This is a genomic window from Corallococcus sp. CA041A (assembly GCF_003612075.1).
Lineage (GTDB): Bacteria > Myxococcota > Myxococcia > Myxococcales > Myxococcaceae > Corallococcus > Corallococcus exiguus.
Genome location: NZ_RAWF01000008.1, coordinates 1 through 57,441 on the forward strand (window position 1 = coordinate 1; position 57,441 = coordinate 57,441).

A 57,441-nucleotide genomic window follows, 5' to 3' on the forward strand; every position below is an offset into this window, starting at 1 on the left:
TCACGTACGAGGTCGCAAGCGAGCCGAAGCCGCGTGGTTGCTCGCACTCGTCGCCCACAACCTCCTGCTCGCCATAGCGCAAGGCTGGTTCGACGAGTCGGAAGGCTCATTTCTTCTCACGCCCTGAGTGCTGTCTGGTTCTCAAGGGCTCGGGACGCGGTTTCGACTGATGGAGTGCGTTCGGGTCAAGGCGCTGCGCGTCCGCCGATCTCCGGAAAGCGCTCGTAGGTCCGCTTGAGCGTGTCCAGGTGGGCGGGCTTGTCCAGGTCGAGCGGCGCATCGGTGAGCTGCACGACCCAGCCGCCCGATGCCGTGCGCCGAGCCCGTGAAAGCAGCTCGGCGTCACGGGTCGGATCCGGGAACCCGATGGCCCGCGCGGCAGCGGCAGACCAATGGTTCAGCCACCCGAGGAACCAGGGAATCTCAGGCGCCGGGAGCTTTTCTGGCAGGTTGATCATGGGCAGCCCACGGGGTGAACACTCTGGTCCCTGAGACGATCGGCGAAACTGCGGCGCGACTTCCGAACCGTAACCATACGGCGACGCATGTCCCCAGAACGAGCACGCACCCTCAGCCACGCCCTCGAGCAAAGCCGCCGCTGCCGCGAGCACGGGCTCGTCCAGTGGCAGTTCTGCATGCACTTCAGACAGGGACTGACTGCCTGGGCTGAGGAGTCCAGGTCTTCCCCTCCCGTTAACCGTCACGGGGTAACGCTCATCCCCGTTGCACAGAAGAGGGAATCTCCCGTCCTGCGTCCTTTCCGCGAGCCACGCGTCGCGCTGCGGCAATGCGATGGGGCGCACTCCTTTGCCTACTTCCCACTCCAGGCGCAGGCCGGGAAGCGCCTTCTCCATCCCACGGACGATGGCGAGCGTGCGGCCGTCCTGGCCTACAAGCGGAGGCGCATAAACAATGAGGGAGAGGGCTTTACGCCTGGTCATCGTTTGCACCCCGTGACGACGACATCCAGTGAGAAGTCCACTTCGATAAGCGCGTCTTTGTGCTCCTGGGTGCTCACGCCAATGGCGAAGTCATATCCACATGCCGCAGCAGCAGTTCGCTCCTTTTGTATTTGCTCCAACTCCCTCTCAATCTCCCGCCGCTGGATGAAGCCAGGGTACGTGTCGAATCGATGGGTCTTGATCTCCCACAGCTTGCGCACGCCCACTTGCAGCGCATCGAAGCGCACTCCGCCAACGAGCACGTCCATCCCGGGGTAACGGTTGGGTGGGAACTTGTCGGCACATTCATTATGTGGGTCGTCCTCGCCCGCGTGGGGCACCGGAACAGGTTCGCAACTGGCGCGTCCCGTCCGGTCCACGGGCACAGGCGGCACTGGGGGCTGCCAGTCCTGCCCCGCTGGCTCGGGCTTCAGCTTGGGCTTGCGTTGCGCTTCGGTTTCCCGGGATGCCACCTTCGTTCCTCGTGAGGTCCCTGCCTCTTCGGGGTAGGCGTGGCGGAGCTCATAGGCATCCATCGCTTCCTTGATGGCGACGCCGACCACCACCACACCCAGCACGATGACGGCGCCCACGGCAATCTCAGGAGCCGCCAGCACGCAGAACCCGATTCCAACGGCAGCGGCGTCAGCGGAGGCGACCGCGCATCTTCCCGTGGTGTCGTGGAACTCGATCCGGTCACGGTCGAGGGTCCGATAGCACTTCTCCACCAACACGGGCCAAGGCTGTTCAGCCTCACGGACGACGCACCGTCCACCGTCAGTCCATGGCAGCTCCGCTGCTCGCTGGAGGTTGGCGAGCCTCGGGTTACGCACCGTCAGCTCATTCCGGCTCGGCGCCGACGTGGCACAGGCCGAGAGAAAGAGCAGAAGTGCGGCGCAAGCGCGGAGACGCCTCATGGTCACGACCTTTCAATCAAGCGCGATGCTGGGGTCCTGGGGTCGCCTGACTCCAGCCACGCTGTCAGACGAGCGGCGGCAGGTGGTGCAGCAGCCGCTCCAGGTCCGGCTGGAGCTCGTCGGGCGTGGCGGTGGCCAGCTCCTCGTGGGCGTGCGTGCCCCAGGTGACGGCGTACGTCTTGAGGCCCGCGGCCTGACCCGCGTGCAGGTCCAGCGTGGTGTCTCCCACCATCCACAGGCCGCCGGTGCCCAGCGCCTTCAGGGCGTGGTGGATGACGTCCGGCGCGGGCTTGTGCGGGAAGCCGTCCGTGCCCTGCACGTGGTGCAGCAGGCCGCCCAGCCCCATCGCGTCCACGAAGCGCCGCGCCATGTCGCCGCGCTTGGTGGTGGCGACGGCGAGCAGGTAGCCCCGTTCGCGCAGCGTGCGCAGGACGCGCTCCACGCCGGGGAAGGGCCGGGAGCGCCGGTGGAAGTTCAGCGGGTAGTGCTCGCGGTAGGCCACGCAGAGCGTGGTGGCGTGCTCCGGAGCGAAGCGCGTGTACATGGCCTCCAGCGGCTGGCCGATGAGCGCGCGCACCTCCGCGACGGAGGGCGCGGGCAGGCCGTGGTGCGTGAAGCCGTGGAGGAAGCTGTCGATGATGTCCGGCAACGAATCCACCAGCGTGCCGTCCAGGTCGAAACAGATGCCGCGAGGGGTAACGGTGCTCACCCGCCTTTCCATACGCCCTCCGGGGCCGCGTGTCCCGGTCCGTCCGATATGCCTTCACCCGCCGTGCGTTTCCTCCCCAGGAAGGGCGCACGCCAGCGGGGGGGAGCCATGCGACGCACGAAGCAGCAGGACGGCTTCTGGGTAGCCCCGGAGGTGCCGGGGCTGGAGCTTCACCGGGCGGCCTACACCCGATGGACCTTTCCCAAGCACTCGCACGATGCCTTCTCGCTGTGCGCCTATGACGCGGGGGCGGAGTCGCTGTACCTGCAGGGGCAGCGGGTGGTGGCCTCGGTGGGCAGCTTCCTGGTCGTGCCGCCTGGAGAGATGCACGAGGGCCGCGAGGCGGACTCGAGCGTCGGGTGGGCGTATCGGATCCTCTACATCCCGCCCTCACTGCTCATCCGCGCGGCGGAGGAGACCGGTGCGCCCCCGGGCACCCTGCCCGGCTTCGTGTCTCCCGTACTCCAGGACGCGGCCCTGCTGGAGCGCTTCACCGTCACCTTCGACGCGCTGAAGGGCGGCGGCGTCTCCCGGTTGGAGCGCGAGGAGCGGCTCTTGGGGTTGCTGGTGGCGCTGCTGCGGCGGCACGCGGGCCTGCCCCACCGACAGCGGGCGATCCCGTGCGCGCGGGGCGTGAAGCGGGCGCGGGAGCTCTTGGAGTCACACCCCACGCGCAACCTCTCCCTGGAGATGCTCGCGCGCGTCGCGGGGCTCAGCCCGTGGCACCTGGTGCGCGCGTTCCACCGTCAGTTCGGCCAGACGCCGCAGGTGTTCCAGCGGTCCCTGCGGCTGCGGCTCGCGCAGGAGTTGCTGGCGGGGGCGCTGCCCATGGCGGAGGTCGCGCTCGCGGCTGGCTTCACGGACCAGAGCCACCTCATCAAGCACTTCGGCCGCACCCTCGGCGTCACGCCCGGCGAGTACCGGGCCGCGGCGCACGCGGGGCGTGGACCGCGCAAGCACGTACAATCCCGCGCGCCCGCGCATCCGTAGTTTGGAGCCCTCTTCACAAGGAGGGGTCCACACATGCAGAGACACATCATCGCGGTGGCGGTGCTCACGGGATGGCTCATGGGTTGCGCGCCAGACGCAATGCCAGACGAGGTGGCGCCGGAGCCCGCCGCCTCCTCCGATGAAGCACTGGAAGCACGGAACTGGGGCGCGGTGGTGCTGCCGCCGGGAGCCCGCGTGTACGGCCGGCCCATCACCGCGTGGGCGAAGGAGTGGTATCGCTGGCACTTCCGCGTGCCGGCGGACCGCAGCCCCATGCTGCGGCTGGAGCAGGACTGCGACGAGGACCAGGACGGCCCGGTCTACTTCGTCCCCACGTACGACCTGGACACCACGTATCAGCGCACCTGCCGCGTGCCCCGGAACCGGCCGGTGCTGGTGCCGCTGTGGGTCATCATCAATGACTATCCGTGTCCCGACCCGGCCTTCGAACCGGCGCCGGGCCAGACGCTGGAGGACTTCCTCCGCCAGGGCGCCCTCGACTTCAACAACGGCACGCAGGACCTGGTGGTCACCGTGGATGGCCGGCGCGTGGACACCCGCCGCCACCGTCACACCAGCGGCCTGTTCACCTTCGACGCGGACCCCAGCCTCGTGGGGAAGATTCCGGACCCGTGCCTCGTGGGAGGCGAGCAGCGCGGCGTGACGGACGGGTGGTGGCTGATGCTCCAGCTCTCCCCGGGGGAGCACGTGGTGCGCGTGCAGGCGCTGGCGCCCTTCGGCACGCCCATTGATTACACATACACGCTGCGCGTGGGGCGCTAGCCAGCGGTGACTCGCGGGACTGGCCGTCGCGCGGGGCGTGCGTCAGAGTGCCGCGCGCGATGTCCCGGGACCTTCCTGCCCGGGCGAACGAACGGTCATGGCGGGTGCGCGGATGATGCGAGGACGTCTCGGTTGGATGCTGGGGGCGCTGGTCCTGTGTGCGGGCGCGGGCTGTTCGCGGCGCGTGCCGGAGGGAACGCCCGCGGAGCACGCGGTCGCGGACGCGCCCACGGTGTACGTGGCCAAACGCATCCGCACGCTGGATGCCGCGAAGCCGGAGGCCCAGGCGCTCGCCGTGCGGGACGGCAAGGTGCTGGCCGTGGGCACGCGCGAGGAGGTGCTCGCCGCGGCGGGCGCCACCGCGCGCGTGGTGGAGCTGGGTGACGCGACGGTGGTCCCGGGCCTCACGGATTCGCACGGGCACCTGGCGGGGCTGGGCCAGGCGCTCGCGGGCGTGCGGCTGGAGGGCACCGCGTCGCTGGCGGAGGTGCGCCAGCGGCTGGAGAAGGCTCCGGCCACCGCGTACCAGGGTGACTGGCTGGTGGGTCAGGGCTGGGACCAGAACGACTGGGACACGCCGCGCTTCCCCACCCTCGCGGACATGGGCGAGCACCTGAAGGACACGCCCGTGGTGCTGTGGCGCATCGACGGGCACGCGCTGTGGCTCAACGGCGCGGCGCTCAAGCGCGCGAACATCACCCGTGACACGAAGGACCCCGAGGGCGGCACCATCCAGCGGTTGCCGGAGGGCGACCCCAGCGGCGTGCTCATCGACAACGCCATGGACCTGGCGCTGAAGGCGCTGCCCCTGCCCACGAAGGAGCAGCACGAAGCGCGCATGCGGTCCGCGCTGGAGCACTGCGCGCGCGTGGGCCTCACCGGCGTGCACGACGCGGGCATGGACCTGCGCACGTTCCGCCTGTTCCAGGCCTGGGACAAGGCGGGCACCCTGCCCCTGCGCGTCTACGCCATGGCGGATGGCCAGACGGATGACCGCGTGCAGTACCTGAAGGACGGCCCCTTCCAGGGCAAGCTCCTGACGATGCGTGCGGTGAAGCTCACCCTGGACGGCGCGCTGGGCAGCCGGGGCGCGGCACTGGGCGCGGCCTACAGCGACGAGCCCGGCCACCGCGGCCTGCTGCTGCTGTCCCCGGAGGAGTACGCCTTCCGCGTGCACGCCTTCGTGGGCCGCGGCTTCCAGGTGGCGACGCATGCGATTGGCGACCGCGCCAACACGCTGCTCCTGGACACGCTGTCGCGCGAGCTGGCGGCCACGGGGACCAAGGCCGCGCGTCCGCGCGTGGAGCACGCGCAGATCATGACGGCCGAGGACATCACCCGGCTGGGCGCGAACGGCTTCGTGGCGAGCGTGCAGCCCACGCACGCCACCAGCGACATGCCGTGGGCGGAGAAGCGCGTGGGCGCGGAGCGCATCCAGAACGCCTACGCGTGGCAGAAGCTGAAGGCCGCGGGCGCCGTGCTGGCGCTGGGCAGCGACTTCCCGGTGGAGCGGCCGGACGTGCTCGCGGGGCTGTACGCGGCGCGCACGCGGCAGGACCCGAGCGGCCAGCCCCTGGGCGGGTGGCACCCGGACCAGCGCCTGAGCGGTGAAGAGGCGCTGGAGGGCTTCACGGTGGGCGCGGCCTACGCGTCCTTCGCGGAAGCACAGCGTGGCCGGCTGATGCCGGGCATGGACGCGGACTTCGTGGCGCTGTCGGTGGACCCCGTGGACGCGCCCCCGGCGGACCTGCTCACCGGGCAGGTCCGGCTGACGGTGGTCGCGGGCCGCGAGGTGTTCCGCGCGGACGCGAAGTAGCTACAGGTCCGCCTCGTAGGAGAGCGACTCGATGCGCTGGTTCGTCTCCGCCTGCAGGCGGGTGCGCTCCAGCTCGAGTCGCTCCAGCTCCCGGCCGATGCTCTCCAGCCGGTCCTCCTGCGCGTTGAGCTTGGTGACGAAGCGCTCCACCAGCTCGCGCTGGGACGCGCCGCTCTTGAGCGAGTCGATGTTGGAGCGGATCCGCTCCTGGTCCTTGAAGAGCTGGGTGCGCTCCTCGTTGAGGCGCTGGATGTCGCGGGCGACGTTCGACTGCTTCTCGCGCATGGCCACCACGTCGCGCAGGGCCTGGGCGACGCGCGGATCGATGTAGCGCGAGTCGAGGAAGAACGTGACCTCCTCCAGGCCCAGGTTGCCGAGGTAGTACTGGCGGTGGCCCTTGGTGCGCTCGGTGATGACGAGCGTGTCGGAGGTGCCCGGGGCCAGCTCACGCTTGAAGCGCCAGAAGCCATCCGTGGTCTCCGCGGGGGCGACCGTGTCCTTCAACTCCCAGCCGGTGCGCGGGTGCTCCACGAAGAGCACCTGGGGGCGCTTCGCCTTGTTGCGCGCGAGGACCTTGGTGCGGCGCTGGTGGAAGAACTCCACCACCAGGGTGCCCCGGTTGAGCCGCGCGCGGAACACCGGGCCATCCTCCTGGTCCTCCTCCACGGACATGGCGCAGGACAGCTCCACGGCGTAGGGGACGAAGCGCACGTCGTCGGGCTTGAGCGTGTCGAGCATCGCCTCGCCCACGTAGGTCTCGTCCTCGGTGATGGTGACGGGGCCGCCCTCCAGCGTGAGGCCGGTGGTGTTCTTGAACTCGATGCAGGACATCGGGTTCTTCTCACGCGTGGAGCGGTTGTAGAGCAGCACGCGACGGCCCTCGAAGGGGCGGTGCACGATGGGGACGAGCGCGCTCTGGTTGCGGTGCACGGTGACGGGGCGGTCCACGCCGTACTCGAAGAGGTCGCCCACCTCCTTGGTCAGCGTCGTCACCGCGGTGCTCTGCTCCAGCGCCTCGCGCATGCCGCCGCGTCCGCTGCCGCCAATCATCGGGCCGCCCTTGGCGCGCATCATGCGGGGGGCCGGCGGAGGCGCGGCCATGGCGGGCATGATGGTGGACGCCATGTCCGCGGAGCCGAAGGAGCCGTCGTCCGCGGACTCCATCATGGGCTCGGCGGGGGCGCTCTCGTAGGCCTCCTCGGGGATGACGGGCGCGACGCCGGTCTCCGAGCGCACCTCCACGACGGGGCGGCGCATGTAGCGGGGGTTGTAGAGGTCGTGGACGAAGGACACGGGCAGGCCGGCGATGAGGGACAGCTCCACGTCCACCCAGTCCTCGTCACCGGTGTTGTCCACCATGGCCCAGCCCTGGAGGAGGGGCGGTTGTCCTTCATCCAGGAGGATGCGGTAGCTGGTCTTCCACACGGGGGACTCCAGAACGTAGCTGACGAACAGCTCGCGCGAGCCCTCTCCGGCGGTGAGGATGGACAGCCGCTTGGAGTCCTTCTTGTACGAGGACATGACGGTGGCCAGGTAGAACTCCAGGTCCTTGCGCACGGCCTCGTCGAGGAACTCCAGCTCGCCCAGCTCCAGCACGTCGAAGGTGCGCAGCGACGCGCCGACGAGCAGCGTGAGGAAGGGGCGCACGACGCTGGCCTCCCCCTGGACGACGGGCAGCGACTCCAGACCGACGATGGCGCCTTCCACCTGCGCGCCGCCGACGCGGGCACGGACGCGGGCGCCCTTCACCTGACCGAGCAGCGCGGTGAGGCTGCCGTGTTCAGGGATGCGGATGGTGGCTTCGGAGAGGAGCTGCTCCAGGGGCTTGGTGGAGTCGTAGCTCACGGCGGACACGGAGCCGCCGTTCAGGTCCAGCACGGTCATGGACTTGAGCACGTCGTTCATGTCGCTCGCCTTGAAGTCCAGGTGCGCGGTCTCGCTGCCGGTCACCTTCCCCCGGCGCTCGAAGTAGCCGACGCCGTGCTTGTAGAGGACGACACGGCGGATGGACAGGGGCGAAGGCATGCGTGGGGCTCCGGGTGAGGTGTGACTGTGGGCCATGGTCTAGCAGTGCCGGGGGATGGGGTTCCACTCCGGGTGGGGGTGGCGATCCTGGCATGCTCCACGGAGCGTCATTCCCGGGAGATGCATGCGCGGACTGCGTTGGCTGCTGCTGGGGCTGCTCTGGAGCTGTGCGTCGACGTCATCTGCTCCGGCGTTCTCGCCGGAGGCCTTGTGGGCGGAGGCGGAGACTGGAAGTGAATGCGCGGATGGGGACGAGGACCAGTGCCTCGCGCCCTGGTGCGTGGATGGGACCTGCGCGCTGTTCCGGTGCGAGGACCTGGAGCCGGGTCGCGTGGTGCGCACGCGGAGCGCAGTCGCGCCGCCGGTGTTCGTGGCACCCGGGAGTGGGCCACAGCGGACGTGGGGCAGTGCGCAGGGCCTTCCGGGCGATGCGATGCCCGTCATGGTGTTCCACTGGTATCCGCGTGAACAGCTGCCCAGCGAGGTGAAGCGGCAGAAGGCAATGGAGGAGTGGGCGAAACGGCCCAAGGAGCGGCACCACATCTTCCCGCAGGCGTTCAAGAACCACTTCGATGCCAAGCTGATCGACATCCATCAGTACGTCATCGCCATCGATGCGGACTTGCATAGGCGCATCCACCGTGGAGCAGGCGGCGGTCCCTGGAACCAGGACTGGCAAATCTTCATTGACGACCAGGGACAAAGGGGAAGCCGAGAGCAGCACTTCGACTACGCCTCCCTGATGATTCAGAAGTACGGTCTCTTTGGTTTGACCATGACCTATTGGCAGCAGGTGGACCTCGCGCCCATCCCGGTAGGGGACTGACAGATGCGCTACTTCGAAGTGTCCACACCGAGGGACCTCGACTCCTTCCATTGGAGTGGGTCCTACCGCGCCGAGCGCCAATGGTTCCTGCCAAGCGTCCTCTGCCAACGCTGTGAGACCTGGGGAGTCATGACGGCATACCCGTCAGTGGACCTGTCCACCCTGCCCGAAAAGGATGAACTGAAGAGCATCTGGCCGCAGACGCGTGCGGAGTATGAGCGACGCAAGGCCCTGGTCCTCCCCTTCGTTCCCCCAGAGATTCAGCTTGAGCCGGGATGCAGGTTGGGACCGCTCGTGGGAACGGCGATGGGCCGGTTCGGCCCCGTCACCGCGATGCCTTCGTGGCAGGTCCTCGTGCGTGAGGACACGCTCGCAGCGCTTCAAGAGGCAGGGCTGAAAGGCATCATCCCGGTCCGGGCGGAGCTGCGGAACCGCCGCACGAAGGAGCTGCCGCAATACGAACTGGAAGCGCGTCCCCTGGTGAAGCTGCATCCCGCATGCATCCAGGACCGCGACCGGGTGCCCACCTGCGATGACTGCGGGAGCCACGGATTCCGACTCCCACCGGAGCGCTGGCTGCTGGGTGAATCCATTCCCGCAGGCCTCGACCTCTTCGGCGTGGAGGACACCACCCGCATCGTCGTCTCCGAGCGCTTCGTCGACACCGTGAACCGGCTGGGCCCCAGTGACGTGGTCTACCGGGAGATCTCCGTGGAGTAGCGCCATTGCTGTCAGGCCCCTGGCGCCGGAAGCCGGTCCGTGCGTCAATGGCAGACAGGGGGCGTCCGCCAGATGCAACGACAGTCTTTTCGCCAGGGATTCATCGCGTGGGCCATGGGGGCCCTGGTCCTGCTCATGGGCTGCGGGACATCCAGGCCGCGGGGCGTCAGTACCGTGACGGAGGCTCCTCGGGGGAGCACCTCGGGCCAAGCGCCCACGTCCTGGCAGGACGCGCGCGTGGGCGACCGCGTGGAATATGCCTTCCACGCGGACCGGGTCGGTTCGCGCCGGGGGACCAGCGCTTCGGCGGGCCAGCTCTTCGTGGAGGTCATCGCTGTCCGGTCCCCCTGGGTCTGGCTCTTCATTCGGGTGACCCGGAATGACCGCCAACCCCATCCGCATCCGTTCCTGAGCCACGGCTTCGTGCTGCCCATGCGCATGGGCCAGGCCCCAGAGAATCCTCCCGACCCCATCGAGGATGGCAGCACCAGCACCACCCGCCTCTGGGCCTTCGCTGCCGGTCAGCACTGGATCGCCCGACGGCTTGCCCGCGACGACTCTCCGGGGGACGGCCCCACGCAGCACCGGCTCTACGCCACGACTCCCGGGCCGCTCTATCTCACCAACGGGTTGCTCGAGGTCTCCTTCTCCTCGATGGGTTACAGCATGTCCGCGGGCCATCAACTCGCGCTCGTGTCGTTCCAGCGAGGCTCGGGCACGGTCCAGGGAACCCCTCCTGTCATGGGCAACCCCTGGGGCCCGGGCACCTGGTACGAGACACTGGAGCGCGCCAGTTGGGGTGACGTCAGGAAGCGTGTCTGTCTTGGCGCGGAACAGGGCTACCTGCTGCGCAAGGCCTGGGGAGAACCGCAGGACGAAGTCCGGTGTGATGACTTCCAGGGCGCGGAGGTCGTTGCGCTGGAGGATGCGTTGATCAGCCTCGTCAACAAGTCCGTCTACATTCCCACCTGGCCGCCTCGTGACTACGGAGCCCCCCTCCCCAGGAAGGTGCGGGTCCAACTGGGACAGGCGTCCGTGGTGGCGTACCTCGAAGAAGCCCCTGCTTATCAAAGCGGTGGCTCCTCCTGGATGCGGTCCAGGAGCTATCCCACGGACCTGTGGAGTCCCGTGCTCCAGGGGCTTCCCATGGAGGTGCGCTTCGACCGGCTCTCGGAAGGGGTGTACCGACAGTCCGAAGGAGGAGCGCGCGAATACCGTTCCGACAGTCGGCTCATCCGCTGGGGCACGTGGCTGGAGGAATCCCAGGTCAAGGCCCCGGAAGGTCGCTGACGGTGAACTCACCCACTGCCCACACCTCGACCAGCTTGTTGGTGAGATCCAGTTGCTGCTGGAGCACGTGGTCCACGACAGGCTCCAGATGCCTCCATTGCTCCTCGGAACTGAGCCCGGCCACGCGGAAGGCGATGATGCCCGCGTGGAGTTCGCAATCCCGCGCGAGCACGATGAAGTCTCCCACGTTCGTGGTGACGACCACCTCGCTGCGCTCGAATGCCAGACGCCAGAGTTCGGGGTCCGTCAGGCCGGCCTTTCCCAGGTGGACGATATGCGCGGCTTCCAAGCCCTTGGCATGGAGACGCACCGCGAGCCTGGGAGAGAGGTTTTCATCGACCAGCAACTTCATCGAAAAGGCAGACTAGGCGCCCTCTCGACGAGACACGAGTGCTTTGCGCGGGCGCCCCTGCGGGCGGGGAAGTTGCGCGAAGAGCACCGCGAAGGCGAGGTCTTCGTCATCCAGCCGGGGGAAGTCCTCCCTGACCTCGGTTCGCGGCACGCCCTTCAACAGCAGGTCTCCCACGTGCCGGACCGCGATGCGCGTGCCCTTGAAGACAGGCTCGCCGCCCAGGACATCCGGGCGTGACTCGATGCGCCGCTTGCCGTGGATGAACAGGCGCACCTGCTTCACCGATTCAGCGAATGGCTGCCGGGCGTCGAAGCTCGCCTGGACGGAGGTGAACTCCCATCCCGTGTCGGTCTTGCGCCACGGCGACGCATGCGACTCGCGGTCGTCATGCACGCCGGCAATCGCCTCATGGAGTTCACGGCGCACACTCGGGCTCAACGTCAGCGCCTTCTCCAGGTGTCGCACCAGGCGGAAGTAGAAGACGTCCCGAGGCCCGAAGCAGTGCCTGGAACGGCCTTTCGCACGGCCGGGCAGGATGCCCTCCTCCAGTTCCTGCCAGATGCGCCGGCTCGGAACCTCCGCGAGCGCCGCGAGTTCCTCAACGCTCAACCTGCGCCAGGGACGCAGTTCTAGATGCGCGCCAGAAATCATCACCATCTCCTGGTGATAATATCGGCGCGGCGTCTGACAGTGTCAATCGAGCCCGGCCATGCAAAGGGACCGGGCCGTCGGGCGTTCGGCCTGCGGGGTGACTTGCTGGGACGGACCCGACACGGCGGGTCCTGTCGAGAAGGACACGCTCCTCCCGCACGCAATCCCACCGGCCACGCGGCTCCACGCGGCGCTCCGTGTATCTAGCGACCGCATGCGACGCCCCCTCTTCCGCGCTCCCCTCCTGCTGTGCTCCGCGCTCCTGCTGACCACGGGCTGCGAGAGCATGAAGCCTCGTGCCGTCTCCCCCTCCGACGGCACCACCGCCACCGAACAGCCCGACGCCTCCGCTCCGACCGAGGCCTCCGTACTGGACGCCGGAGTTCCCAACACGGACGCCACGCCCTCACCGTGGCAGCGCGCCCGCGTGGGCGACCGCGTGGAGTACGCCTTCTCCGCCCACCGGGGCCGCCCTGGCGCGGACACCGGCGTGGGCGTGGCCGGCCATGTCACGCTGGAAGTCGTCTCCGTCCAGGCGCCCTGGGCGTGGCTCACCGTCACCTTCACGGATGATCAGGGCAAGCCCCTGGCCCACCCGCGCCTCTCCCAGCCTCGCGTGCTGCCCATGCGCATGGAGGAGACGCAGCCCTGGAAGGAAGAGCACCGCGGCCAGCGCTCCGCCGAACAGACCACCGCCGCCGGACGCACCTGGGAGGCCCGCCGCTTCCTGGACGACCGCCGCCCCAGCGACGGCCCCCTCCACAACCGCCTCTATGCCAATGAGCCCGGCCCGCTGTACCTCACCCATGGCCTGCTCGACGCCAGCACCACGCTCTCCGGCTTCGGCGCCAGCGGCAGCCAGCAGCTCACGCTCGTGTCCTTCCGCCAGGGCTCCGACGCCGCGGGCAACGTGCCCGTGCTCGACCGGCCCTGGGGCCCGGGCACCTGGTACGACGTGCGCCAAGAGCTCTCCGGCACGCCCTCCGTGCGCCGCGTCTGCCTGGGCGCCGAGCGCGGCTTCGTCCTTCGCAAGGAGCTGACCGGCCCCACCGGCGACGCCCCCTGCGCCGACTTCCGCGACGCCGAGCCCCAGCCCCTGGAAGAGGCCCTGCTCGCCGCCGTCAGCGAAGCCATCAGCCAGCCGCAGCAGTGGCCTCCCGTCGCCGCCGGCACCGCGCCGCCGCGCCGGGAGACGTTCACCGTCGCCCAGCACCCCATCCCCGCCTTCGTCCTCGAAGCGCCCGCGGGCGAGGGCGCCGAGCGCCGCGTGCAGGTCACCACCTACGCCGCCGACCCCTGGGGCGCCGCGCTCAACGGACTCGCGGACGAGGCCCGCTTCATCCCGCTCGCCGACGCCGTCTACCGCTCCCCGCCCAAGGGCAAGCGCGTGCCCGAGGACGGCACCGCGCTCGCCGGCTGGGGCAAGTGGGTCATCGACGGCGGCAGGTAGCGCGCGTCAGTCACACGTGCGGCGCTCCGGCTTGTCCGCGCGGCACTGCGCCACGGACGGGAGCGCCTCGCGCGCCTCGTCCGCCACCTCCACCAACTGGCGCGCGCACTCCTGCGCCGCCAGCGTGCCCTGGATGTCGAACAGGGACAGCACTTCCTTGCAGCGCTTCTGCATGGACTCCACGCCCGCCACGAAGAGCGGCTGCATCACCTCCGGCGTGAACGAGTAGCCGCTCGCCGTCGCCAACCCCGACTCCGGCTTGAACATCCACGTGCTGCGCCAGCTGCTCGCCACCTGGTCGAAGCGCGCCGAGCCCATCCACACCGCCTGCCCCGCCCCCGGCCCCACCATCTGCGGCTGGAAGCCCGTGCCCTTGCGGCGGCAGAAGTCCTCCGTCGCGCCGCGCAGCGTGCAGACGTTGTACTCGCCCAGCCGGCGCGTCACCGCGAGCAGCTCCGCCTGCTGCACCTCGGCCACGCGCGGCTGCGCCACGAACAAATCGATGGTGCGCATCAGCACGCTCATCGCGTTCTTCGGATCCATCGCCGGTGACGGGTTCATCCCTCCCGTCGAAATCACCAGCACGCGCTCCGCCCCACGCTCCACCGCCTGGAGCAGTGGAAGCCCGGAGCGCACCCCGCCGTCGTAGTACGTCCCCGTGCGGTCACCCGCCGCCGACGGCAGCTTGCCCGCCGGGTTCGACAGCACCGGCTCCGCGATGGACGCCACGATGGCGTGAATCATCCCGCCCTTGCGCAGGTGGTCCGACGCGCCCGGCTTGAAGTCCGCCGGGTCCTGGTCGCTCACGCTGAACACGTCGCCCGTCTGGAAATCCACCGACACCGACACCAGCTCCGTGCCGTTGTGCAACATCGCCGGCTGGATGAATTGATCCAGCTTCGTATAGATGCCGTCGAACTTCACCAGGCCCCGCGTGTCCTCCGCCAGGTTCCACAGCCACGTGGAGTTCACGCAGTACAGGTCCGACTCCACCGTGCACGTGTAGTTGCCCAGCAAGAGCCGCCGCGCGTTCGCCTCCTGGCCCGGCGTGTGGAACAGGTCCACCAACGTGCTGATGAGCGCGCCCGTGCTCGTCCCCGCCGCCAGGTCGATTCGCGCGTCTCCGCACCCCTCCGGCGCCGGCTTGCCCCGGCACTGCTCCAGGATGCCCAACAGCCGCCACATGGCCCCCGCGCTGAACGCCCCGTTGGCCCCGCCGCCGCTCAGCACCACCGCGTTGCTGGGCCGCTGCAGGTCGCGCCGCCACGAGCGCGCCCGCACGTACGCCGCCGCGGACGCCGCGCCCCGCTGGATGCCCTGCGCGAGCACCTCGCGCGTCAACGGCACCTCCAGCGACTGCTGCAACGCCGCGAGCGACGGACCAATGCCCATCGCGTTCGCGAGGAAGCGCTCCGCGTCCACCTCCTCCGCCGCCGCTGCCGCCACGGGGAGGGACTGCGCGGGCATCGGCACGCCCCACGCCGACGCCTTCACGGTCCGGTCGACGTAGCCCGTGCGCGCGTCGTTCTCATAGCAGGACGCCGAGTCGTTGCCCGCGTGCTGGACCAGGCACGCCGACATGTCCAGCACGGCCTCCGGAGACGCGCCCAGCGCCTCCATCCACGCGCCCGCGCGCGCCGGGTCCACATAAGAGTCCGTCAGCTGCGCGCGCGTCAGCCCCGCCACACGCTCCACCGCCGGCACCCGGACCGGCACGTCCTTCGGATTCGACGAGTCCGGGGTGTTGAGCGTGTCCAGCAGGACGTCCGTGCGCAGGAAGCTGCAACCGCTCGCCGTGGCGGCGAGGAACATCAGCAGGGGCGTGAGGTGACGGCGCATGGAAGACGCCTCCTTGACGAGGGAGTGGACGGACCGTCTTCCTCCTTAGCTGAAGCCCCCGACGCCCGGCCATCACCCGAAGCGTCTGGCATCCGCAATCTCGCAAAGCACTGCCCGCGACGCGTCGCGGTGCGGTTAGCATGCGCCTCCCGTTCCGGAGGGTATCCCCTACATGGTTGAGTATGACCCGCATCGATGGTGGAGCTACTTCCACTACCTGCGCGGTTCGATGGTGAAGGAGATCGTCGGCCGAGTGTTGATATGCGTTGTCTGGGCCGCGGCCGTGGTGGGCTTCTCGAAGCACGTGCGCGACGTGGGCGTGCCCCCGACAGTGCACACGCTGGCGGGCATCTCGCTGAGCCTCCTGCTCGTGTTCCGAACCAACGCTTCCTATGACCGCTTCTGGGAGGGCCGGAAGCTCTGGGGCGGCATCGTCAACGAGACGCGCAACCTGGTCCGCGCGTCAGAGCCCTTCCTGGGCCGCACGGAGCTGTTCGTCACGCTGGTGCGCTGGACGGCCATGTTCCCCTTCGCCACCGCCGCGTGGCTGCGCGGCCAGCAGCGGCACCTGGGCCCCCACACGGACACCCTGCCCTCCGGGGAGGTGGCGGACGCGCTCAAGGCCCAGCACGTGCCCCTCAACGTGGCCCGCCGGATGACCGCCGTGCTGGACGAGGGCCGCCGCCAGGGGCTCTATCCCGAGTACGTCCAGATGCAGCTGGACCAGAACGTCCACCAGCTCATCGACTACCTGGGGGGTTGTGAGCGCATCCACCGCACGCCCATGCCCTTCGCGTACATGCTGCACGTGCGCCGCGCGCTCATCCTCTACTGCTTCACCCTACCCTTCGCGCTGGTGGACACCTTTGGCTGGGTGACAGTCCTGGCCACGTTCCTCGTCGCGTATGTCTTCTTTGGTATCGAAGAGATTGGCGTCGAGATTGAGGACCCCTTCGGCACGGACGACAACGACCTGCCGCTCGATACCATCTGCCAGAGCATCCAGAACAACCTGCTGGCGCTCCTGCCAACCTCCACCCCGAGCGCCCATGCCGACTCCGCCACCTGAGCCCGCGAGCTCCGTCCTCTTCCAGCGCAAATGGAAGGCGGAGCTGCGCGCCAGCGGCGCGATGACGCCTCGGGTGCCAGTGCAGTTCGTCGCCGAGCAGGGCCGGGCCATCCGCGCAAGAGCCTGACCAAGGGGCTGCCCATCTTCGAGGCGCGCTTCGACGGCGCGGAGACGGTGCGCGTCGTGGAGGCAGGCAAGGTCTAGCCCTGCCTCCGCCAGCCGTGAAGGACTACTCCGCGACGGAGACCTTCACCTCGATGTTGCCGCGCGTGGCGTTGGAGTACGGGCACACCTGGTGGGCCGCCTCCATCAGCTTCTGCGCCTCCTCGCGGGGGATGCCCGGGAGGATGCCCGTGAGCTCCACCGCCAGGCCGAAGCCGCCGTCCGGCGTCTTGCCGATGGTGACGGTGGCCTTCACGCCGGCCTTCTCATCCAGCTTCTTGCCGGCCTTGCCCGCGACCAGGCGCAGCGCGCTCTCGAAGCAGGAGGAGAAGCCCGCGGCGAAGAGCTGCTCGGGGTTGGTGGCCGTCTCCTTGCCGGAGCCGCCCAGCTGCTTCGGCATGGCCAGCTCCAGGCCGTCCAGCGGGCTGTTCTCGAGGAGCAACTTGCCGTTGCGGCCGCCGTGCGTGATGGCGGTGGTGGAGTAGAGCGGCGAGATCTGGACCGGGGCCATGGTGTTGCTCCTTCGTGACTTCGTGGTTGGAAACCGCGTGTGTCTCAAGCGCTGCGTGAGGAAACCTTTTCGAACAGCCGCTGGATGTCCCGGCGCAGCCGCGACAGCTCCTCCAGCGTCAAACCGGTGCGGCAGACGATGGCCTCCGGGATGGACGCGGCCTTGCGGCGCAGGGCCTTTCCCTGCGCGGTCAGCGACACCGTCACCGACCGCGCGTCCTCCGTGGAACGCTCGCGGCGCACGAAACCCTGCGTCTCCAGCCGCTTGAGCAGCGGCGTGAGCGTCCCCGAGTCCAGGTACAGCTTCTCCCCCAGCTCCTTCACCGTCACCCCGTCCGTCTCCCAGAGCACCAGCATCACCAGGTACTGCGGATAGGTGAGCCCCAGCTTCGCCAGCAGCGGCGTGTAGGCCTGCACCATCGCGCGCGACGCCGCGTAGAGCGGGAAGCACAGCTGCAGGTCCAGCCGGAGGAAGTCATCCGTCGACATGGGGAATATATAGTGCACAATTTAATTGCGCGCAACTGAATCGGCGGTGCGCGGGGAAGGTGGATGGGGGTGTGGCGTGTTCCCCGGCGGGCAGGGCCGTGGTACAGCCGCCACCCCCGGAGTGCCCGGGAACTGTCGAGGACGAGTGATGCTCAGGACGGTCACCGCCACGCGCTATGTGACGCCCTTGCGCGAAGGGGGCTCGCTGCCCGCCATCGTGGAGGCGAACGACGCGGGGCTCTATGTCGTGAAGTTCCGTGGGGCGGGCCAGGGGGCCAAGGCGCTCATCGCGGAGCTGTTGGCGGGAGAGATTGCTCGCGTGCTGGGCCTGCGCGTTCCGGAGCTGGTGTTCGTGGAGCTGGACGTGTCACTGGGGCGCAACGAGCCGGACAGTGAAATCCGCGAGCTGCTCAAGTCGAGCGCGGGGTTGAACCTGGCGCTGGACTACCTGCCGCGCTCGGTGACGTTCGACCCGCTGGCGGTGCCGGTGCCGGAGGCGCAGGTGGCGTCCGCCATCGTGGCGTTCGACGCGTTCGTGACGAACGTGGACCGCACGCCGAAGAACCCCAACCTCCTGGTGTGGCACCGCAACCTCTGGCTCATCGACCACGGGGCGGCGATGTACTTCCACCACTCGTGGGACGGATGGGAGGAGCGCAGCCAGACGCGGTTCGCGCCCATCAAGGACCACGTGCTGCTGCCGTGGGCGCACGGGCTGGCGGAGGCCGGGGACCTGCTGCGCGAGCGGGTGACGCGGGAGGTGGTGGAGCGCATCGTGGGGTCCATTCCGGAGGCGTGGCTGGGCCAGGAGCCCGCGTTCGCGTCCACGGCGGAGCACCGCGCGGCGTACGTGACGTGGCTGATGCGCAGGCTGGAAGCGGCGCCGGGGTTCATCGAGGAGGCGACGCGTGCCCACGCCCAGCTCGTTTGATTACGCCATCATCCGGCTGGTGCCTCGCGTGGAGCGCGAGGAGTTCATCAACGTGGGCGTCGTCCTCTTCTGCGTGCAGCACCGCTTCCTGGGGGCGCGCGTGGAGTTGGACGTGGCGCGGCTGAAGGCGCTGTCACCGGACGCGGACGTGGAGCTGCTCGCGGGCCACCTGGAGAGCTTCCGCCGCGTGTGCGTGGGCGGGAAGGACGCGGGGCCCATTGGACGGCTGCCGCAGAAGGAGCGCTGGCACTGGCTGGTGGCGCCGCGGAGCACGATGCTCCAGACGGGCCCGGTACACGCGGGCCTGTGTGACGACCCGGACCGCGCGCTGGAGCACCTGTTGGACACGATGGTGCGGGTGAAGCCCGCTCCGTGAGCAGGCGGGCGGACGAGCCCTGCGTCCGCTTGTCGGCACATCGCGGATGGCGCGAACGCATCCCATGGTGAAGAGAGCGGGGAGGCCTGGACGTTTGTCCCGGGGCTTCCCATTTTTCGCCGCGAGGCATGGGGAGGTGGCGTCCGTACATGGAGCCGTCAGCGCTACGCATCGTCACGTACAACGTCCGCTACTTCGGCCACATGCTGAGGGGGCTCGCGAGCACCCTGGGCCCCAAGCGCCGGGTGGCGGCCGCCCTGGCCACCCTGGACCCGTTGCCGGACGTCGTCTGCCTCCAGGAGGTGGAGACCTCCTCGCTGCGCAGCAACATCGTCCACCGGCCCACCCGCCCGGGTGAGACGCAGCTGGAAGCCTTCATGGAACGCGTGGAGGAGACGTTCGCCCTCCAGGGGAGGGAGATGCCCTACGAGGCGTTCTACTTCCGCGCGCACCACTACAAGGTGGGTGAGCTGTCGCTGTACACGACGGGGCTGGCGATGCTCGTCAACACGCGCACGCTCCAGGTGGACCGGCACAACGTGGAGGCGCCGGAGCACATCACGCACCACCACGTGCAAGGCCTGAAGGAGCGCAAGCAGAGCCGCATCTGCGCGCACATGCGCGTCTTGCGCCGCTCGGACCAGCGCGCGTTCCACATCTTCAACACGCACCTGAGCCTGCCCACGCCGTTCGCCCGCGAGTTCTGGGCCACGCGCGACAAGATGGGCTGCGGCGTCAACCAGCTCCACGAGGCGAAGAAGCTCACGGGCTTCATCGGGCTGCACGCGAAGGAGGAGCCGTTCGTGGTGTGCGGGGACTTCAACTCGCCTCCGTCGTCGCCGGTGTTCCGCTATCTCACGGGGGATGCGCACCTGACGTGCGCGCAGGCGTCGGTGGGGCAGATCAACCCGACCCTGTCCCGCGCCTTCCCCACCGCGGGCTTCATGCACATGCGCATGCACCTGGACCACCTGTTCTCCGGTGGCGGCGTGAGCTGGCTGGACACGACGGAGACGCGGCCCTTCGGAGACCTGACCAGCCGCTTCCACGGCCTGTCAGACCACGTGCCGCTCATCGCGCGCTTCCGGCTGGAGGCTCCGACGCCCGCGCTGGTGACCTGAGAAGCGGGCCGCCGCGTCCCCGCCGGGTACTCCCCGCGCGCGCCTCGCGTGGGCAGCGTGTCCTTTCGGAGGCTCGCGACGATGATTCGACTCCAGCGCGTTTATGACGAGCACGGCTCGGACCCTCGGGCGGAGACCCGCTTCCTGGTGGACCGGCTGTGGCCTCGGGGGCGCAAGAAGGCGGACCTCCACCTGGACGGCTGGCCCCGCGAGGTGGGACCCAGCACGGAGCTGCGGCGGTGGTTCGCCCACGACGTGGCGCGCTGGGACGAGTTCCGGCGCCGGTACACCCGCGAGCTGGATGCTCACCACGACGCGTGGGAGCCGCTGCTCGAGGCCGCGCGCCAGGGCCGCGTCACCCTGCTCTACGGCGCCCGCGACACCGAGCACAACAACGCCGTGGTGTTGAAGGACTACCTGGAGGCCCGGCTGAAGCGCGCCTCGCGAACGAAGCCGCGCCGCACGGTGCACTAACCCGCGTCGCGCTCCAGCGCCTCCCACGCGTCCAGGATTTCGCGCGTCTTGCGCTCGGCGAGCGCATGGAACTCCGGCGCCAGGTGGGCCACCTTGTCCGGGTGGTATTGCGCGATGAGCGTGCGGAACGCCTTGCGCGCCTCGTCCCTGGGGGTCCCCCGCTCGATGCCCAGCACCGTCCAGGGGTCCTTCGTCTCGGGCTCGGGCGCGACGGCACGGCTGCCGCGCGGGGGCGTGGGTTCGTCGGCCTGCGCCGAGCGAGCCCTGCCCGAACCCGGGCGGGCCCCCGCATTGCCTCGCGAGGACGCGTCACCTCGGGTGCTGGAGCGGCGCCAGGGATCGGCGGGTTCCTCCGGCGCTCCGCTGTCGCTCGCGGGGCCGTAGCGCGGCGGGGCCCTGGGCGCGGGCTCCGGGCGGCGGTGGCCGGGGCGCTTCTCCGGGTCGGGCGCGGGGATGCTGTGAGACAGGCGGCTCAGGGCCTCCTGGAGGAACCACAGGTCTTCCGCGGGACTGGCGTGCTTGCGCACCACCGCGCGCGGCTTGCCGTCCTCCAGCAGCACGTAGCCCGTGGACGCCGCGTAGGCGCGCTTCTTGTCCTCCGGGTAGAGCCGGTCGCCCAGGTCCCCCAGCGGATCCCTCCACATGCCTTCCGTGGTGCCTTCGTCCGCCACGATGACCTGCGACAGCACGTGCCCGAACAGGTCCTCCAGCGCCGCGAAGGGCTCGCGCGCCTGCGGCGGACGCGTCATCACCGCGCCGTGGCGCACCCCCGCCACCAGCAGCAGCCCCTGCGCCGCGTCCACGAACGAGAAGAGCTTCTCGCGGACCTGCTTGTCGGAGAAGTAGAGAACGGCCTGCACGGTCCTCCCATCTTAGGCCCTTCGCGCCCCGGCCCCCACCCGTTCCCCTTCCAACCTGACGGGTCCGGGCCCAGGAATTCCGACAAGACACGGTTCGAAGCGGCTCGACCCGGGGGCGGGCTTGCGAAAGAGTCACCCTCCCCTATGCGCTGCTGCCACCGCCACGCCCCCGTCGCCGCCGCCGGGTCCTCCGACCCGCATCCGTTCAGCCTGCCCGGCGCCACCGAGCACTACGCCGCGCCCCGGCCCGTGCGCGCCGAGCACGTGCGCATCGAGCTGGACCTGGACTTCGCCCAGCGCGCCCTGGCCGGCACCTGCACCACCCGCGTGTCCGCCGTCCGCACCGTTTCCACCGTCACCTTCGACGCCGTGGACCTGGACGTCACCGAGGCCCGCGTCGACGGCCGCTCCGTCACCTTCTCCAACTCCGGCGCGCACGTGCGCGTGGAGCTGCCTCGCGCGCTCGACGCGGGCCAGGCGTGCGACATCGCGCTCACCTACCGCGCCCGCCCCCGCCGCGGCCTCTACTTCTGGGGCCCCGACGCGGGCTACCCCGACCGCCCGCTCCAGGCGTGGACGCAGGGCCAGGACATCGACGCGAGATGCTGGTTCCCCTGCCTGGACACGCCCGCGCAGAAGGCCACGTCGGAGGTCATCGCCACCTTCCCGGCGCACATGACGTCGCTGTCCAACGGCGTGCTCGTCAGCGACGTCACCACCGGCGAGCGGCGCACCCAGCACCACCGCATGGCGCAGCCGCACGCGCCCTACCTCGTCACGCTGGTGGTGGGCGAGTTCGACGAGGCCACCGACACCGCCGGCACCACGCCGCTGCGCTACCTGTTCCCCAAGGGGCGCCGCGAGGACGCGCTCCGGTGCGTGGCGCGCACGCCGCAGATGATTTCCGCGTACGAGTCCATCACCGGTGAGCCCTACCCGTGGAGCGGCTACGCGCAGGTGTTCGTCACGGAGTTCATCCTGGGCGGCATGGAGCACACCACCGCCACCACGCTGGTGGACACCGTGCTGCACGACGCGCGGGCACACCTGGACTACAACGCCGAGCCGCTCATCTCCCACGAGCTGGCGCACCAGTGGTTCGGCGACCTGCTCACCTGCCGCGACTGGCCCCACGGCTGGCTCAACGAGGGCTTCGCCACCTACTTCGAGGTGCTCTGGAAGGAGCGCGGCGACAACCGGGACGAGGCCGACCACCACCGGGCGCTCGACCTGGAGGCCTACCTGTCCGAGACGCGCGAGCGCTACGCGCGCGCCATCGTCGCCCGGAAGTTCCAGGCGCCCATGGACCTGTTCGACCGCCACCTCTACGAGAAGGGCGGGCTGGTGCTCCACGAGCTGCGCCGCCGCGTGGGGGATGACCTCTTCATGCGCGCCCTGCGCCACTACGTCGCGTCCCACCGCCACGGCGTGGTGGAGACGGTGGACCTGGCGCGCGCCTTCGAGGCGGCCACCGGCCACAACCTGGACCCCGTCTTCGACCAGTACGTCTTCTCCCCCGGTCACCCGGAGCTGAAGGTGGAGGTCCGCTACGAGGCGGACGACGCGCGCCTGCGCATCACCGTGCGCCAGACGCAGCGCACGGATTCGGGCACGCCTGTCTTCCGCCTCCCGCTGGAGGTGGCCGTCACGGTGAACGGCGAGGACACACGCCACCGGTTGGAGCTCACGGACGCGGAGCACCGCTTCCACCTGCCCTGCCCCGCCGCGCCCACGCAGGTGCGCGTGGATCCGCGCCGCGACGTGCTGGGCACGCTGGACGTGGACAAGGCCGTGGGGCTGTGGCGCGAGGAGCTGGCCAATGCCCCTGAGGCCCGCGCGCGCACGGAGGCCGCGCACGCGCTGGGGAAGGACGGAGGCCTGCGGTCGGTGGAGGCGCTGGGCCGCGCGCTGAAGGACGCGAAGCGGTTCTGGGCCACTCGCGCCGCGTGCGCGAAGGCGCTGGGCCGCATCCGCACGCCGGAGGCTCGCGCGCTGCTGCTGGACGCGGTCGCCACCGAGCACCCGCGCGTGCGCCGCGCCGTCGTCGCCGCGCTGGGTGAGTTCCGCCACGACGTGGAGGCGGCAGGGAGCCTGCGCTCGGTGCTGGAGGCCGGTGACGCCAGCTACTTCGTGGAGGCGGAGGCCGCACGGGCCCTGGGGCGCGTGCGCGCGCCGGATGCGCTGCCCCTGCTGGAGGCCGCCACCGCGAGGCCGTCATTCCAGGACGTCATCGGCGCGAGCGCGATGGACGGGCTCGCGGAGACGCAGGACCCGGCCGCGTTCCCGGTGGCCGTGGCACGCACCGCGTACGGCCAGCCCGCGTTCCTGCGCCGCGCGGCCGTGAGCACCGTGGCGAAGCTGGCGGAGGTGGCGAACCGCAAGCGCGAAGCGGTGGACCTGTTCGCGCAGCTCTTGCGCGACCCGCAGTTCCGCGTGCAACTGGCGGTCTGCGACGCGGCCTCCACGCTGGGCGACCGTCGCCTGCTGCCCGCGCTGGAGGGCACGACCTTCAGCGACCCGCGCACCCGCCGCTACGCCCGCGAGGCCGTGCGCACCCTGCGCGAAGGCGCGCCCCAGGCCCGTGAAGTCGCGTCGCTGCGCGAGGAACTGGACGCGCTCAAGCAGGAGACGCGCACCCTGCGCGAGAAGCTGGAGACGTTCACGCTGAACGCGCAGCCGGCCGCCCCCGTGCGGAAGCCTGTGCGCAAGCAAGCGGCGAAGCGTGGCCGCACGCCGCCCAAGCGTCGGCGCTGAGCCGCCACGGCTTCAGTCCGTCTGCCCCTGCAACGACTGGCGCAGGAACGCGCGCCAGTCCTCGAGCAACGCGGGCGACACGTCGTGGCCCAGGTCCGGGTAGGTCCTCACGTCGATGGGGACGCCCCGGCCCTTCAGCTCCGCGACCCGCTCGCGCGTGTGCTGCACGGGGATGATGGCGTCCTGCTCTCCCTGGAGCACCCGCACCTTCCGCGACACAGGCTGCCCCTGGACCGGGTCGCCCAGCAGCCGCGTCCCCATGGGCACCGCCGCGTCCACCAGCTCCGGGTGCCGGATGGCCAGCATCCACGCCAGGTCTCCCCCGTAGGAGAACCCCGTCACCACGACGCGGCGGAGCTCCGGGTGCGCCGCCCGGACCTCGCGGATCAACTCCGCGAGCCGCTCCGCCATGCGCTCCACGTCCTCCGTCTTCCCCTCCCACGTCTTCTCCTCGTGGTCCGCCTGGAACCACGTGAAGCCGTCACGGCGGGGCCTCGGGCCCTGGGGCAGCAGCGTGCGCACGGGGATGCCCAGTGACTGGATGGGCTCATCCCAGAACGCGGGCGTGGAGCCGGAGAAGTGCAGGGCCACGAGCAACGCCTCGGGCTTCGGAGCGCCCACCGCCTCGCTCTTGTGGATGAGCGGGCTCTGCGCCGCCGGCGGCGTGCCCTGGGTGCTGGCACAGGCCATCCCCAGCAGTGACACGGCGAGCAGCACGGCGGCGGTTCGGGATTCGCGCATGCTCCCTCCTGTACCCGCCCGCTCGCCCGGCCTCCAGGGGCGCTGTCAGCGTCCTGCCCTCCGGCTTCACCGCGCCGTTCCGGCCCACAGTGTGTACCTGTAGACAAAGGGAACGCGCACGGGCGCCAAGACGCGCGCCCGCCAACGCCGGGGAGACCCCACCTCCCGGCAGGGCCGGCCACGCGGCGGAAGAGACGCGTGCCGGGTCCCACCAGGAGCGAGGCATGGCCGGAGGAGCCGCACGGGAGCTGGAAGCCATCTTGAACGCCGCGGTGGACCCCATCATCGCGTGCGGCCCCGAGGAGCTCATCCTGCACGTCAACGCGGCGACGGAGCGGCTGCTGGGCTGGGACTGCGAGCAGCTCGTGGGCAGGCCCATCACCGACCTCTTCCCGCCTCGCCTGCACCACTTCCATGGCCTCAGCCTGCCGCGCTACCTGCTGTCGCGCCGCAAGGCGCTCGGCGGGCGGCCCACGCGCGTCTTCGCCCGGCGGCGCGACGGTGTGGAGTTGCAGGTGGAGGTCACCGTGGGCGCCACCGGCCTGGACGGAGATGAGCGCATCGTCTTCACGCTGCGCCGGATGCACGAGGTCATCGACTCGCTGGAGGAGCCGGTGGAGCACATCCCCGGCGGCCCCGACGCGGCCTCGCACCAGGAGACGGCGGACCGGCTCTACCGGCTGCTCGTGGAGAACGCGCCCCTGGGCATCTTCCACTTCGACCGCAATCCCGTCATCACCGCGTGCAACGAGCGCTTCGCGGGCCTCATCGGCACGTCGAAGCGCAACCTGGTGGGCCTGAACCTCCTCACGCTGCGCGACGAGGGCATCATGACCTGCGTGCGCGAGTCACTGGCCGGCCGTGCCTGCGACTACGAAGGCGACTACCGCGCGCTCACCACCGGCAAGGAGATACCCGTCCGCATCCGCTTCGCCCCCTGCTACTCCGAGGACGGCACCGTCGTGGAGGGCGGCGTCGGCATCGTGGAGGACATCACCGAGCGCCGCCGCGTGGAGGCCGAGCGCGAGGAGAACCTGGCCCAGCTGGACCTGCTCGTGCGCAGCGCGCCGGTGGGCATCGGCTTCCTGGACACCAATCTGCGCTACGTGCGCGTCAACGAAACGCTCGCGCGCATCAATGGCATCCCCGCGGAGGACCACCCGGGCCGCACGCTGCCGGAGCTGCTCGGGGAGCCGGGCGCCATCGCGGAGCAGGGGCCCCGCTACGTGCTGCGCACCGGCGAGCCCATGGTGAACCAGGAGTCCGTCTCCGACGAGGACCTGGGCGCCCCCGGCCCCCGGCGCTGCTTCCGGGGCAGCTTCTATCCCGTGCGCACTCCCGACGGCCGCGTGCTGGGCGTGGGCGTCCTCATCGAGGACATCACCGAGCGCAGACGCGCGGAGGAGGAGCGCGCGCACCTGTACCGCGAGGCCCAGGAGGCCATCCGCGTGCGCGACGACTTCCTCTCCATCGCGAGCCACGAATTGAAGACGCCGCTGACGCCCCTGAGCCTGCGCCTGGCCACGCTGGAGCGCCGCCTGGAGCGCGGCGAGAACCTGGACCCCGGCGTGCTGCGCCACGCGCGCCACCAGCTCACGCGCCTCACCGGCCTCATCAACGACCTGCTGGACGCCTCGCGCATCGAGGCCGGCCGGCTGTCCCTGCACCCGGAGTCCACCCGCCTCGACCTGCTGGTGGAGCAGACGCTCGCCGGCATGGAAGGCCAGAAGGGCAACCACACCTTCGACTTCGAGCCCCCCCGGGAGCCCGTCTCCGTCCACGGCGACACGTTCCGGCTGGAGCAGGTCATCTCCAACCTGCTGGAGAACGCGCTCAAGTACAGCCCGGACGGCGGCACCATCCGCGTGCGGCTGTCATTGACGGACGACGTCGCGGTGCTGTCCGTGACGGACCCGGGCATCGGCATCCCGGAGGACCAGCAGCAGCAGTTGTTCGACCGCTACTTCCGCGCGCGCAATGCCTCCACCCGCTCCTACGGAGGGCTGGGCCTGGGCCTCTACATCAGCCGCGACATCGTGGAGCGCCACGGCGGCCGCATCTGGGTGGAGAGCGAACCGGGCCGGGGGTCCACCTTCTACGTCGCGCTGCCGACACTCGCCTCCGTGCGGCCTGCCCTCCCGCAAGTGTGGCCTGATCGCCACCTCCACTGAAGCAGCGGTCGCCCTTCACCTGAAAGAACTTCAGCCCTGCCTCTCCGCCCCGGACGAAGGCTGCATGCAAAGGGCTGGAATCCCACGCTCCCCAGCCCTGGCACGCCCCCTGCTCATGTGAGGGCACGGGAGGGAGAAGACCCATGGAAAACATGACGATGAAGAGCGAGTCCCCTATCAGCCAGGACAACGACGGGTGGCTTGTCCGGGTGAAGGTCGGCGGGCGCATCCAGGAGGTGCGCTGCACCTCGGAGAACCAGGCGCGCTACTTCGCGGCCGTGCTGTCCTTCAACAACGCGGTCCCCCCCTCGCGCATGCGCCACTAGCGCGCGAGGAGGAGGCGCCCGGCGTCAGGCATTGCGCCGGGCGATGTCGGTCGACAGCACGTTGGCGAAGGACACCCAGCCCAGGTACGGGGCCATGAACCATGGCGCCTTGCGGTCCACGCGGCTGGCGGCGGCGGTATACGCCGCGATGCTGCCCAGCAAGGCCCAGTTCTCCACCGCCGCGGCCTTGAGCTGGCGCTTGCGGAAGAACAGATGGGACCACGCGGCGTTGAGCCCCAGCTGCACGAACCACAGGCCCAGCGCGCGCGAGCGCTCGGCGCCCGCCGGTGAGCCCCAGATGCGCCAGCCGGACACGGCGATGAGTCCGTAGAGCGCCGTCCACACCGGCCCGAAGGCCTGCCGCGGCGGTTGGTAGGGCGGCTTCTTCAAGTGCTTGTACCAGCGGCCCTCCACGGCCTCGCGGGTGCTGCGCGCGTTGAGGAAGACCGCGCCCGCGGTGAGCGCGCTGAAGGCACCCAGCGCCACCAGCGATTCACGGTTGAGCGTGGCATTGTGTTCCAGGCCCTCGGAGCCTCCCAGCTCGCTGAGTTGCATGTCGTTCCTCCCGGACGTGGCGAAGCCGTTGTGCGAGCCCACAAGCTGTGTCCTCGCACAACGGCCTGCCATGTCCGCCTGCCTGCCCGGCTGGCCTCAGGGCTGCGCGGGGACGGACGCGGAGTCCATGGGGGCACGCGCCTCCGTGGCCACTCCTGACGCGAGCCAGCCCTTCACCAACGCCAGGTGCTCGGCCTCCGCGTCCAGCGCCAGCGTGAAGCGGTCCGCGAGCGTGTCATGGCCCAGGCCGCGCGCCAGGTCGATGAGCAGCTCCCAGCTCGCGTTGTCCGTCAACTCCGCCACCAGCAGCGCCTGCGTGGCCTGCCGCAGGTTGGTGCGCGGGTCGGAGATGGCCGCGGGCACGCCCATGGAGATGACCGAGGTGAGGTCCGCCGACGGCGTCATCGCCGTGGGGTCCGCGCCCAGCTTCTCCAGCGCCTCCGTCAGCAGCGCGAAGTGGCTCAGCTCATCATCGAGGATCTTCATGAGCAGCTCGCGCGACGGGCCTCCCTCCCAGCTGCCGAAGACCTCCAGCTTGGAGAGCGCGCCCTCGTAGAGCCGGACGCCGGTGCGCTCGAAGGCGAGCCGTTCGCCCAGCTTGTCGATGAGCACGGTGGGCTTGCCGCCCTTGAGCATGTCCACCGCGGTCTTCGCCATGCCCTTGAGGCTCGCGGGCGGCGGGACGCGGCCCAGGCCGTCACCGGCCTCCCGCATGTACTGCTTGCGCACCTCCGCGATGGCCTGCGCGTCACCCGGGCTGCTGGGCTCCGCGCGCTCCGCTTCCGCGATGATGTCCTTGCTGTCCACGGGTGACGTCTTGATACCGGTGCGGTTCATCCCCACGTCGGCGAGGGTGTCCTTGCTCATTGCAGCCTCCTGCCTTCCAGCACCGAGCCCATGCGCTCCGCCTTCGCGGCGAGCTCCGTACCCGGCCTCCATTTGTATCCAGCCGCCGCCGTCTCCGAGGGCGACCCTTCCGAGTTCAACTGCGCCTGGTACACGAGCGTGCGGTGGTCCGGAGGCAGCTGGGACTTGTCCACGTACTCGGTGCCGTCGGAGCGCATGTCCACCTCCTGCGAGAGGACCTTGCGCACGAACTCGCGGTGCTCCTTGAACGCGATGGGCTCCGGCAGCGTGCGGGGCAGCACCTCCGCGGGGTCGCGCTTCTCCAGGCTCTTGAACAGCTCCATCACGTAGTGGAGGTGTCCCAGCTCGTAGTCCACGAACCGCTGCCACACCTCCTTGATGCGCGGGTTCGTCTCGTACGCGAGGCACGAGTGGTAGTTGTAGACCTCCATGGCCTCGTGGAGCATCCACTTCTCCAGCAGGGACTCGCCGGGGTCCATCAGCGAGCCGTACTGGGTGACGTGCTGCTCCTCGATGGAGGCGATCTCCGCGTAGAGCTGCCGCGCGACGGGGTCCGTGAACGTGGGGCCCACGGTCATGTAGTAGTCGTGCGTCTGGAACTCGGACGCGGTGATGGTCATCGCGTGCAGCTTGGACAGCGGATCCGCGGCCTTGCGGTCATACGGGCGGCGCAGGTCGTCCAGCGGATGGCGGTGCTCCACGGACGTGGGGCGGCCCGGAATGATGTCCGTATAGGACTGGGTGATGTTGTTGGGGTCCTGGCCTTCCAGCCGATCGTAGAGCGCGGAGTAGCGGTACAGGTGGTCGAAGTCCTCCAGCATCCCGAACCGGTACGTCTGGGCCAGATAGGGGTCGGGCTCGTGGATGGCCACGCTGGCCGTGACTTCAATGGCGAGCTGCTCGAAGCCGAGCGTGGTCTCGATGACCTTCTGGTCCGGCGGCGTGAGCCAGTTCACCAGCGTCTGCTGGTGGTGCTCCGCGCGGCGCACCAGCGCCAGGTGCGGACGCAGCTCCAGGCTGAGCCGCGCGAAGATGTGTTTCATGCGCAGGGCATCCGCTTCGATGCCGTTCATCAGGATGACGCGCGTCCGGGTGAACGCGTCGTCGTCCATCTTGCTGTAGGGCCGCCGCACGAGGTCCTTCCAGGTGAAGGCCTGACGCTCCACGGGGACGCCTTTTTCTTTGAACAGGTCCAGGGCCACGAGGTGACTCCTTCAGGGCAGGGACAGGGCATTGAAACGCGGGCGATGAAGGTCACCGCCTCGGGTCCCATGGAGTTGAAGGTTGTGGGCCACGCGCCGTCGGCAACAGACGGGCAGCCGTCGCCCGCAGGCCTCCAGGGACTGCGACGGCTCGCCGGGTCTCCTGCTTCGCAGGCCTCTCTGGGTCCTCCTGGATGAAGGTCCAGTTCCGTCCTGCCCCGCACGTGCCGAGGGGGCATCTCCCGGAGTAGCGTCTCGCCATCGACCTCGTGGGGAGGGTCCGTGGCGGGTGAGACGTGGAAGCTGATCCAGGAGCGCTGGCGCCATCACGGACGCGCGATGCTGGGCATCGCGCTGGCAGCCACACTCATCGCGTGGGCGTGCGAGGAGGCGAAGGTCCTCGAGAGCACGGAGCACATCGCCTACGACGAAGTCCTGGTCCGGTTCACTGGTGGCCGGAAAGAGTCCAAGCAGGTGGTCGTGGTGGCCATCGACCAGGACTCCATCGATGAAATCAGCCAGAACGCGCAGCTCCAGATCAACTTCGGCAACTGGCCGTACACGCGCACGCTGTGGGCGAGCATCGCGCAGGAGCTGAAGGCCCAAGGAGCCAGGGCCGTGCTGTTCGACGCGGTGATGGACGAGCGGACGGCCGACGAGTCCGTGGACTTGGGCTTCGCGCAGGTGCTGCGTGAGACAGGCCTCCCTTTCTACCTGGGCATGTCGACCAGCGAGTCGGCGAAGCGACTCGTCCACGCGGACCTCCAGGCCCCCGTGCCGCTGACCGTTCCCGAGGCCGCTCCCGCCGCCAGCCCTCCAGAAGACGACTCCTTCCCCGAAGAGGAGGAGTTCAAGGAAGCACCCGCTCCGGCCACGCCTGTGCTGACGCCCGGAGCCCTGGCGCGGGCACTCGCCTTCCCCGCGCGTCGGGCGGAGGGGGAGCCGTTGCCCAGGATTGGGCAGATGCCATCGAAGCCGACACCGAAGCCCCGCTACCCGGTGCCTCCGACGCCCGCGCTGGTCAGCGCGGTGAACGGGGTCGGGCTGGTGGACATGGAGGCGGATGGAGATGGCTCCATGCGCCGCACGCGCTTCGCGTACACGGACGGCACCAATACCTACGTGACGCTGCCCGTGCGCATGATGGCGGACCTGCTGGGCGCGAAGGAGGTCGTGTTCTCCGGCCGCACCCTCCGCCTGGGTGAGCACACGTGGCACGTGGACCCGGACGGCAGCGCGGCGCTGGACTACGGCGGTCCGCTGGAAAAACGCTTCGTGGCGGTGAGCCTCTTCGACGTGCTGAACGACTGGATCCACCGTTCCAAGGGCGAAAAGCTGGACCTGGCCGCGGACATCTTCCAGGACAAGGTCGTCGTCATCGGCGGCACGGCGGTGGGCCTCAACGACATCAAGGCCACGCCCTTCTCCGCCGCGGAGCCCGGGCTGGTGAAGCAGGCCACGGTGGTGGACACGCTGCTGTCGGGCACGTTCATCACCCGCGCGCCGCTGGCCGTGGACCTGGGGTTGACGTTCTTCGTGGCGCTGGTGTCCGTGGTGCTGCTGATGACGGCGCGCTGGACACCGCTGGAGGTGGCCTGGCCGGTGGCGCTGATTCTGGGGCTGCACGTGCTCACGGGCCTGCTGCTCAAGACGGCGCACACGCACGTGCTGATGGCGATGCCCGCGCTGGCGGGCGTGGGCGCGAGCGTGGCGGCGCTGGCGTTCAACCACCTGGTGGCCAACCGCGAGACCCAGTTCATCCGGCAGGCGTTCCACCGCTTCATGGAGCCGAAGCTGGTGGAGCAGATGATCCGCTCACGGCAGCTGCCGCGCCTGGATGGGGAGAACAAGGAGATCACCGCGTTCTTCAGCGACATCCGCGGCTTCTCCACCTTCAGCGAGCGCTTCAAGGAGGACCCGCGCCAGCTGGTGCGCATCCTCAACACGTACCTCACGACGGTGAGCGGGGCGCTGCTGCGCGAGGGCGGTTGCCTGGACAAGTACATCGGCGACGCGGTGGTGTGCCTCTTCGGCGCGCCCATGGCCCAGGAGGACCACGCCGTGCGAGCGTGCCGGGGCGCCCTGGCGGCGAAGGCTGCCGTGGAGGCGCTGCGCGTGGACTTCCGCGAGAAGGGTTTCCCGGACGTGTACACGCGCATCGGCGTGAACAGCGCGGTGAACTTCGTGGGCAACTTCGGCAGCGACCAGCTCTTCAGCTACACGGCCATTGGCGACGGCATGAACCTGGCCGCGCGCCTGGAGGGCGCGAACAAGGCCTACGGGTCGGTCATCATGATTGGCCCGCGCACGTACGAATTGGCGCACGAGCACATCGAGGTGCGCGAGCTGGACCGGGTGCGGGTGGCGGGCAAGACGGAGGCCGTCACGGTGTACGAGCTGCTCGCGCTCAAGGGCCAGCTGGACGCGTCAACCCGTCACACGGTGGCGCGCTACCACGAGGCCCTGGGGCTGTACCGTGAGGCCCGCTTCGCGGAGGCCGTGAAGGTGCTGGAGGCGGAGGCCGCGCGGTCGCCGGAGGACGGGCCCACGGCGAAGCTGCTGGAGCGCTGCCTCGAATACCAGGAGGCGCCCCCGGAGAAGTTCGATGGCGTCGCAAATCTGGAGAAGTGACGGCGTATCAGGTTGGGGAGGATGACGATGAGACGATGGACCTGGGGCGTCGTGCTGCTGGCGCTGGGACTGCCGGCGACGGCCGCGTGGGCAGTGAAGAAGGACGAGAAGCTCTACGTGAAGGCGCGCAACACCCGCGTGCTCAAGAGCGCGGTGCCCACGGCGGACGTGGTGGCGGTGCTCCAGCCCGGGCAGCAGGTGACGTGGAAGGGCGCGGACCCGAAGAACGCGCAGTGGCACCAGGTGACGGAGCCCGGAGGCAAGGCCGGCTACGTGTTCCAGACGAACCTGTCCACGAAGCCGCCCGACATGGAGCTGGTGTCCAAGGACGGCAAGACGCGCGGCATCGATACGGCCTCCTTCGTGTCCAGCGGCGCGGCGGTGAAGGCGCTGAGCCCCGGCGCGGAGAAGTACGGCAAGGAGAAGGGCGGCGACTACGCGGTCGCGGTGTCGCAAATCAAGGCGCTGGAGGCCCTGGCCCTCAAGGTCACGCCCGTGGAGATCGACGCGCACGTGAAGCAGGCCGGGCTGTTCCCGGTCGTGGCGCCCAACACGAAGCTGGGCCCCCAGGCGAAGAAGGCGGTGAAGTGATGCGCTCGCGCATGGGATTGCTGGCGGTGGCGGGCCTGGGGCTGTGCCTCACGTCCTGTGCCCAGATGGCGAAGGGCCTGAGGGCCGCGAACCTGGGCGAGGACGCGAACCGGCTGGCGACCGCGGCGGAGAAGGTGGAGTCCTGCGACAAGCTGAAGGTGGAGCCGGCCATCCAGGAGGAGTACGCGCTGGGCAGCGCGCTGGCCATCCACTGGGCGCAGCAGAGCGGCGGGCTGATGCTGTCAGGCGCGGCGGAGGAGAAGCTGAATGCCTACGTCAACACGGTGGGCCGCAACCTGGCCATGCAGTCCCCCCGGCCGGAGCTGAGCTGGACGTTCGGCGTGCTCAAGGACGCGGAGAACTTCAACGCCCTGTCCGCGCCCGGTGGCTACGTGTTCGTCACGCGCCGGTTGCTCCAGGGCGTGGACAACGAGGCGCAGCTCGCGGGCGTGCTGGCGCATGAGATTGCCCACATCGTGCTCAAGCACGCGCTGCAACAGTACGTCTCCGTGAAGGTGAGCACGTGCAAGGGCGCCGCGGTGACGGGCGCCGTGGTGTCCACGGTGGCCTCGAAGGTGGTGGGCGCGAGCCGGGCGGACGGACGGCTGGACCTGGACTCGGACACGGGCCTGATGGGGAAGATGGTCGAAGGCACCGTGGACGCCTTCGGCAAGGGCAACCGCCGGGACGAGGAGCTGGCGGCGGACGCGCTCGCGGTGGAGCTGCTGCTGTCCGCGGGCTACGACCCGGGGGAGTATTCGCTGTTGCTCGGCAAGACGACCGGGGGCGGCGGACTCCTGGCGAACCACCCCAGCGCGAAGGACCGCAGGGAGCAGATTTCCAGGCTCGTCGAAGCGCGGCGGAACAACGCGGATCCGCTCGCGCGGGTGGACGTCGCGTCGCTCCAGCGGCCGGCCCTGCCCGCGGCCTTCGCCGTCGTGGGGCCCGTGAAGAAGTCCACGGGCGTGGCGAAGGACGCGAAGTAGGCGGAGGCCTTCAGCGCACCGTGGCCTGGCTCAAGGCGCGGTGCACGGACTCCAGGGCCTTGCGCGCCTCCAGCAGCTCGGCACGCTCGGCGGTGAGGGACGCGACCTGCTGGGCCAGCACGTCGCGCTCGCCCTGCAGCGTCTCCACGGCGCGGCGCAGGGAGGAGGACTCGTCCTTGGCGCCTTCCAGCTCCACGGCGAGGCGCTCCTCCTCCGCCAGGCTGTCGGCCAGGGCCGCCTTGCCCCTGGTCACGACCTGCTCCAGCGCTTCGTGCTCCTTCGCCGCGGCCTGGAGGGCCTGACGGGACTCCTGGAGGGACAGAAGCGCTTCGTCGCGCTCGCCTTCCAGGGAGGCCAGTTCGCGCTCCAGGTCGGCGAGCAGCTTCACGCGGCCCTCCATCTCCGCGGACAGGCGGCGGGCCTCGTCCATGCGGAGGCGGGCCTCCTCGGTGGCCTTCTCCGCCTGACGGCGGGCGACCTCGAGGTCCTGGGTCAGCGTGAGGTTGGCCGCCTTGACCTTGGTGAGCTCCGCCTGGAGGTGGGTGATGCGCTCCACGGCGCGCTGACCGGCTTCCGCGACGGTGGCGGGCAGCGGCTCCGGGCGAGGGTTCTCGCGCACGGCCTTGAGGCGGGCCTTGAGCTTCTCGCGGCGGGATTCGGAGTCGTCCTCGCGGGGAGGCGCGGGCGTCTGCACCTCGACGGGGGCGGGCGCGGCTTCCTGTCGGGCCACCGTCTCGGTGGTGGTGACGGTGGAGGCCTGGACGGCAACGTACGTCGTCATGGGCTCGGCCTCGGAAGGCATGCGGAGGGCCTGAACGCCCATCCGTCCATCGAACTGTACTCCGGGAGGCGGGCCCGCGAACGTGGCCGGCATGCCCCGGGGGGCTTCCGCCTGCGCCATCGCCGGGGGCGGCGAGGCGAAGGTGACTGGCGCGCCCCGAGTGTCGGCGCGAGGGGCTTCCGCCTGGGGAGGCACCGGCGCGGGGACGGCTTCCGCACGCGGAACAACCGGAGCCGGGTGCTCCACGCGGGCCACGTCGGTGCGCAGCGCTTCCGTGTGCGTCACGGAGTGGGCCAGGGGCGCCACGCGCGTCGGGTCCACGTGCGTGGCGGCTTCCGGACGCGCCGTCAGCGCATCCCAGCGCGCGGCGGCGGGCGGGGGCGGCTCCACGTGCGTGGGCGTCGGCTCGGCGCCCAGGGGCTCCTGGCCGAAGGCCTCGACCGCGGACTCCCGCTGCTGCGCGACGGACACGTTCCACGCGGACGCGGCGACGGCTTCCGCCACTTCGCGGTGCGACACCGGCGGCACGGCTTCCGCGTCCCAGACGGACTCCTCGGGCGCGGTCTCCTGCGCCACGTTCCAGCCGGGCGCGGTCTCCTGTGAGTCCGAGTCCAGCCACGGCGCAGGCGCAGCCTCTTCCTCTTCGCGGTGAGCCTCCGGGGACACCAGCGCGGACAGCGCGTGGGACACCGGCGAGAACGAGGGCGCCGTCACCGCCGGCAGCCCCTGCGCGGCGGCGGGCGGCGCGGTGTGCCTGGGCGGTGCGTTCAGCGCGGCATCCATCGCCTCGGCGGCGGTGGGACGCGGGCCGGCGCGGCGTTCGATGCGCGAGCGCACCTCGGAGGACAGGTCCGGCGACTCCGCGACGGGCGCAGTCGCTTCCGGCGTGGTGGGCTCCGCGGCGGCGGCGGTCCCCGTGGGGTCGGCCGGGTCGAGGGCACCCGTCAGCGCCCCCAGGCGGAGGCGCGGCTTCGCGCGGGACACGTTCTGTTCGAAGGCTTTCTTCATGGGGAAATCTCAGCCGGCTTTCGTCGCGGTGCCGGCCTTCACCGCCGCGGCGTGCGCGGCCACCAGGCGCGGCAGCACGTTGTCCAGCATGGCCTGGATGTCGTTGGCGCCCTTGGACGTGGGGTCCGCCACGAACACCGGGCGGCCCTCGCTGGAGGCCTGCGCGAACTTGGTGCACTGCCGGATGATGGTGGGCAGCAGGTACTCGGGGTAGTGCGTCTGGAGCGCCTCCAGCGCCTCCTTCGCCAGCTTGAAGGTGGCGTTGAAGGAGTTCACCACGATGAACACGTGGTCCAGCACGTGGTTGAGGTCCTCCTCCAGGCTCTGCACCGTTTCGAACAGCAGCTTGAGGCCGTGGAAGGACAGGAAGTCCGCGAGCACCGGCACGAACAGGTCGTTCGCGGCCATCAGCGCGTTCAGGTTGAGCAGGCCGAAGGACGGCGGCGCGTCGAAGACGATGAAGTCGTACTGCGACTCCACGTCCTTGAGCGCGTTGCGCAGCTTGAACTCACGGCCGGCCATGGGCATCAGCGCCAGGTCCACCGTGGACATGCTCAGGTTGGACGGGATGAAGTCCAGGTTGGGCAGGGTGGACTTCTGCACCACCTGCGCGAGCGGCGTCTTGCGGACGAGCACGTCCAGCAGCGTCTTCTCGAAGTCCTCGCCCTCGTAGCCCAGGCACTTGGTGGCGTGGCCCTGGCTGTCCAGGTCGATGAGGAGGACGGCGTAGCCCAGCTCCGCCAGGCGCCACGCGTAGGACGTGGACAGGGACGTCTTGCCGGTGCCGCCCTTGAAGTTGAGGAAGAGCTGCCGGCGCAGGCCCGCGGTGGGCGGGAACTTGTTGAGCGTCGTGCGCAGCTCCCACACGTCTTCCGGGCCGTAGGCGTCCTTGCGCAGCTCCGAGGGGATGGACTTCGGAGTCACGCCGAGCATCTCGGCTACCTGCTTCGAGCTGTACGTCGGCGCTTCCATGAACGACCCTTCGGATGACGTGTGAGGCCTGGGCGGGTTGCACCTTGCCTCAAGCGGCGAAGTATTTGTGCCCCCTTCGCACGATGGCCCCTCGGGCCACCAGCAGGGCAACAGCCTCCTGGGCCAGCTCCGCCGGAGCGGACAGCCCGGACGTCAGCTCGGCGAGCGAGCGTCCGCGAACGGCGACCCGCACCTCCTGCAACATCGCCCCACACAGCGCTTCCACGGGAGACGGTCCGCGTTTGGGAGGAACCGGCGGCTGGGCGGCAGGCGCCGGAGCCCGGGCCGGAGGAGGCGCGCCCATGGCGACCAGCGCGGCCTGCACGGGCGTCCGCCGCACGGCGGGCTGCGCGGGCGCGGCGGGAGGAACGGGGGCCACCGGGCGCGACGGCGGCGCGGCAGGACCCGAAGCGAAGGAAACGGGACCACCGTTCGCGACCCGGGCGGGAGCAGGAGCCGCACCGTGCATCGCGACCGGGGCGGAGCGGGCCGAGCCCACGGTGGCGACCGCGAGCGCGGGGGCGGCCATCGGCGTGGCGGTCCACTGCGAGGTGTTCGCGGCGACGTCCGCGAGCGACACCGGCACGGCGGCGTGCGCGGGAATCGAAGGGAGGGGCTGCGGCGCAACCGGGGCACTCACCTGCGGCGCGCCCATCACGGCCACCGGCGGCACCTGCGCCACCGTCACAGGCTGCGCGGCATTCACCGCCACGGGCTGCGCCATCTCCGCGACCACGGGGGCCGCGCGCACGGGCTTCACTTCCAGCGTCGCGCGCACGGGCTTCACGGGCAGCGTCGCCAGCCGGCGGATCTCCCGGCGCCGGTGCGCATCATCCAGCGCGACCACCGCGGACACGTCGTGCCCCAGGATGCGCGACAGGCTCTGCGCCGCCGCCTTGCGCACGCGCGCCTCGCCGTCGTCCAGCGCGCCCAGCAGCAGCATCCGAGCGTTCTCGCCCCGGCCCGCGCCCAGCGCCAGCGCCGCCAGCGCGCGGACCTCCGGATCCGTGTCGTGGATCGCGTCCTCGCCCAGCCGCCGCGCCGTCTCCCCCTCCAACCCCAGGGCCAACAGCGACGCGCGCCGGCGCACCGACCGGTCCGAATCCTTCATCGCCTGCGCCAGGTGCGGCGCCGCGTCATTCGGGGCCAGCACCAGCAGCGCCTTCAACGCCGCGATGCGCACCTCAGGCACCGGCGACGACAGGAGCGGCGACACCACCGACGCGCCCTCCTCCCGGCACAGCCCCGCGAACGCCTGCACCAGCGCCACCTGCGCCGTCGCGTCCGTCTCCGCGTGCAGCGCCGCCGCCAACGCGGGCGCCGCCGCCGGATGCGCCAGCGCCTTCAGCCGCTCCGCCGCCCGCACCCGCGCCGCCGCGTCCGCCGCCGACAGCTCCCGCACGGAGAATCCGAACAGCGTCTCGTCCGTGGTGCTGCCCGTATGCCCGGACAGCTCCGCCATCTGCTCCGGGCTCACCCGCAGGCGGCCCTCGCTCTGCAGCCGCTGAGCCTCGCGCGCCACCGGCGACAGCCCCGACTCCGCCGCGGCCGACGACACCGTCGAAGCCCGGGGCGGAATGGCCGGCGCGGGGCGCTCCGCCCACGGCACGTTCGGATCGGAGGACTTCAGCGGCACCGCCGGCCCGTATAAGGGCGCGCGCATCGCCGGCACGTCCCCGCGGAGGATCACCTCGCTGCGCAGCTGGGAGATGAACGACGCCAGGTCGAACCCCAGCTCGTCGTCATCGTCCGAAGCCATGGCGCGCGACTGCCCGGAGGAGTGGATCCGGCTCGCGTCCAGCAGCTTCGCCATCAGCTGGTCGCGCTCCAGTCGCAGCGCGTGGTTGAGCCGGGACAGCTCCTCGCGCTCGGCCTGCGCGCGGGCGCTCTTCACCTCCATCGAGGCCACCTCCCGGCGCAGGTCCAGCTCACGCTGGTGCCGCTCCGACAGGTCCTCCTTGAGGTGCGAAAGCTCGTCGCGCGTGGACGCCAGCTCGCCATGCAACTGCTGCGCACGGGCCTCGAAGTAGACGATCTTTTCGAGTGCGCTCTTGAGCAGCGCGTCCGGACGCTCGTCACTCACGACTGGCTCTCGCCTCCCCGCGAAGGCGCTCGGCGGCGCTCCCCGGTTCGCTTCACCGAAGGGACTCCCCGGTTTCCCGGCTCGCCGCCGGGGCAGGCACCTTATGTCAGCCCTACGTGCTACGTAAACCACGGAAACACCAGGGGTTTTCCCCTGCTGGGGCACGCTGTGATTGACAACGCCGCCCGGGCCGATTTTTCGGCCTCGCGCTCGCGCGCACGCATGCTCCAATGCGCGCATGGCCCCTTCGCGCATCGATACCGCGGTCACCCGGATGTTGGGCATTCGCTATCCCATCATCGCCGCTCCCATGTTCCTGGTGTCCAACGCGGCGCTGCTGGAGGCCGCCGGACGCGCGGGCGCCATCGGGGCGGTGCCGTCGCTGAACTACCGCACCGCGCAGGCGTACCGGGACTTCCTGAACACGTTCCCGAAGGACGTGCCCTTCGGCGTGAACCTCATCCTCAAGTGGGCCGAGCGCCTGGAGGAGGACGTGGCCGCGACGGTGGAGCGCAAGGTGCCGCTGGTCATCACCAGCCTGGGCGACCCCACGCCCATCGTGGAGCGCGTGCACGCGTACGGCGGCAAGGTGTGGAGCGACGTGATTTCGCTGCGCCACGCGGAGAAGGCCGTGAAGGCCGGCGTGGATGCGCTCGTCGCGGTGGGCAGCGGCGCGGGCGGTCACGCGGGCAACCTGAGCCCCATGGTGCTGGGCCCGTGGCTCAAGGCGGAGTTGGGCGTGCCGGTGGTGCTCGCGGGCGCGCTGTCCACGGGGCGCCACCTGGCCGCCACGCTCGCGCTGGGCATGGATGGCGCGTACGTGGGCACGCGCTTCCTGGCCACGGAAGAGGCCGGCGCCGCGCCCGACTACAAGCAGGCGCTGGTGGACTCAGGCCCCGAGGACCTGGAGTACACGAAGGAAGTCACCGGCGTGCACGGCAACTTCATCAAGAGCGCGCTGGAGCGCTTCCGCGCGGGCCAGGGCAAGGCGTGGAAGGACACCTGGAGCGCGGGCCAGGGCGTGGCCTTCGTGAAGGACGTGCTGCCCGCCGCCACCGTCGTCGAACGCATGGTGCGCGAGTACTCCGAGGCCCGCGCCGCGCTGCCGTCCGAATCCTGAAGCAGCACTGAAGCAACCCGGGTGTCGAGCCCCGCTTCCGGCCCCTTCCGCCGGAAGCGCGCGGTCTCCCCGGACCCGCGAAGTCGTCGCGAATCGCACGAAGCTACCTGGCACGTCGGGCGACCTCTCAAGGCCTTCCCGTGACGTCTTGGGAGGGGCGGAAGCGTGCCCGACTACCACCCCGGTTCGGCGCGCGTGACGCGCAAGCAAAAACACCCGGGAAGCCTTGCCAGACGCGCGCGTGGGAACGGCGGAAACGGCGGATTGTCGAGGGTTTGCGGGCCCCGTCCGAACGCCCGGGGATGTCAGACCCCACTCTTAATCTGTGTCTCACGAGGTCACGCAAGGCAGCGACTTCTCCCCGGTACCTCTCCGTCTGAAAAGCGGGGGGAGAAGCTCCTCTTTCGACAGGTTTTCCACGCCATGGAACAACGACTGGCAACCCTTATTGGAAACGCGGTGCGAGTGGCCCGGCAGCGGCTGGAGCTGACGCAGGCCGATGTCGCCGAGCGCGTTGGCATCGCCACCGAGGTGTACGGGCGGCTGGAGCGCGGGCACATGCTGCCCAGCGTGCGGACGTTGCGGAAGCTGTGCCTCGTGCTGAGCTGCTCGTCGGACGTGCTGCTCGGGCTGAGCGCGACGGCGGCGGTGACGGAGGACGGCGCGCCGCAGGTGGCGGAGGATCCGCCGGAGTACCGTGAGCGTCCGGAAGTGCGCCGCCTGCTGCGCACGGTGCGCAAGCTGGACTCCCCGCGCCTGCGCCTGTTGGGTCAGGTGGCGCACGCGCTGGAGCGATGAAGCGCTGAAGGGGGCTACTCGGCCGCGGGCTCCGCGTTCGCGTCCACGGGCGCCGGTGCTTCGCGGTGGACAGGGGGGGATGCAGCTCCGGCGACGGGCAGCCGGAGGATGAAGCGCGCACCGCCTTCGGCGCGGTTCTCCGCGTCCAGGGTTCCGCCCGCGCGCGCCACGTAGTCGCGGCAGAGCGCCAGGCCCAGGCCGGTGCCCTTGCCGGGCGGCTTCGTGGTGAAGAAGGGCTCGAAGAGGCGCGACAGCGCGGCCTCGGGGATGCCCGGCCCGTTGTCCTCCACCTCCACCCGCACGCGGCCGTCTTCCATGCGCGCGCGCAGCATCACGTGCGCGGGCTTGCTGGAGCGGGCGGCCTCCAGTGCGTCCGCGGAGTTGAGCAGCAGGTTCACCAGCACCTGCACCAGGTGGCGGGCCGTGACGCGCGCGGGGGACAGCCCCTGTGCCACGTCGCGCTCCACCACGCCCAGGCTGCGCAGGCGCACCGAGGCCAGCCGCTGCGCCTCGGCCAGCGCCTGCGCGACGTCGCAGGACTCCAGCTCGTCGGGGGCTTCACGCGAGAACAGGCGCAGGTCGGTGACGATCTGCTGGATGCGCAGCACGCCCTGCTGCGTCTCGTCCAGCACGCGCAGCACGTCCTCCAGGTCATCGGGCGAGCCGTGCGCCCATTCCTCCTGGAGGTAGTGCAGGTTCGACTTCACGTACGCGAGCGGGTTGTTCACCTCATGGGCCACGCCCGCGGCCAGCTGCCCCACCACCACCAGCCGCTCCACCTCCGCGCGCTGGCGCTCCACGCGCACGCGGCGCGACTCGCTCTCCGCCAGTTGGCGCAGGGCCTCCACGCGCTCCAGGTGCGCGTTGCGCTCGGCCGCGCGCAGCTTGCGGAAGGCCTCCGCGCCGTGCGCGGACACCGCGAACACGAAGAGGAGGCTGATGCACTGGCTGACGAACGCCATCCAGGGCGCGTGCGCCAGCCACATCATCAGCAGCACCGCCACCAACGTGCCGGCCATGGCGGACCACACCGGCAGCCGCTGGCCCGGGACGAAGACGGCGACGAAGAGGGGCACCGTGTAGAACGACGGGAACAGCGGGCTGGACAGGCCTCCAGTGAGCTGGATGCACACGGCGAGCGAGGTCAGGCTGACGACGCCCGCCGTGATGCCGCTGAACGGAGGGCGCAGCCACCCCGCGCCGACCGCGGTCCCCAGCACGAGGAACGACACGGTCCAACCCAGGTTCACCAGGAGGTAATCCGCGCGGAAGCCACCCAGGACCAACGGGTGTGCCAGCGAGCCCAGCGCGATGATCAGCGCGCACCACCAATACGTGCGGCGCCGGACCCGCCGGCGGGCCCAGACATCCGCGTTCGCGTCGTCCCACGCGCTGGAGGTTGGAGACGTCACCCCGGCCCGGACCGCCCGGCCGCGCTGCGCGGCGCGAAGTACAGCGTCATGTCGAGTCCTCCCGTGGACGTCGCAGCCGGCGGGACTTCCCCAAACGCACCGCGTCCCGTCCCCGTTTCTTCGCCTGTCCGCCGCCGGAGGGCAAGATGGGGTCAGGACACACCGCGCGAAGTCGACATCCCCGGCACTCGGCGCCGGTCCACACAGCCTCGAAGAGGGCGGTGGTCCGGTCGATGGTGTCGAAGTCCTCCGTCACGAAGCCCATCTCGAAGTTGCGGACGTCGTCGCCCTTGGCGCCCAGGCCCGCGCCGGTGAGGTTGGCGCTCCCCAGGTAGACCCAGGCGCCGTCCACCACCACCGCCTTGAAGTGGACGCGCGGGCACACCTTCAGCTCCAAGCCCCCCTTCACCAGCCGGGAGCGCGCGTCGAACGCGGCCCGGAACGGCCGGCTGGGCAGCTCCGCATGTAACAGCCGCAGCGCCACGCCCCGGGCGGCCAGCCCGTCCAGCACCTCCAGGAGCGGAACGAAGGCCCCCTTCGAGCGCTCCACGTACATGGCCTTCACGTTGGCGGTGGCCATCCACACCGACTCGCGCGCGTGGGCCAGCTTGCGCAGCACCACCTCCTGGTACAGCGCGCTCCCCGACAGCAGCTCCGCGTCGATGGGCCTCATCATGTCACCCAGCGTCGCACACGGGATTACACGACACCATCCCCCTCCCCTCGCGAACGTCCTGCGGTGGAAGGAGACCCAGGCACCGGCTTGACCGGTGACCGGCGGTCATTTAACTCCGGGTCATGGCGGGAGCACTGGCCGCGAAGCGGGTCGTCCCACTGCGGGCGCGGCGGGACGAGGACAAGGAAGCGCGGCGGCGGGAGCTGCTGGACGCGGCGCGCGCGCTGTTCGAGGCCACGTCGTTCGCCGAGGTGAAGATGGCGGACGTCGCGGCGCGCACGGGCCTGGCGAAGGGGACGGTGTTCCTCTACTTCCCGACGAAGGAGGCGCTGTTCCTGGCGCTCCTGGACGACCTGCTCACCGCGTGGTTCGCGAAGCTGAACGGGCGCCTCGCGGAAGACGGCACGTGGACGGGCCACCAGTTGGCGCGCACGGTGGCCGACTCGCTGAAGGGCGAGGAGACCTTCACGCGGCTCCTGGCGCTGGCGCAGACGGTGCTGGAGCAGAACGTGACCGTGGAGCAGGCGCGGGCGTTCAAGGAGCGCGTGCTGGTGGCCATGGGGACGACGTCAACGCTGCTCCAGCAGCGGCTGCCCTTCCTCACACCCCAGACGGCGGGCCAGCTCATCCGCTACGTGCACGCGCTGGTGACAGGCCTGCGGCAGATGGCGGACATCGCGCCCGTGGCGCGCGAGGTGTTGACGCTGCCGCACATGGCGCCCCTGCGCGTGGACTTCACCGCTGAATTGACGACGGCCATCACCACCCTTCTTCGCGGGCTTCAGGCCCGCTGACCCTTTGCGTCTTTCTTGAAACGGAGCCCGTCATGCTGGAAGCCGTCGCGTCCCTCCTCCCCCAGGCCACGGTTGAAGTGGACCGCATCCGCGCGGTGTTCGAGTCGCAGCGCGCGAACCGCTGGAACCTGTCGCGCAGCACTCCCGCGGAGCGCATCGCGAGGCTGCGCAAGCTGCGCGAGGCCATCATCGCGCGGCGCGAGCAGCTGGCGGAGGCCATCCACCAGGACTTCCGCAAGCCTGCGATGGAGGTGGAGCTGACGGAGATCCACCCGACGCTGGAGGAGCTGAACCACACGGTGAAGCACCTGAAGTCGTGGATGAAGCCCAAGCGGGTGGCGACGCCGCTGACGCTCAAGGGCGCGTCCAGCCACGTGCGCTTCGAGGCGAAGGGCGTGGTGGTCATCTTGTCGCCGTGGAACTACCCGTTCCAGTTGCTGGCGGCGCCGCTCATCGCGGCCATCGCCGCGGGCAACGCGGTGATGCTCAAGCCCAGCGAGAAGACGCCGCACACGTCGCGCTTCCTGGCGAAGCTGGTGCGAGACATCTATCCGGAGAACGAGGTGGCGGTGTTCGAGGGCGGCGCGGAGGTGGCGGAAGTGCTGCTCCAGCAGCCGTTCGACCACTTCTTCTTCACGGGCAACCCGAACATCGGCCGCAAGGTGATGGCGGCGGCGACGAAGTTCCTGTCCAGCGTGACGCTGGAATTGGGCGGCAAGTCGCCGGTCATCATCGACGAGTCGGCGAACCTGAAGGCGGCGGCGGAGGCGCTGGCGTGGGGCAAGTTCGTCAACGCGGGCCAGACGTGCGTGGCGCCGGACTACATCTACGTGCCGGCATCGAAGCAGCAGGAGTTCCTGGAGGCGTTCAAGGCGGTGCTGACGCGCTTCTACGGCGCGACGGAGGCCGAGCGTCAGGCGAGCCCGGACTTCGCGCGGGTGGTGGACCCGGCGGCGTGGAGGCGGATCAAGGAAGTGCTCGACCGCACGGTCGCCGCGGGGGCGAAGGTGGAAGCGGGCGGTACGGCGGACGGGCCGTCGCGGTACGTGGCACCCACGGTGTTGTCCGGGGTGACGACGAAGATGCCCATCATGGAGGCGGAAATCTTCGGGCCGGTGTTGCCGGTGCTGACGTACGAGCGGCGCGAGGAGGTCTACGCGCACATCAACGAAGGCGGGAAGCCGCTGGCGCTGTACGTGTTCTCGCAGGACTCGAAGAGGGTGGAGGAGGTGCTCCAGCACACGACGTCCGGCGGGGTGGTGGTGAACAACGTGCTCATCCACGTGGCGAACCCGAACCTGCCGTTTGGCGGGGTGGGGATGAGCGGGTTGGGGAACTACCACGGGCACTACGGCTTCAAGACGTTCAGCCACGAGCGGGCGGTGATGGTTCAGTGGATGAAGTCGCTGGCCGCGGTGTTCTTCCCGCCGTATCGGGGAAAGACCCAGGAATGGGCTTCCAAGGCGACCCGGATGCTGGAGTAGGTCCTGGGGAGGGAGAGAGGAACCGGCATGCGCGTGGTGTCAGTGGAGGAGGCCCTGGTCCCGGGAGACCTGCAGGCGGTGTTCGACCGCCTCCAGGCGCGCCGCTGGGAGCTGGCGAAGACAGGGCCCAAGGAGCGCCTCGCGCGGCTGGAGAAGCTCAAGGCGCTGCTCCTGGAGCGGCGTGAGGAGCTGGCGGACGCGCTGCACGAGGACTTCCGCAAGCCGCCCGCGGAGGTGGAGGCGACGGAAATCCTCCCCGTGCTGCTGGAGCTGGCGCACGTGCAGAAGCACCTGAAGGCGTGGATGAAGCCGCGCAAGGTGGGGGCGCCGCTGCTGCTCGCGGGCACGAAGAGCGAGGTTCATCCGGAGCCCAAGGGCGTGGTGCTCGTCCTGGCGCCGTGGAACTACCCGTTCCACCTGCTGGTGTCGCCGCTGGTGGCGGCGGTGGCGGCGGGCAACGCGGTGCTGTGCAAGCCGAGCGAGAAGACGCCGGGCACGGCGCGCTTCCTGGCGCAGCTGCTGCGGGACGTGTTTCCGCAGGACGAGGTGGCGCTGGTGGAGGGCGGCGCGGAGGTGGGCGAGGCGTTGTTGCGGCTGCCGTTCGACCACTTCTTCTTCACGGGCGGGCCGCGCGTGGGCCGGCGGGTGATGGAGGCGGCGGCGCGGCACCTGTCGGGAGTGACGCTGGAGTTGGGTGGGAAGTCGCCGGTCATCGTGGATGCGTCAGCGGACGTGGACGCGGCGGCGGAGCGGATTGTGTGGGGGAAGTTCCTCAACGCGGGACAGACGTGCATCGCGCCGGACCACGTCTGGGTGCACGCGTCGAAGGAAGAGGCGCTGCTCTCCGGGATGAAGGCCGCGCTGGAGCGCTTCTACGGGAAGACAGAGGAGGCACGGCGCGCGACGCCGGACTTCTGCCGGATGGTGGATGACGGCGCGTTCAAGCGCGTGTGCCGACTGCTGGATGAGTCCGTGGCGGGAGGAGCGCGGGTGGTGGCGGGCGGCGGCGTGCACGCGGAGACGCGCTACATCGCGCCGACAGTGCTGGCGGACGTGACGCCGGAGTCGGCGGTGATGGACGAGGAGATCTTCGGGCCGCTGTTGCCGGTGCTGCGCTTCGAGTCACTGGATGAAGTGGTGACGCAGGTGCGCGCGGGCGGCAAGCCGCTGGCCATGTATGTCTTCAGCCATGAAGAGGCCACGGTGGAGCGCCTGCTGAAGGAGACGAGCGCGGGCGGCACGGTGGTGAACAACGTGGTGTTGCACAACGTGAACCCGCACCTGCCCTTCGGAGGCGTGGGGCAGAGCGGGCTGGGCGCGTACCACGGAGAAGCGGGCTTCAAGGCCTTCAGCCACGAGCGCGCGGTGGTGCGGCAGGGCCGCACGGCCTTCACGAACCTCTTCTTCCCGCCGTACCGGGGCAAGGCGCAGCGACTGGCCCGGCTCGCGAGCAAGCTGTTCGAGTAGCCCGGTGGGGCCCCGTGCTCGCGGGGCCCCTGGGACTTCTCCGCTGCGCAGGCCCGGGGCTTCCTGGCCCGTGCGCGCGACGTACTCCGGGTAGCCGCTGAAGCAGCTCGTCTCTCATTTCCTGGCACTCCGACTGGCAGGAGGCCTTCGCTTTTCCGTGCGGCGAGAGCCGAAAGTGTCGGGGCCCGGAAGGAACGGGGCCCGGTGCGACTGGCGGGCAGGTTGAGCCACTCCGCAAGGACATACAACCCATCCCATCCCCTCATTGCCCTACCTGGCTGACGACCGGCAGGCTATGGGCCGACTTTGTCTTTCGGGGGATGGATGCAAAAGCAATCTCTATCCAGGCCAGTTCCATGGCCATGGCATGGCCTCCTGCTGTTGTTGGGAGGGGGGCTATGGGGATGCTCCGGACAGGATGTTCCCTCTCATCCCGACGAGTCCTGCCTCTCCTCCATGTGCGGCGGATCGGATGGCGGCCTCTCAGGCGATGCCGGCATGGATGGAGGCGGAGTGCCGGCGCCCTCGGCCATCGACCCCACCGTCCCGACGGACTTCGGCGCCTCCATCGAGTTTCTCTACAGGGGTCCGAACCCGATACAGGTGGACGTGGCCGAGGGGGCCCTGGAGCCACGCCGGGTTGCCGTCATCCGCGGGAAGGTGTTGGGAAGGACTGGGCAGCCCATCGTGGCTGCTCGCATCGATGTTCTCGCCCACCCCGAGTTGGGCCACACGCTCACGAATGCCCAGGGTGAGTACTCGCTCGCGGTAAATGGCGGAGGGGCACTCACGATCGACGTGGAGAAGCCAGGGTTCCTGCCCGTCCAACGACAGGTGAATGCTCCGTGGCGCGAATTCATTCCGCTCCCAGAGGTGGTCTTGACCGCCTTGGACTCCAACGTCACAGCCATCACGCCAGGAACCGCGGAGCTCCAGGTCGCACAAGGCAGCGTGGTGGAGGACAGCGCTGGCAGCCGCCGAGCCACCCTGCTGTTCGCGCCCGGAACCCAGGCGGCGATGTTCCTGCGCGACGGGACCCGTGTTCCCCTGACAGGTCCATTTCACGTGCGCGCGACCGAGTACACCGTCGGGAGCGAAGGCCCCGCCGCCATGCCCGGCATGCTGCCCGCCACCAGTGGCTACACCTACGCCGTGGAACTGAGTGTCGACGAAGCGCTGCAGGCAGGCGCCACCGAGGTGCGCTTCAGCCCACCCGTCCAGGGATACGTGGACAACTTCCTGGCCTTTCCACCGGGTCTCGTCGTGCCCTCCGGCTACTACGACCGGCAGCAGGGGCGCTGGCGCGCCTCGGAGAATGGGCGGGTCATCGCGCTCGTTGGAGAACGCGAGGGACTCGCTCAAGTGGATGCGGACGGGGACGGAGCACCTGACGACCGAGAGCAACTGACGGCCCTGGGCTTCACCGATGCGGAACGTGCGCGCCTGGCCGCCTTGTATGCCGTGGGCAAGAGCCTGTGGCGGGTGCCCATCACGCACTTCACGCCGTATGACTTCAACTGGCCTTTTGGGCCTCCACCGGATGCGCAAGAACCCCAGCAACCCGAGCCACGAACTGAGACACCGGAGGCCCAGCCCGACTGTGAAAGCGGAAGCATCATCGAATGCCAGAACCAGACGTTAGGAGAGATCCTGGCCATTCCGGGGACGCCGTTCCAGCTTCACTACCGCAGCGACCGGGCCGCCGCCCGCACCGCAAACCGGGCCCTCCGGATTCCGCTGAGCGGAGGTCACGTTCCCGCAAGCCTGAAGAACATCGTCCTCATCGTGAACGTCGCGGGACAGGCCTTCGCTCGAACCTTCCCCGCGCGTCCGAACCAGAGCTATCGCTTCGTATGGGATGGTCTGGATGCTTTTGGCCGGCAGGTCTGGGGGGAACAGACCGCCCGCATCCGGATCGGCTACGTCTACGGGTTGAGCTACTACGCGAGCCCGGATGATCAGTACCAGGCCTGGGCCCGGTATGGAGAGCGAAGCACCCGGTTCGAGGGCTCTGACGGCCGGGACACGACGCTGTGGCAGTTCCACACCGCCACGGTGGTGTCCCTGCCGGACTTCAGCCAACTGGGAGGCTGGAGCCTCGACGCGCATCATGCCTACGACCCGTGGCGGAGCACCCTCTATCTGGGCCAGGGAGGCGCCCTTCCCGGGCGGGAATCCCTGGGCAAGACGCCCCGGGTGCTGACCACCGCGACGCCCACCTTCAGTGGAGACCACGGCCCGGCGAAGCAGGCGCGCCTCGCGGCGCCCCAAGGGATCGCCGTCGCGGCGGACGGAACGGTCTACATCGCGGATACGGGCAACCACCGCATCCGGCAGGTGCGGCCCAATGGGGTCCTCTCCACGGTGGCGGGCAACGGGGTGAAGGGCGCGACGGGAGATGGTGGCAGGGCGCTCATCGCCAGTCTGGCCTCTCCCGAGGCGGTGGCCGTGGGGCTAGACGGAGCGCTGTACATCGCGGACACGGGCAACCACCGCATCCGTCGCGTCACGTCAGACGGACTCATCTCCACGGTGGCGGGCACGGGACTCGCGGCGGACGGCGGAGACGGGGGGCGCGCGACCCTGGCGAACCTGAATGCTCCCGCAGGCGCCGCAGTAGGACCGGACGGCAGCATCTACCTCGCGGATACCGGCAACCACCGCATCCGTCGCGTCACGCCAGACGGCATCATCTCCACGGTGGCGGGCACGGGTGCTCGTGGCAATGCGGGAGAAGGCGGACTCGCTGTCGCGGCGAAACTGGATACACCTCGTGCACTGGTCGTGGGCCCCGAAGGCGTCCTCTCTTTCGTGGACTCAGGCAACCGCCGCCTGCGCCGTGTCGATACGGAGGGCAGGCTCTTCACGCTGCTCACTTCACCGGACGAGGAGGAACTGCGCACCGGCAGGACACGCGGGCAGAAGCTGTACGACGAATCGCCGCGAGGCTGGCTTTGGGGCCTTGCCCTCGGCCCTGACGGCAGCCTCTACACGTCATCCTCGCATCGATGTCTCCTGCACCGCCTCTTCCCGGATGGAAGCGCATGGGCCATCAACAGCGGCGGATGCGGAGGCGCGCCCTCGGACGAAGGCCCCTCCGCGAGCCTCACCGCGCCCAGGGGGCTCGCCGTGGCCCTTGATGGCAGCCTCCTCGTGGCGGACGCGTCCCAGTTCGTCATCCGCAGGGTCTCATTGGACGGCGCTCTCTTTGTCTTCGCCGGAGGGGGACCGGCGGCACCGGTCGTCACCGCCCCCGCGCCGCCCCAATATCCAGTGGGGACCCTGGAGACGCCCTGTGGCCAGGTCGATGACCTCGTGCCCTCCTCCGACGGCAGCGAGCTGTATGGCTTTGGTTGGCAGGGGCGGCACCTCTGCACCCTGGAGTCCTGGGCGCTCGCGGTCAGGTATCGCTTCTCCTACGACGAGAGCGCGCGGTTGGTTTCGGTCACGGACGGGGCCGGCCTCATCACCCGGATTGAACGGGACGCGGCAGGGGCACCCACGGCCATCCTGGCCCCACACGGCCAGCGCACCGAGTTGAAGACAGGGCCCGATGGATTGCTCGCCTCCATCGTCCGGCCAGGCAGGGAGCGCGTGGCCCTGACCTACCAGGAGGGCGGGCTGCTCTCATCCCTATGTGACGAACACGGCGGGATGCACCTGTTCGAATACGGCCCGGAAGGCTGGCTGACGAAGGACTCCCAGCCCTCGGGAGGATTCAAGGCGCTCACACGGACGAAGGAAGACACCGGCTACACGGTGGCGCTCTCCACCGCGCTGGGGCGCACCCGGAAATACCAACTGGAAGACCTGGAGTCAGGCGTCCAGCGGCGCGTCACCACCGCGGCGGATGGGACGGCGTGGACGACGCTGCGCTCACCGAATGGCACCACGGTCTACACCGCGCCGGATGGCATGGTGACCACGGTGGTGGAGACGCCGGAGCCCCGCCTGGGCATGCAGTCGCCGCTCGTGGCATCGCGCACCGTGAAGCTGCCGAGCGGGCTCACCTCCATGTCCACGCACCAGCGGGAGGTGACCCTCCTGCCCCAGGGCACGCTGCTGGACGTGGGGACACAGACAGACACGGTGACGGTGAATGGCCGGACCACCACCGTCCGCTATGAAGCCTCCGGACGAAGGCTCCTCTCCACCAGCCCCATGGGCAGGGTGTCGGTCCTCACGCTGGACGCGCAGGGACGCCTCCACAAGGCCGAGGCGCCAGGCCTGCTTCCGGTGGCGTTCACCTACGACGAGGGAGGCCGCCCCGGTTCCGTCGTCCAGGGGAGCCGGCGAAGGGCCTTCACGTATGGAGCGGACGGCGCCTTGCGCTCCGTGGTGGATGGGCTGGACCGCGCCAGCGTCCTCACGCGGGACGAGGCAGGTCGCATCACCTCCAGCACGCTTCCGGGAAACCGGGTCACGGGTTTCACCTATGAGACGGGGGACGCGCCCGCTTCGATGACGCCACCCGGGCGGCCCTCACACGCATTCCAATACACAGCCACGGAGGCACTGGCGTCGTATGAGCCTCCTGGCGGGAGCGCCTTCGCGTCGGGCTACACCTACGACCTGGATGACGCACTCACCGGGCTCCGACAGCCGGGCGGCACCGTGTCCTTCGCCTACGACGCCGCGGGGAGACTCGCCACCCTGGACATCCCTGGCACGCGGGTCACGACTGGCTATGACGGCGCAGGACGTCTCCGCTCGCTCGCGAGCACCTCCGGGGTGGGGCTCGAGTTCAGCCACGACGGTCCGCTGGTGACTGGCGTTTCCTGGAAGGGCGCCGTGACAGGGTCGCTCCAGTACGGCCATGACGCGGACTTCCGGGTCGCGACGTCCGCCGTCAATGGCGAGTCGCCCGTGGCGTATGCCTATGACCTGGACGGACTGCTCGTCTCGGCGGGAGCGCTGACGCTGTCACGGCGCGACGACAACGGCCTGCTCTCGGGAACACGGCTCGGCTCGGTTTCCACCGTTGAAGCATCCAATGCCTACGGAGAGCAGGAGTCCTGGTCCGCCGCTTCTGGAGCCGTCTCGCTCTTGTCCTACCAACTGGAGCGCGACGAGTTGGGCAGCATCGTCCAGCGGACCGAGACGGAGGGGACCACCGTCCATACGGACGTCTTCACCCATGACGAGGCCGGACGGCTGGCCTCCGTCACCCGCGACGGAGTCCTGCTGGAGGCGAACACCTACGACGCCAATGGCAACCGCATCTCCGTCCTCCGAGACGAGTTGCAAACAGCCACCCATGACGCCCAGGACCGGCTGCTGTCCTTGGGGGACAAGACCTATAGCTACGGCGCCAACGGGGACCTTCAGACGCGCACGGAGGGAGCGCACACCACCCAATACGCGTATGACGCGCTGGGTGCGCTGGTGCACGTCGAACTCCCGGACGGCACGCAACTCGAATACGTGCTCGACGCGGCGTCGAGGCGGGTCGGCAAGAAGGCGGATGGCACGCTCATCCAGGGCTTTCTCTACGAGGGGCGGCGGGTCGTCGCGGAGCTCGATGGCGCGGGAAACGTCGCCAGCCGCTTCGTCCATGCCACGCGGGGGCATGCGCCCGATTTCATGCTCAAGGGAGGGATCACCTACCGCATCCTCACGGACCCACTGGGAAGCCCGCGCCTCGTCGTCGACACCCGGAACGGGACGGTGGTGCAGCGCATGGAGTACGACGTCTGGGGCAACGTCGTCGCGGATTCGAACCCCGGCTTCCAGCCCTTCGGCTTCGCGGGAGGCCTCTACGACCGGGACACGAGACTGACCCGCTTCGGGGCGCGGGACTACGACGCCGAAACGGGGCGCTGGACGGCCAAGGACCCCATCCGGTTCGCAGGCGGAGATTCGAACCTCTATGCCTACGCCGCGAACCAGCCCCACCAGTTCATCGATCCTGATGGACGGCGCATCGTCTCCATCGCCCCTGCGCTACAGTCCGCGTTCAACAACATCAAGGCCACGGAACTGGGCCGGTTCACCGTCGACACGCTGGAGAACAGCCCGCATGAGTTCAGCTTCAGTCAAGGGAGCCAGATGCGAGATCGTGAGGGGAATCGCACTCCGGGCCATTCACGCCGGATGGGAAACGTATGCTCCGCGCGGCCAGACGGAACCCAGCGATATCTCGCCCCTCAAGCCTTCGTGAGCATCATCGACACTCGCCTCGCCCCCAGGTCTGGGCACTCCGTCGAGGAAGTCTTGTTCCATGAGATGTGGCACAGCACCCAGTTTTCACAAAATCCATATAAAACATCTTTCGAAGGACTTATCTTCCTTGAAGTTGAAATGGAAGCCCAGAGCATGACAACGGCCTTCCTGGACGAGGTTTTCAATGCCAACCCATAGGACGTCCTGGCTTCTCCTGGCTGGAGCCACAGGAGGTTTTTTGACCGTGCATTGGATGAACTCGACGAGTCCGGTCGCGCCAGAAGCATCATTACCCGATGCGTCACTCAACGCTTCCCCTCAAGCGCAGCCCATGCAATCCATTGCCCTATTGACTCGACTCCGCCATGGCATGACACGAGCCGAAGCGGAAGCGCTCGGACAAAACCTCACATTGAGCGGGTACCCGGCGAGGGTGACCTACTGGTTTTCCTCTGACGAAAAGCTTGAGAACCTTGGGGCCTCGGTCGTTCGCAGGGAAGCGCGCTGCGCAACGGCGTTCAAGGCCCTCCACGATGAGGCAGTTTCCGTTCTTGGCTCTCCCACCTCCACCAACCGCGAGGTGGGAGGAAAGCAGTGCGAAGACTGGACCCTCAGTGACTCAGTGCTTCGCATCTGCTGCAGACAAATCGCCCCATCGGACGGAGGAACCGGCTGGATGCTCCTGATGGCGATCAAGTCCTTCTCTCCTCACAAGATGATCGACATTACAAACGGCTTTCACTGAGATTCATGATGGAGCTCGGTCCCAGACTCGATACCTTCAGGATCCTCACGTTCGCGAGCGGCAAGCCATGAGCATCCTGGACGAGGCAGATCGAAAGCTGACCGACAACGAGTGCGCCGGCGCTAGGGACGACTACCGCGTGGCCATGCGGCAGCAGGAGCCATCTAGCTGCGCAGCCCCGGGGCTTCCTGGCCCGTGCGCGCGGCGTACTCCGTGTAGCCGCCGCCGTACTTGTGGATGCCGTCCGGCGTCAACTCCAGCACGCGGTTGGACAGCGCGCCCAGGAAGTGCCGGCCGTGGGGCACAACAATGTTGTGCACTCGTAGCATGACAGCGCCTGATGCGACTCGCGGGCAGGCCAAGTAGTCCCGTAAGGACAAACAAACCATCCCAGCCCCTCGTTGACCTGCCTGGCTGACGACCGACAGGCTATAGGCCGACTCTGTCTTTCGGGGGAACGGATGCAAGAGCAAACCCGGCCCAGGCTGGTCCTATGGCCTTGGCATGGCTTCCTGCTGTTGTTGGCAGGGGGGCTGTGGGGATGCCCCGGACAGGATGCTCCCTCTCCCCCTGACGAGGTCTGCATTTCCGCCACGTGTGGCGGAGTGGACGCCGGCATGGATGGAGGCGGGGTGCAGGCTCCCTCGGCCATCGACCGCACCATCCCCACCGACTTCGGCGCCTCCATCGAGTTTCTCTACAAAGGCCCGAACCCGGTGCAGGTGGGCGTGGCCGAAGGTGCCTTGGATACACGCAGGATTGGCGTCATTCGCGGGAAGGTGATGGGCAGGAATGGACAGCCCATCGTGGATGCCCGCATGGGTGTCCTTGCCCACCCCGAACTGGGTCATACGCTCACGAATGCCCAAGGTGAGTACTCGCTCGCAGTGAATGGCGGTGGGGCACTCACGCTCGAAGTGGAGAAGCCAGGGTTCCTCCCCGTCCAGCGACAGGTGGATGTCCCGTGGCGCGAATTCGTTCCCCTTCCAGAGGTGGTGTTGACCGCCTTGGACTCCAGCGTCACGGCCATCACACCGGGAGCCACGGAGCTCCAGGTCGCGCGGGGCAGCGTGGTGGAGGACAGCGCCGGCAGCCGCCAGGCCACCCTGGTGTTCGCGCCCGGAACCCAGGCGGAGATGCTCCTGCGCGACGGGACCCGTGTTCCCCTGACCGGACCGTTTCACGTACGCGCGACCGAGTACACCGTGGGCCCCGAGGGCCCCGCGGCCATGCCCGGCATGCTGCCAGCCACCAGCGGCTACACCTACGCCGTGGAGCTGAGCGTGGACGAAGCGCTGGAGGCAGGCGCCACCGAGGTGCGCTTCAGCCCGCCGGTCCAGGGATACGTGGACAACTTCCTCGCGTTTCCAGCGGGTCTCGTCGTGCCCTCCGGCTACTACGACCGGCAACAGGGCCACTGGCGCACCTCGGACAATGGGCGGGTCATCGCGCTCGTGGGGGAACGCGACGGGCTCGCTCAAGTGGATGCGGATGGAGATGGCGCGCCTGACGACCGCGAGCAATTGACCGCCTTGGGCTTCACCGATGCGGAGCGTGCACGCCTGGCCGCCTTGTATGCCGTGGGCAAGAGCCTGTGGCGGGTGCCCATCACGCACTTCACGCCGTATGACTACAACTGGCCTTTTGGGCCTCCACCGGATGCGCAAGAGCCCCAGCAACCCGAGCCACGGGCTGAGACACCAGAGGCCCAGCCCGACTGTGAAAGCGGCAGCATCATCGAATGCCAGAACCAGACGTTGGGAGAGGTCCTGTCCATCCCCGGGACGCCCTTCCAACTTCACTACCGCAGTGACCGGGCCGCCGCCCGCACCGCGAACCGGGCCCTCCGGATCCCGCTGAGCGGAGGCCACGTCCCCGCGAGCCTGAAGAACATCGTCCTCATCGTGAACGTCGCGGGACAGGACTTCGCCCGAACCTTCCCTCCGCGTCCGCACCAGAGCTATCGCTTCGTCTGGGATGGCCTGGATGCTTTCGGCCGGCAGGTGTGGGGAGAACAGACCGTCCACATCCGGATCGGCTACGTCTACGGGTTGAGCTACTACGCGAGCCCGGATGATCAGTACCAGGCCTGGGCCCGGTATGGAGATCGAAGTACTCAGTTCGAGGGCCCTGACGGCCGGGGCACGACGCTGTGGCAGTTCCACACCGCCACGGAGGTGTCCCTGCCGGACTTCAGCCAACTGGGAGGCTGGAGCCTCGACACGCATCATGTCTACGACCCGTGGCGGAGCACCCTCTACCTGGGCCAGGGAGGAACCCTTCCCGGGCGGGAGCCCCTGGGACGGACGCCCAGGGTGCTGACCACCGCGACGCCGACCTTCAGTGGAGACCATGGCCCGGCGAAGCAGGCGCGTCTCGCCGCGCCCCAGGGCGTTGCCGTCGCGGCGGATGGAACGGTCTACATCGCGGACACGGGTAACCACCGCATCCGGCAGGTGAAGCCCAATGGGGTCATCGCCACGGTGGCGGGCAACGGGGTGAAGGGCGCGGCGGGAGATGGCGGCAGGGCGCTCCTCGCCAGCCTGGATTCTCCCGAGGCGGTGGCCGTGGGGCCGGAGGGAATCCTCTACATCGCGGACACGGGCAACCACCGCATCCGCCAGGTCACTCCAGACGGACGCATCTCCACTGTGGTGGGCACGGGGCTCGCGGCGGACGGTGGAGACGGAGGTCCCGCGCCCCTGGCGAACCTGAATGCTCCCGCGGGCGTCGCGGTGGGACCGGACGGCAGCCTCTACCTCGCGGATACCGGCAACCACCGCATCCGTCGCGCCACGCCAGACGGCATCATCTCCACGGTGGCGGGCGCGGGTACCCGTGGGGCATCGAGGGAAGGCGGGCTCGCGATCACGGCGGACCTGGACACACCGCGTGCACTGGTCGTGAGCCATGAAGGCGTCATCTCCTTCGTGGACTCGGGCAACCGCCGTCTGCGACAGGTGGATACGGAGGGCAGACTGTTCACGCTGCTCTCCTCACTGGACGAGGAGGAGCTGCGCATCGGCAGCAGGTCCCGCGGGCAGAAGCTGTACGAGGAGTCCCCGCGAGGCTCACTCTGGGGCCTTGCCCTCGGCCCTGACGGCAGCCTCTACACGTCGTCTTCTCACCGATGCCTTCTGCACCGCCTCCTCCCGGATGGCAGCGCGTGGGCCATCAACAACGGCGGATGCGGAGGAGATCCTTCCAAGGAAGGACCCCTCGCCAGTCTGACAGCGCCCAAGGGGCTCGCCGTGGCCCTCGATGGCAGCCTCCTTGTGGGGGACGCGTCCCAGTTCGTCGTCCGCAGGGTCTCCTTGGACGGCAACCTCTTTGTCTTCGCCGGAGGGGGGCCAGCGGCACCGGTCGTCACCGCGCCCGCGCCGCCCCAGTATCCGGCAGGGACTCTGGAGACACCCTGTGGCCAGGTCGATGACCTCGTGCCCTCCCCCGACGGCAGCGAGCTGTATGGCTTTGGCTGGCAGGGGCGGCACCTCTGCACCCTGGAGGCCTGGACGCTCGCGGTCCGCCATCGCTTCTCCTACGACGAGAACGCACGGCTGGTGTCCATCATGGACGGCCATGGCCGCATCACCCGGATTGAACGGGACGCGGCAGGGACACCCACCGCCATCCTGGCGCCCCACGGCCAGCGCACCGTGTTGAAGGTAGGGCCCGATGGATTGCTCGCCTCCCTCGCCCGGCCAGGCAGGGAGAGCGTGACCCTGACCTACCAGGAGGGCGGACTGCTCTCATCCCTGCGAGACGAACGCGGCGGGATGCACCTGTTCGAATACAGCCCGGAGGGCTGGCTGAC

Annotated in this window: 47 protein-coding genes (1 of these 47 only partly in view); 27 read left to right on the plus strand and 20 right to left on the minus strand. The window is 69.5% G+C overall.

Annotated elements, in window-relative coordinates:
• Positions 1-185: 185 nt before the first annotated feature.
• The 3 genes from D7V77_RS02470 to D7V77_RS02480 all read right to left on the minus strand — a co-directional run bounded on the left by D7V77_RS02470 (position 186) and on the right by D7V77_RS02480 (position 2,567).
• Complete coding sequence (locus D7V77_RS02470) at positions 186-941, minus strand: DUF5953 family protein (RefSeq protein WP_120574669.1); 756 nt, start codon at positions 939-941, stop codon at positions 186-188.
• Entirely contained in the window at positions 938-1,858 is a 921-nt protein-coding gene (locus tag D7V77_RS02475; RefSeq protein ID WP_120574670.1) for a DUF6310 domain-containing protein, read from the minus strand. The genes D7V77_RS02470 and D7V77_RS02475 overlap by 4 nt, the downstream gene beginning before the upstream one ends.
• Before the next feature lie 64 nt (positions 1,859-1,922).
• On the minus strand, positions 1,923-2,567 hold the full coding sequence (locus tag D7V77_RS02480; RefSeq protein WP_120574671.1) for an HAD family hydrolase: 645 nt from the start codon (positions 2,565-2,567) through the stop codon (positions 1,923-1,925).
• Between the two features lie 108 nt (positions 2,568-2,675).
• On the opposite strand from D7V77_RS02480, the gene D7V77_RS02485 reads away from it, so the two are divergent.
• The 3 genes from D7V77_RS02485 (at position 2,676) to D7V77_RS02495 (ending at position 6,156) form a co-directional block, all read left to right on the plus strand.
• A complete protein-coding gene (locus D7V77_RS02485; protein ID WP_158624278.1) occupies positions 2,676-3,557 on the plus strand; it encodes an AraC family transcriptional regulator in 882 nt (293 codons plus the stop codon).
• 33 nt (positions 3,558-3,590) lie between these two features.
• Positions 3,591-4,340, plus strand: a complete 750-nt coding sequence (locus tag D7V77_RS02490) for a hypothetical protein (protein WP_120574673.1) — start codon at positions 3,591-3,593, stop codon at positions 4,338-4,340.
• Between the two features lie 115 nt (positions 4,341-4,455).
• A complete protein-coding gene (locus D7V77_RS02495) occupies positions 4,456-6,156 on the plus strand; it encodes an amidohydrolase (protein ID WP_233596639.1) in 1,701 nt (566 codons plus the stop codon).
• Here D7V77_RS02495 and D7V77_RS02500 read toward each other — a convergent pair whose 3' ends face one another.
• Positions 6,157-8,181, minus strand: coding sequence for a hypothetical protein (locus D7V77_RS02500; protein WP_120574675.1), 2,025 nt, complete (start codon positions 8,179-8,181; stop codon positions 6,157-6,159). It abuts the gene before it with no gap.
• Between the two features lie 124 nt (positions 8,182-8,305).
• Here D7V77_RS02500 and D7V77_RS02505 point away from each other — a divergent pair, with 124 nt between their 5' ends.
• From D7V77_RS02505 to D7V77_RS02515, 3 genes are all read left to right on the plus strand, one after another.
• Positions 8,306-9,007: a TIGR02269 family lipoprotein gene (locus D7V77_RS02505; RefSeq protein ID WP_120574676.1), complete on the plus strand. Its 702-nt coding sequence runs from the start codon at positions 8,306-8,308 to the stop codon at positions 9,005-9,007.
• Between the two features lie 3 nt (positions 9,008-9,010).
• Positions 9,011-9,727, plus strand: coding sequence for a double-CXXCG motif protein (locus tag D7V77_RS02510; RefSeq protein WP_120574677.1), 717 nt, complete (start codon positions 9,011-9,013; stop codon positions 9,725-9,727).
• Positions 9,728-9,799: 72 nt separating this feature from the next.
• Entirely contained in the window at positions 9,800-11,017 is a 1,218-nt protein-coding gene (locus D7V77_RS02515; RefSeq protein ID WP_255424542.1) for a DUF6068 family protein, read from the plus strand.
• Here D7V77_RS02515 and D7V77_RS02520 read toward each other — a convergent pair.
• The gene (locus D7V77_RS02520; protein WP_120574679.1) at positions 10,995-11,369 is read right to left on the minus strand and encodes a DUF5615 family PIN-like protein; all 375 of its coding nucleotides are present in this window, start codon (positions 11,367-11,369) and stop codon (positions 10,995-10,997) included. The genes D7V77_RS02515 and D7V77_RS02520 overlap by 23 nt on opposite strands.
• A 12-nt stretch (positions 11,370-11,381) precedes the next feature.
• Positions 11,382-12,020, minus strand: coding sequence for a DUF433 domain-containing protein (locus D7V77_RS02525; protein ID WP_158624280.1), 639 nt, complete (start codon positions 12,018-12,020; stop codon positions 11,382-11,384).
• Between the two features lie 214 nt (positions 12,021-12,234).
• Between D7V77_RS02525 and D7V77_RS02530 the strand changes: the two genes are divergently transcribed.
• Positions 12,235-13,470 carry a DUF6068 family protein gene (locus tag D7V77_RS02530; protein WP_120574681.1) on the plus strand — a complete coding sequence of 412 codons (1,236 nt, stop codon included), beginning with the start codon at positions 12,235-12,237 and terminating at the stop codon, positions 13,468-13,470.
• Between the two features lie 6 nt (positions 13,471-13,476).
• Here D7V77_RS02530 and D7V77_RS02535 read toward each other — a convergent pair whose 3' ends face one another.
• Positions 13,477-15,309, minus strand: a complete 1,833-nt coding sequence (locus D7V77_RS02535; protein WP_120574682.1) for a patatin-like phospholipase family protein — start codon at positions 15,307-15,309, stop codon at positions 13,477-13,479.
• Positions 15,310-15,481: 172 nt separating this feature from the next.
• Between D7V77_RS02535 and D7V77_RS02540 the strand changes: the two genes are divergently transcribed.
• Complete coding sequence (locus D7V77_RS02540; protein ID WP_120574683.1) at positions 15,482-16,378, plus strand: bestrophin family protein; 897 nt, start codon at positions 15,482-15,484, stop codon at positions 16,376-16,378.
• A 30-nt stretch (positions 16,379-16,408) separates the two neighbouring features.
• Complete coding sequence (locus D7V77_RS43555; RefSeq protein WP_158624282.1) at positions 16,409-16,582, plus strand: hypothetical protein; 174 nt, start codon at positions 16,409-16,411, stop codon at positions 16,580-16,582.
• A gap of 25 nt (positions 16,583-16,607) precedes the next feature.
• Here D7V77_RS43555 and D7V77_RS02545 read toward each other — a convergent pair whose 3' ends face one another.
• Together D7V77_RS02545 and D7V77_RS02550 are read right to left on the minus strand one after the other, a co-directional pair.
• On the minus strand, positions 16,608-17,051 hold the full coding sequence (locus D7V77_RS02545) for an organic hydroperoxide resistance protein (protein WP_120574684.1): 444 nt from the start codon (positions 17,049-17,051) through the stop codon (positions 16,608-16,610).
• Positions 17,052-17,095: 44 nt separating this feature from the next.
• Entirely contained in the window at positions 17,096-17,539 is a 444-nt protein-coding gene (locus D7V77_RS02550) for a MarR family winged helix-turn-helix transcriptional regulator (protein ID WP_120574685.1), read from the minus strand.
• Positions 17,540-17,687: 148 nt separating this feature from the next.
• On the opposite strand from D7V77_RS02550, the gene D7V77_RS02555 reads away from it, so the two are divergent.
• The 4 genes from D7V77_RS02555 (at position 17,688) to D7V77_RS02570 (ending at position 20,441) form a co-directional block, all read left to right on the plus strand.
• Positions 17,688-18,470, plus strand: a complete 783-nt coding sequence (locus tag D7V77_RS02555) for a HipA family kinase (RefSeq protein WP_120574686.1) — start codon at positions 17,688-17,690, stop codon at positions 18,468-18,470.
• The gene (locus D7V77_RS02560; RefSeq protein WP_014393410.1) at positions 18,448-18,846 is read left to right on the plus strand and encodes a DUF3037 domain-containing protein; all 399 of its coding nucleotides are present in this window, start codon (positions 18,448-18,450) and stop codon (positions 18,844-18,846) included. The genes D7V77_RS02555 and D7V77_RS02560 overlap by 23 nt, the downstream gene beginning before the upstream one ends.
• Before the next feature lie 149 nt (positions 18,847-18,995).
• On the plus strand, positions 18,996-19,967 hold the full coding sequence (locus D7V77_RS02565) for an endonuclease/exonuclease/phosphatase family protein (RefSeq protein ID WP_120574687.1): 972 nt from the start codon (positions 18,996-18,998) through the stop codon (positions 19,965-19,967).
• Between the two features lie 81 nt (positions 19,968-20,048).
• Positions 20,049-20,441 (plus strand): DUF488 domain-containing protein, encoded by a 393-nt coding sequence (locus D7V77_RS02570; protein ID WP_120574688.1) that lies wholly within the window; start codon positions 20,049-20,051, stop codon positions 20,439-20,441.
• Here the strand turns inward: D7V77_RS02570 and D7V77_RS02575 are convergent.
• Positions 20,438-21,301 (minus strand): J domain-containing protein, encoded by an 864-nt coding sequence (locus tag D7V77_RS02575; RefSeq protein ID WP_120574689.1) that lies wholly within the window; start codon positions 21,299-21,301, stop codon positions 20,438-20,440. The genes D7V77_RS02570 and D7V77_RS02575 overlap by 4 nt on opposite strands.
• Before the next feature lie 144 nt (positions 21,302-21,445).
• Between D7V77_RS02575 and D7V77_RS02580 the strand changes: the two genes are divergently transcribed.
• The gene (locus D7V77_RS02580) at positions 21,446-24,055 is read left to right on the plus strand and encodes a M1 family aminopeptidase (RefSeq protein ID WP_120574690.1); all 2,610 of its coding nucleotides are present in this window, start codon (positions 21,446-21,448) and stop codon (positions 24,053-24,055) included.
• A 12-nt stretch (positions 24,056-24,067) separates the two neighbouring features.
• Here the strand turns inward: D7V77_RS02580 and D7V77_RS02585 are convergent, their stop codons facing one another.
• The gene (locus D7V77_RS02585) at positions 24,068-24,796 is read right to left on the minus strand and encodes an alpha/beta hydrolase (protein WP_120574691.1); all 729 of its coding nucleotides are present in this window, start codon (positions 24,794-24,796) and stop codon (positions 24,068-24,070) included.
• A 224-nt stretch (positions 24,797-25,020) separates the two neighbouring features.
• Between D7V77_RS02585 and D7V77_RS02590 the strand changes: the two genes are divergently transcribed.
• Entirely contained in the window at positions 25,021-26,967 is a 1,947-nt protein-coding gene (locus D7V77_RS02590) for a PAS domain S-box protein (protein ID WP_120574692.1), read from the plus strand.
• A 143-nt stretch (positions 26,968-27,110) separates the two neighbouring features.
• Complete coding sequence (locus D7V77_RS02595) at positions 27,111-27,293, plus strand: hypothetical protein (RefSeq protein WP_120574693.1); 183 nt, start codon at positions 27,111-27,113, stop codon at positions 27,291-27,293.
• Between the two features lie 24 nt (positions 27,294-27,317).
• Here D7V77_RS02595 and D7V77_RS02600 read toward each other — a convergent pair whose 3' ends face one another.
• From D7V77_RS02600 to D7V77_RS02610, 3 genes are all read right to left on the minus strand, one after another.
• Positions 27,318-27,848: a TspO/MBR family protein gene (locus D7V77_RS02600; RefSeq protein ID WP_120574724.1), complete on the minus strand. Its 531-nt coding sequence runs from the start codon at positions 27,846-27,848 to the stop codon at positions 27,318-27,320.
• A 96-nt stretch (positions 27,849-27,944) separates the two neighbouring features.
• Positions 27,945-28,715, minus strand: a complete 771-nt coding sequence (locus tag D7V77_RS02605) for a ferritin-like domain-containing protein (protein WP_120574694.1) — start codon at positions 28,713-28,715, stop codon at positions 27,945-27,947.
• Positions 28,712-29,917 carry a hypothetical protein gene (locus tag D7V77_RS02610; RefSeq protein ID WP_120574695.1) on the minus strand — a complete coding sequence of 402 codons (1,206 nt, stop codon included), beginning with the start codon at positions 29,915-29,917 and terminating at the stop codon, positions 28,712-28,714. Before D7V77_RS02610 ends, D7V77_RS02605 begins: the two co-directional genes overlap by 4 nt.
• Positions 29,918-30,199: 282 nt before the next feature.
• Here D7V77_RS02610 and D7V77_RS02615 point away from each other — a divergent pair, with 282 nt between their 5' ends.
• The 3 genes from D7V77_RS02615 to D7V77_RS02625 are packed head-to-tail and all read left to right on the plus strand — an operon-like array spanning position 30,200 to position 34,125.
• On the plus strand, positions 30,200-32,548 hold the full coding sequence (locus tag D7V77_RS02615; protein ID WP_120574696.1) for a CHASE2 domain-containing protein: 2,349 nt from the start codon (positions 30,200-30,202) through the stop codon (positions 32,546-32,548).
• 27 nt (positions 32,549-32,575) lie between these two features.
• On the plus strand, positions 32,576-33,139 hold the full coding sequence (locus tag D7V77_RS02620; RefSeq protein WP_120574725.1) for an SH3 domain-containing protein: 564 nt from the start codon (positions 32,576-32,578) through the stop codon (positions 33,137-33,139).
• Entirely contained in the window at positions 33,139-34,125 is a 987-nt protein-coding gene (locus D7V77_RS02625) for a M48 family metalloprotease (protein ID WP_233596629.1), read from the plus strand. Before D7V77_RS02620 ends, D7V77_RS02625 begins: the two co-directional genes overlap by 1 nt.
• A 10-nt stretch (positions 34,126-34,135) precedes the next feature.
• Here D7V77_RS02625 and D7V77_RS44535 read toward each other — a convergent pair whose 3' ends face one another.
• From D7V77_RS44535 to D7V77_RS02645, 3 genes are read right to left on the minus strand one after another with little or no spacing between them, the layout of a single operon-like run.
• Positions 34,136-35,914, minus strand: a complete 1,779-nt coding sequence (locus D7V77_RS44535) for a hypothetical protein (protein WP_233596631.1) — start codon at positions 35,912-35,914, stop codon at positions 34,136-34,138.
• A gap of 9 nt (positions 35,915-35,923) precedes the next feature.
• A complete protein-coding gene (locus D7V77_RS02640; RefSeq protein ID WP_120574697.1) occupies positions 35,924-36,886 on the minus strand; it encodes a ParA family protein in 963 nt (320 codons plus the stop codon).
• A 49-nt stretch (positions 36,887-36,935) separates the two neighbouring features.
• Positions 36,936-38,969: a HEAT repeat domain-containing protein gene (locus D7V77_RS02645; protein ID WP_120574698.1), complete on the minus strand. Its 2,034-nt coding sequence runs from the start codon at positions 38,967-38,969 to the stop codon at positions 36,936-36,938.
• 238 nt (positions 38,970-39,207) lie between these two features.
• Between D7V77_RS02645 and D7V77_RS02650 the strand changes: the two genes are divergently transcribed.
• Both D7V77_RS02650 and D7V77_RS02655 read left to right on the plus strand, forming a co-directional pair.
• The gene (locus D7V77_RS02650; protein WP_120574699.1) at positions 39,208-40,089 is read left to right on the plus strand and encodes a nitronate monooxygenase family protein; all 882 of its coding nucleotides are present in this window, start codon (positions 39,208-39,210) and stop codon (positions 40,087-40,089) included.
• A gap of 423 nt (positions 40,090-40,512) precedes the next feature.
• Complete coding sequence (locus D7V77_RS02655) at positions 40,513-40,887, plus strand: helix-turn-helix transcriptional regulator (RefSeq protein WP_120574700.1); 375 nt, start codon at positions 40,513-40,515, stop codon at positions 40,885-40,887.
• Positions 40,888-40,901: 14 nt separating this feature from the next.
• On the opposite strand, the gene D7V77_RS02660 is transcribed toward D7V77_RS02655, so the two are convergent.
• Together D7V77_RS02660 and D7V77_RS02665 are read right to left on the minus strand one after the other, a co-directional pair.
• Positions 40,902-42,299: a sensor histidine kinase gene (locus tag D7V77_RS02660; RefSeq protein ID WP_120574701.1), complete on the minus strand. Its 1,398-nt coding sequence runs from the start codon at positions 42,297-42,299 to the stop codon at positions 40,902-40,904.
• Between the two features lie 46 nt (positions 42,300-42,345).
• Complete coding sequence (locus tag D7V77_RS02665) at positions 42,346-42,972, minus strand: phospholipase D-like domain-containing protein (protein WP_120574727.1); 627 nt, start codon at positions 42,970-42,972, stop codon at positions 42,346-42,348.
• Between the two features lie 125 nt (positions 42,973-43,097).
• On the opposite strand from D7V77_RS02665, the gene D7V77_RS02670 reads away from it, so the two are divergent.
• The 5 genes from D7V77_RS02670 to D7V77_RS43160 all read left to right on the plus strand — a co-directional run bounded on the left by D7V77_RS02670 (position 43,098) and on the right by D7V77_RS43160 (position 53,627).
• Complete coding sequence (locus tag D7V77_RS02670; protein WP_120574702.1) at positions 43,098-43,769, plus strand: TetR/AcrR family transcriptional regulator; 672 nt, start codon at positions 43,098-43,100, stop codon at positions 43,767-43,769.
• Positions 43,770-43,801: 32 nt separating this feature from the next.
• Positions 43,802-45,253, plus strand: coding sequence for an aldehyde dehydrogenase family protein (locus D7V77_RS02675; RefSeq protein WP_120574703.1), 1,452 nt, complete (start codon positions 43,802-43,804; stop codon positions 45,251-45,253).
• Between the two features lie 27 nt (positions 45,254-45,280).
• Complete coding sequence (locus tag D7V77_RS02680) at positions 45,281-46,720, plus strand: aldehyde dehydrogenase family protein (protein WP_120574704.1); 1,440 nt, start codon at positions 45,281-45,283, stop codon at positions 46,718-46,720.
• Between the two features lie 498 nt (positions 46,721-47,218).
• Positions 47,219-53,080, plus strand: a complete 5,862-nt coding sequence (locus D7V77_RS02685) for an RHS repeat-associated core domain-containing protein (protein WP_158624283.1) — start codon at positions 47,219-47,221, stop codon at positions 53,078-53,080.
• A 46-nt stretch (positions 53,081-53,126) separates the two neighbouring features.
• Positions 53,127-53,627, plus strand: coding sequence for a hypothetical protein (locus tag D7V77_RS43160; RefSeq protein WP_147451965.1), 501 nt, complete (start codon positions 53,127-53,129; stop codon positions 53,625-53,627).
• 164 nt (positions 53,628-53,791) lie between these two features.
• On the opposite strand, the gene D7V77_RS43560 is transcribed toward D7V77_RS43160, so the two are convergent.
• Positions 53,792-53,947: a hypothetical protein gene (locus D7V77_RS43560; RefSeq protein ID WP_158624285.1), complete on the minus strand. Its 156-nt coding sequence runs from the start codon at positions 53,945-53,947 to the stop codon at positions 53,792-53,794.
• A gap of 297 nt (positions 53,948-54,244) precedes the next feature.
• On the opposite strand from D7V77_RS43560, the gene D7V77_RS02690 reads away from it, so the two are divergent.
• Positions 54,245-57,441: the 5' portion of an RHS repeat-associated core domain-containing protein gene (locus D7V77_RS02690; protein ID WP_147451966.1), read on the plus strand. It continues 2,695 nt past the right edge of the window; only the first 3,197 of its 5,892 coding nucleotides appear in the window; the start codon lies at positions 54,245-54,247; its stop codon lies off the right edge, out of view.

Coding starts and splice junctions, on each gene's coding strand:
- D7V77_RS02545 (WP_120574684.1), bottom strand. CDS start 17,051: ATGGCCCCGGTCCAGATCTCGCCGCTCTACTCCACCACCGCCATCACG.
- D7V77_RS02650 (WP_120574699.1), top strand. CDS start 39,208: ATGGCCCCTTCGCGCATCGATACCGCGGTCACCCGGATGTTGGGCATT.
- D7V77_RS44535 (WP_233596631.1), bottom strand. CDS start 35,914: ATGAAGAAAGCCTTCGAACAGAACGTGTCCCGCGCGAAGCCGCGCCTC.
- D7V77_RS02685 (WP_158624283.1), top strand. CDS start 47,219: ATGGATGGAGGCGGAGTGCCGGCGCCCTCGGCCATCGACCCCACCGTC.
- D7V77_RS02640 (WP_120574697.1), bottom strand. CDS start 36,886: ATGGAAGCGCCGACGTACAGCTCGAAGCAGGTAGCCGAGATGCTCGGC.
- D7V77_RS02530 (WP_120574681.1), top strand. CDS start 12,235: ATGCGACGCCCCCTCTTCCGCGCTCCCCTCCTGCTGTGCTCCGCGCTC.
- D7V77_RS02595 (WP_120574693.1), top strand. CDS start 27,111: ATGGAAAACATGACGATGAAGAGCGAGTCCCCTATCAGCCAGGACAAC.
- D7V77_RS02600 (WP_120574724.1), bottom strand. CDS start 27,848: ATGCAACTCAGCGAGCTGGGAGGCTCCGAGGGCCTGGAACACAATGCC.
- D7V77_RS02680 (WP_120574704.1), top strand. CDS start 45,281: ATGCGCGTGGTGTCAGTGGAGGAGGCCCTGGTCCCGGGAGACCTGCAG.
- D7V77_RS02570 (WP_120574688.1), top strand. CDS start 20,049: ATGATTCGACTCCAGCGCGTTTATGACGAGCACGGCTCGGACCCTCGG.
- D7V77_RS02485 (WP_158624278.1), top strand. CDS start 2,676: ATGCGACGCACGAAGCAGCAGGACGGCTTCTGGGTAGCCCCGGAGGTG.
- D7V77_RS02490 (WP_120574673.1), top strand. CDS start 3,591: ATGCAGAGACACATCATCGCGGTGGCGGTGCTCACGGGATGGCTCATG.
- D7V77_RS02520 (WP_120574679.1), bottom strand. CDS start 11,369: ATGAAGTTGCTGGTCGATGAAAACCTCTCTCCCAGGCTCGCGGTGCGT.
- D7V77_RS02590 (WP_120574692.1), top strand. CDS start 25,021: ATGGCCGGAGGAGCCGCACGGGAGCTGGAAGCCATCTTGAACGCCGCG.
- D7V77_RS43555 (WP_158624282.1), top strand. CDS start 16,409: ATGGAAGGCGGAGCTGCGCGCCAGCGGCGCGATGACGCCTCGGGTGCC.
- D7V77_RS02605 (WP_120574694.1), bottom strand. CDS start 28,715: ATGAGCAAGGACACCCTCGCCGACGTGGGGATGAACCGCACCGGTATC.
- D7V77_RS02510 (WP_120574677.1), top strand. CDS start 9,011: ATGCGCTACTTCGAAGTGTCCACACCGAGGGACCTCGACTCCTTCCAT.
- D7V77_RS02565 (WP_120574687.1), top strand. CDS start 18,996: ATGGAGCCGTCAGCGCTACGCATCGTCACGTACAACGTCCGCTACTTC.
- D7V77_RS02625 (WP_233596629.1), top strand. CDS start 33,139: ATGCGCTCGCGCATGGGATTGCTGGCGGTGGCGGGCCTGGGGCTGTGC.
- D7V77_RS02495 (WP_233596639.1), top strand. CDS start 4,456: ATGCGAGGACGTCTCGGTTGGATGCTGGGGGCGCTGGTCCTGTGTGCG.
- D7V77_RS02525 (WP_158624280.1), bottom strand. CDS start 12,020: ATGATTTCTGGCGCGCATCTAGAACTGCGTCCCTGGCGCAGGTTGAGC.
- D7V77_RS02505 (WP_120574676.1), top strand. CDS start 8,306: ATGCGCGGACTGCGTTGGCTGCTGCTGGGGCTGCTCTGGAGCTGTGCG.
- D7V77_RS02665 (WP_120574727.1), bottom strand. CDS start 42,972: ATGAGGCCCATCGACGCGGAGCTGCTGTCGGGGAGCGCGCTGTACCAG.
- D7V77_RS02500 (WP_120574675.1), bottom strand. CDS start 8,181: ATGCCTTCGCCCCTGTCCATCCGCCGTGTCGTCCTCTACAAGCACGGC.
- D7V77_RS02470 (WP_120574669.1), bottom strand. CDS start 941: ATGACCAGGCGTAAAGCCCTCTCCCTCATTGTTTATGCGCCTCCGCTT.
- D7V77_RS02655 (WP_120574700.1), top strand. CDS start 40,513: ATGGAACAACGACTGGCAACCCTTATTGGAAACGCGGTGCGAGTGGCC.
- D7V77_RS02580 (WP_120574690.1), top strand. CDS start 21,446: ATGCGCTGCTGCCACCGCCACGCCCCCGTCGCCGCCGCCGGGTCCTCC.
- D7V77_RS02475 (WP_120574670.1), bottom strand. CDS start 1,858: ATGAGGCGTCTCCGCGCTTGCGCCGCACTTCTGCTCTTTCTCTCGGCC.
- D7V77_RS02540 (WP_120574683.1), top strand. CDS start 15,482: ATGGTTGAGTATGACCCGCATCGATGGTGGAGCTACTTCCACTACCTG.
- D7V77_RS02535 (WP_120574682.1), bottom strand. CDS start 15,309: ATGCGCCGTCACCTCACGCCCCTGCTGATGTTCCTCGCCGCCACGGCG.
- D7V77_RS02555 (WP_120574686.1), top strand. CDS start 17,688: ATGCTCAGGACGGTCACCGCCACGCGCTATGTGACGCCCTTGCGCGAA.
- D7V77_RS02670 (WP_120574702.1), top strand. CDS start 43,098: ATGGCGGGAGCACTGGCCGCGAAGCGGGTCGTCCCACTGCGGGCGCGG.
- D7V77_RS02550 (WP_120574685.1), bottom strand. CDS start 17,539: ATGTCGACGGATGACTTCCTCCGGCTGGACCTGCAGCTGTGCTTCCCG.
- D7V77_RS02515 (WP_255424542.1), top strand. CDS start 9,800: ATGCAACGACAGTCTTTTCGCCAGGGATTCATCGCGTGGGCCATGGGG.
- D7V77_RS02620 (WP_120574725.1), top strand. CDS start 32,576: ATGAGACGATGGACCTGGGGCGTCGTGCTGCTGGCGCTGGGACTGCCG.
- D7V77_RS02585 (WP_120574691.1), bottom strand. CDS start 24,796: ATGCGCGAATCCCGAACCGCCGCCGTGCTGCTCGCCGTGTCACTGCTG.
- D7V77_RS02675 (WP_120574703.1), top strand. CDS start 43,802: ATGCTGGAAGCCGTCGCGTCCCTCCTCCCCCAGGCCACGGTTGAAGTG.